We start from the raw sequence: 57,671 nt of genomic DNA on the forward strand, positions 1-57,671 counted from the left end.
TCCTTTGACGAGAATCGCGAGCGTATCAAGGACCTCATGGCCAAGCGGATCAGCGCGCCCCGGCTCGTCGATGACGTTCCGTACCTCCTCATCATCACGCGTGATGCCACCGTTGACCTGCAGAGGGAGTACGATGGCATCTATGCGATGTATGAGCGCGGCGAGCCGACCGTGCCCATAAAGGCGTTCTTTGGGGACCTGACCAAGCGTCCGGTACGTCGCCGGGAGTTTCCACTCATCCTTCTTGACCAGCACATCAACATGGACCAGCTCACCGCGACGCATCAGGCGCTCAAGTATCCGGTGACCTATGTGCAGGGTCCTCCTGGCACAGGTAAGACGACCACCATCGTCAATATCCTGGTCAACGCCCTGTACAATGAGCGCACGGTGCTCTTCGCGTCCTTTAACAACCATCCCGTGGACGGGGTGTTCAAGAGTCTGGAGAGCTATAGCTGGAACGGGAAGGTGCTTCCGCTACCTGTGATACGCCTTGGCAACAACGCCGTCATGATCCAAGCACTCGAGCGCATGCGTACGCTCTACGAGCTTGTCAAGGATGAGTCCGTCACGCCCGATAGGATGATGGAGCTGTCCCGAATCGATGGCAAGCTTCGTGCCAAGGACCTCAGCGACCTCCTGAAGGAGTACGAGGAGAACCTTGACCTGCAGGAACGCAAGGAGTGCATAGAGAAGCTCGCGAAGGATGCCGATGACTTCTTCTTTAAGCTCGAACTGCAAAGTGTGCAGCTTGAGCTTGTGCGCAAGCGGCTGAAGAGAGTCGAGCCTGCCGAGAAGACGCTTGAGCGGGCGCTCAAGCTCATGGACAGGGACCAGGAGAGCCTCCTTAGACAGCTCTTCTGCCTATCTGTGCGTCGCATCAAGCGCTTGGGTGAACCGCGTGTCGATGAGCTGCGGGAGATCGTGTTCTCAACGCAGGCCGATGACGAGCGCGTGACAGCCTTCAATCATTATCTCTCGGATACGGATAACCTCAAGAAGTTTCTGCGTATCTTTCCCATCGTTGCAACCACCTGCATCTCGGCACATAAGTTAGGGCAGCCCGTGCCAAGCTTCGACATGGTGGTCATCGATGAGGCGAGCCAGTGTGACAGTGCCTGCGCGCTCGTGCCCATAGTCCGGGGGCAAAACCTCACCTTGGTGGGAGACCCCGCCCAGCTCTCTCCGGTCGTGGTGATCGACGGGACAGACAATGCTACGCTGAGGCGTACCTACAACATACCCGACGAGTACGACTTCATAGAGAACTCGGCATATAAGACCTTTCTTGCCTGTGACTCGGTGAGCAACGAGATACTCCTGCATGAGCATTATCGCTGCGACGAGAAGATCATTGGCTTCAACAATCGCAAGTACTACAACGGTAAGCTCAGCGTGAAGAGCGGTCGCAACTCGCCTGGCGCGCTTTCGTACTATAACGTCGAGGGGGACGTCTCCCGTGAGAAGAACGTCGCGCCGGCCGAGGCAGCCGCTATCGTAGACTACGTGCGCAAGAACTGTGACAAGCAGATAGGGATCATCACGCCCTTTGCCAGGCAGCGTGAGTATCTGTTGTCCTCCCTCTCCGCGCAAGGCTTTGATGACGTGCCCTGTGGGACGGTCCATGCCTTTCAGGGAGACGAGAAGGACGTGATTCTGTTCTCGCTCGCCCTGACCGATCGCACCACACCCGCCACCTATGCGTGGGTGGCAAACAATCAGGAGCTGATCAATGTGGCGACGTCACGTGCCCGCGATGAGTTGGTCATATTCTCTAGCGACAGGGAGCTCGATCGCTTGCATGGGTCGATGAAGGGGCCGGATGACCTCTGTGAGCTGGTGCGGTACGTGAAGCAAAACGGGAAGTCGCTGGTGACGCCTCGCTCTGTGTCATCTCGCGCGCTTGGGATCAAGCCATACAGCACCAAGACCGAGGCGGCGTTCCTTGAGAGCCTTAACCATGCGCTGAGCAACGTGTTTACCTCTCAGGTGCGCCATGTGGTGCATCACGAGGTGCCCATAGCGCAGGTCTTCGACGAGAACGTGGCCCAGCAGCAGCTCTTCTACAGCGGTCGATTTGACTTCGTGGTCTATGAGGTGGAGCCTGACGGAACTGAGGTCCCGGTCTTGGCCATCGAGCTGGACGGAAAGGAGCATCGGGCAAACGAGGCGGTGATGAGGCGCGACGAGCAAAAGAACGAGATATGTCGCAGACATAAGCTACAACTCATCCGTGTGGAGAACTCCTACGCCCGCCGCTATGCCTTCATCAAGAGCATCTTGGAGAAGTTCTTCTCCATTCGGCGTTAGGGTGGGCCCAGCCGGGGCCGGTCCCGACGTTTTAGAACCCCCCCGCAGTGATCCCGCCCCGGTCTTGATGCCTTAGAACCCCCCCCGCAGATTGGCGGGTACCGAAGAAATAGGCTCAACTGGGCAAACGTCCTCGTGATAGTGCCCGCCAGATTCTGGGGCACTAAGCCCCAAGCTTTTGCGGGCAGGTGGGGACGCTCTGCGGGATCCTCCAGGGCCTGCCGAAACCTTTGCTGTATCCAAAAAAGCAGTCTCCCTCGCACGGGAAGACTGCGTTTGTTTGCGTGGAGCGGGCGATGGGAGTCGAACCCACCTCAGTAGCTTGGGAAGCTACGGTTCTACCGATGAACTACGCCCGCATAGAAACGAATTCTAGCACAGAGCCGCGAAACCCCTCAGTCCATTGAGTGTTCTCGTGAGTGCACACGATAAGCCCAGAGACGGTAGTGCTCGTTTAGTAACCCACATATACGCGTAAGCCCGCCTCAGTGCTTGGACGCCGGGTTCGATAAGTTGGCGTAAATCATGAAGAAGCCCATCAGCGAGTACACCAAGCGTATACTACGCGCTGCAATGTCTCAAACAAATTGGGGTTTTACCTGGGACTTTACTGGGGCAAACAATGAGACCGAAACGCGTGAACACAAGCCTTCTAGGCCGTCATTCGCGGGTTTGGGTCCTGTTGCTCGCTCCATGTGAGCAGTGCGGCTTCCTGCTGGGGCTGCTTTTGCATGCCTTGTGGCTCCTGTCGACGTGGTGAGCACCGTACTTGATCGAGATTGAATGACGGGATTTGCCTCATCGCGCGCCAAGGTCCTTGAAAAAGAGTATCGGAGGGATGTTTTCATGAGCAGCCGACTAAGTGCCGAGGAGTGTCGTCGGGCGATGGAGGGTCTCGCTCCTCAGATAGAGCGCTATGCGGAGCTTCTCGTCCACAAGGGCGCCGCGATCAAGCCGGGCCAAGAGCTTGTGCTCCAGGCGCCCGTTGAGCGTGCCGACTTTGTGCGCATCGTTGTTAGGGCCGCCTATAGGGCAGGTGCCGGGCACGTCACCGTCATCTGGCGTGATGACGTTGTGCAGAGACTCACCTTTGAGAGCGTCGCGCTCGACTTCTTTAGGCACACACCCTCGTGGCAGGTTGAGCAGTTGAACTCCCTTGCTGAAGCTGGCGCAAGCTTCTTGTTTCTTGATGGCTCTGACCCGGCGGCATTCGATGGCGTCGATCCGGCTAAACCGGCTGCGGCATCACGTGCCAGGAACAGCGAGTGCCGTGCCTTCAGGGAGGGCATGGATTTTGGGCGCAACGTCTGGTGTATCGCAGGGGTGCCTGTGGTTGCCTGGGCGGAGAGGATCTTTCCGGGGGTGAGCGCGAGCGAGTCTCTCTATAGACTGTGGTGTACGATCTTGAGCGTTGCCCGTGCGGACGGTGATGACCCGCAGGGCACATGGGAGACGCACAATGCGACCTTCGAGAAGAACAAGCGGATTCTGAACTCCAATCGTTTCGTGGGTCTTCGCTATGCCTCAAGCAACGGGACGGACCTCACCATTGGCCTCAATGAGGGCCATGTTTGGGAGGGGGGCGCGGCGCGGACAGTTGACGGAACAGTGTTCTTTCCCAACATACCGACCGAGGAGGTGTTTACCACCCCAGACCGCAGGCGGGCCGAGGGCATCGTGCACTCTGCGCTGCCGCTCGTGCACGCGGGCAGCATCGTGGAGGACTTCTGGTTCGCCTTCGAGGAGGGCCGTGTCATAGATTACGGGGCCGAGCGGGGTAAGGACGTCTTGAGGCATATTCTCGAGACGGACGAGAACGCGGTTCGTTTGGGGGAGTGCGCCCTCATCTCCAAGAACACGCCCATCCGGCAGAGCGGCATTCTCTTCTATGACACGCTCTTCGACGAGAACGCGAGCTGTCACCTCGCCCTGGGCATGGGTTTTCCCGAATGCCTTGAGGGCGGGTTCAAGCTTGATAGGGATGAGCTGCTCGCACATGGTGTCAACCAGTCCCACACGCACGTGGACTTTATGATTGGAACCGAGGACCTTAACGTATGGGGCATCAAGGCAGACGGTGCAAAGACACCGCTGTTTGTGAACGGCCAGTGGGCCTGGGAGAGCGAGTAGAGTATCTGGCGTGAGGGGTCGGTTGAGGCTGTGAGGGCGCATCGAGCGTGGTAGAATCCAAATATGGGTCGTTAGCTCAGTTGGCAGAGCAGGAGACTTTTAATCTCAAGGTCAAGGGTTCGACCCCCTTACGACCCACCATGGGACACGAGGCCAGGGGACAAAACCCCTGGCCTTTCCATATGGACGGAAGACCGCGCGCCGCTAAGGGTCGCTAAGGTTCTTGCCAAAGAGCTACTTTTTGGTTACGCCTGCTTTGTCTCTCTCGTGTTCTGGAGCCTTACCCTGGTTTGGAGTCGGAATCTGGATCCCTTCCACTGCTGGGCTCGTCGAGTGAGATATCAAGTTCCGGCTGATACGAGTAGAGGCTTGCCGTAGGCACCATGAAGTCAATCCTGTCGATCTGGCGGCACACTCTCAGCAGTTCTTTGTCAAGCGCGTGAAATCCCAGTGATTCGTCTCTGGATAGCCTCACATCTCTGAAACGTATCGTAGGAGCGATGTGTATCGCATCCTTCGGGCCGACCTCATAAACCTGGCCTCCCGGCACTCCCTTAGCCCACTGGACGCAGACCCAAGCCGCCGCCTGCCCCGAGGGCCCGCGCCCAGCTGCGAAGAACCATGGGCCGCCGCCCGCGCGCGACGACCGTCTCTGGCGCCATGCGACATGAGGCCATCACTCACAGGGGCGGGGACGCGCGTCAGCCGCGACGTCGCGGGCGGCGGCGGGCGCGCGACGGTCGCTAGGCCCGACCTGCGGGGGACGGTGTCGGGGCTGCGGAGGAGGGCCGTGCGGCCTTGCGGAGGGGCGCAACCTGGCCCGACGCCTCACGGAAAGGCGCAGTCTGCGGCTCCCACATCGCGCAGACTGCGCTTTTTCGTCACGTCGCCGCCCGGGAGGCGTGGGGCGCAACCTCCCGCCAGCCTGCGGGGCACTATGAAAAGTGGCCCAACTGGGCAAACGCGCTCGGACAACCCCCCGCCAGGCTGCGGGGGGCTGTGCCAGGGCCCGCAGGTCTCGGTCGGTGGGCCCGACCGCACGGAAAGACGCAGTAGGAGTGTACACAAATCGGCGAAAATGACCTCTCGACGTTGGTTTGGGGCATTTGTGTACACTGTTGCGAGCGAGTTGCGTTGGGTGACACGAGTATCTCAACCTCCATGGGATGCCTACGGCACCGATGGAGTCCTGCTTCAGCAGGGCACCCACAGCACACGAAGAGAAGACCAGATGTGCGTAGCATGCGTCTATCCGGCTCATTTCTATCTGCTTGCCTTGGGTGCCCGTCGAGGACGCTGCCGTTGCGAAGTGAGTGATTCACTCACTTCGAGCTTTCCTTCAATAATCGATCTACCTGCGCATACGTAATTTCAGCTTCTTTTGTCAAGTCATATCAAGTCATTTTCGCGAGAAAAATCACTCACATCGTAATCGCGAAGTGAGTGATTCACTCACTTCCGGTATGCAGCGGCATGGGCTCGTATTGGTTGACCCTACCAGCACACGTATAGTATGAGCCGCCCCCTTTGGTGACTTGGATCTTGCAGATAGTGCCAGATTGACCTATATCGTCCAGACGGGGATGGCTTGGACATCCCTGCTGACCATGTATGGCGTCTCCGTCTGACATATGACATTGCCAAAACCGACCTCGTAATCAGTGAAGCTGCTAAGTACCTCAAAGTTTCTGACTGCCTCGGCACGCACATTGGCCCTCGCCTTAATCTCGACGGGGTGCATGACCTTCCCGTCCTGGATCAGCAGGTCGATCTCCCTCTTCTGCGAATCACGATAGAAGGAGATGTTTCGCGGGTCGCGCCCGGCATTCATATGGCTCTTGAGGACCTCAGAGACGACGAAGGTCTCGAACATGTGACCTGCCATAGCTCCGCGCTTGAGCTGCTCTGGCGTATTCCATCCCGCAAGATGACACGCGAGACCCGTATCCATGAAGTACAGCTTTGGCGTCTTGGTCAGGCGCCTTGTGGTGTTTGCCCAAAACGGCTGCAGAATACGAATGATACCGCTGGCCTCGAGGACCAAGATCCAGCCTTGGATGGTCTTCACGCTGACGCCGACGTCATTAGCCATGTCGCTCGCGTTGAGTAGCTGCCCCGTTCGGGCGGCGGCCGCAACCATGAAATTGTAGAACTTGCGCCGGTCCCTTAGGTTGATTGCCTGCCGCACGTCGCGCTCCAAGTAGGTCTGGATGTAACTGTTGTAGAAGGAGTACCAGTCCATCTCAGCGTCCTGAAGTCGTGGCATAGAGCCGCGCTGGATATGGGCCCAGAGATTGAAGCCTTTGGGTGATCTCGGCGTTTCCTTGCGCGGCAGGCATTGGGAGGTAAAGGGCGTCCCTTTCGTGTTGCCCGATATTTCTCTCAGGGACAGTGATCCGAGCTCGAGTATTCCGACACGACCAGCAAGCGACTCGCTCACCCCCTGCATGAGGCCATAGGTCTGTGAGCCCGTGAGCACGACAGAGCCATACGCGTCTTTGGCATCGACCACGAGCTTTACCTGGCGAAAGAGGCTCGGGGCAAGCTGAACCTCGTCTATGATGATGGGCGTCGAGGAGGAGCTGAGAAACGTGCCAGGATCGTCGATCGCGTTGTCGAGTTCGTTTATGTCATCGAGCGTGACGTAATCATAGGTACTGCCAAGGATGTGCTTGAGCAACGTGGTCTTTCCGGTCTGTCTCGCTCCTGTGACGAGCACGCACTTGAACTGCGCTAGATGAGTGCGTAGCGCAGCTTCGATCTCTCGATTGATGTACATGAGGATACCTCCCTTCTCCTATGGGAGGTACTCTACAGGCTTTGGTGGGTAATGTAAAATTTGGAGAGTAACTACAAATTCGCTTTTCATGCCGTGGAATCGACTCTATCGCGGGTGAGGGGGGCATCCATCTCCCGTTGGGCTGCTTCGGCAAGCCTTTCCCTGTCGCTACGCTTCGTGTGTGCGTCGATACTTTTGTAAGCTGCTGTTGGGTTTGTCGGGAATCGTCATCTCTATGACCGCAGACCTGAGCGCGGGCACGAGGTAGCTCTCCCTAAAGTTCTTTTTGTCAGATAGGCCCATGCGTCCCATGATGTCAGACAGCGATAGGGTCTCATTTCCCATGACCCGCAGAAGCCTTTCGACTTGGGGGGCGACTTGGGGGGCGACTTGGGGGGCGACTTGGGGGGCGACTTGGGGGGTTCTCTCAAACTTCATGTTCCACAGCGTAACGTAGAAGTCGTGTGGTCCGTTCTCAAACAAGGGCTTGAACTCGGATCTATAGCCGTCCTCGGCAGCCGTCGCGCTACATATCTCGCGAAGTCCCGTTCCACGACGCTCCATGAGGTTCATGCGGCTGAAGATGTCGCACACTATGGGGTTGCGGCGATGGCTTTCCACATGCGTGGACATGACATCCTTGGGCAGCGGCCCCTTCATCATGGAGCCTGGCGAGATAATGTCAACGCGATCGTCGTACATGTCGATATGGACCTCGCTGCCGAGGTCAAGGTAGGAGCGATGGACAAGCGCGTTCACGAGCGCCTCGGTGATGGCGCGCTCGCTATAGCAGCGTAGGTTTATGCGGCTGTTGGGGGTCTTCTTCCATGAGAGGATGTTGTGTCGCTTCACGAATGCCTCGCCCTCTCGCAGCAGGGTGAGCAGGCTACCAGAGAATTCGCCATCATCGGTTGGGTCTTCCTTGCGTGTGCCCGTCCACCTTGTGCAGAAGAGTCGGGAGTGCCGTATCAGCGGCTCGTCGGCGAGGAGCGCACCGGCATTCGTAAGGTAGCCTCCGTCATCTGTTACGAGGCCAAACGAGATGAGGTCCGCGTCATCTATGTCATGTCCGGTCCTGAGAGCGTAGCCTGCCCTCAGGACCGTGAAGCTGGCGCGATCCATCGAAATCCCTGAGACGAGGCTATCCCAGGTTTGGTTCGTTCCCCTGAGGATGAGCTCATTGAGGTGCTCAGACGAGATGAGCTCGCTTCTGTCGCCGTTGCGCACGTAGGCCTCGCGTCTGCCATCAGCTCGGTAGTAGTGGGGTGGGTGGGTGCCCGCAGGTACGCGCAGCTCGATTACCGCCCCTGCCCGCTCGCCTGATAGCGCTATCTCAAAGTGCGGGATGGGATCTATGCGGTCGTGGATCATGCGCGAGATAAACTCTATCTCTGCCTGGGGATTGTCGATGCCGATCGCCTCGTGTGTGGAGTCATCGATGCCAAACACGACCGTGCCCCCAATTGTGTTTGCAAAGGCGCTCACGCTCTTCAGCCAACTCTTGGGTCTTGAGTGCTCGACATGAGCCTTGAAGTCGCAGTCAGTTGTCTCGGAGACGAACCGCTTGGTCATAGAAATCCTCTTTGTTGAGGGGACATCGTTTTGGTTGGGGATAGACAGGATACATCAACGTGTCATTGGCTGGCGTGGCATGTCTGTCCCGCCTTAGCTGCGTAGGGGATGCAAACGAACCCGAAGGCTGCGAGGCCTTCGGTGGCTTGTGGGCCTCGTCACGTGATGAGAGCAGCGAGACACTATCTACTACTATTTCAATGTATCAAATGACTTATATGAATGTTTACATAGAAATGTATGCACAAGCAGTGGGGAGAAGGCGCTGGCGCGGAAGGTCACCGAGTCAATCGCGACCTGTCTGATCGATGACTCTCAAGGTGCGGACGACCTCAGCCGAGTGAGACCGCGCTGTCGCAGCACTCGGCGACGAGTTCCGTGTCATGTGTGATGACCAGCACGCATCGCCCTCCTGCGGCAGCCGTTTTGAGCTCGGTAGCGATGATTCGCATGTTTGCGGCATCCAGGCCGCTTGTCGGCTCGTCGAGGACAAGGATATTGCGATCGGAGAGAAGCGCGCAGGCAATTGCCAGACGCTGGCGCTGACCTCCCGACAGGCAGGCCGGGTGCGCATCGCGGTATTGGTAGAGCCCCATTCGCCTGAGGATGTCGCGTGCCCGCCCGATGCCCTTCTCGCTACGTCCCCGCATGCTCATAAGAAGCTCGTCGGACACGGAGTTGGTGAAGAACTGGGCCCCAGTGTTGTTGGCGCAGAACCACAGCTCCCGTCTGCGCCGCGCGGGGCGCAGACGCCTTCCGCTGACGATCACCTCACCCTCCCTTTGCTGCAAAAGTCCGCTGAGCACAAGTCCGAGCGTGGTCTTACCGACGCCGTTGGGCCCCATGATCGCCGTCACCCGATGCGTAAAGAACGAGAGGTCCAGGCCACACCATACCTGCGTTTTGCCCCGCCGGCAGGCAAGCCCCCTGCACTGGATGGCCAAACGAGCGCCATGTGGAGCAGGAAGATGAGGCAGCGGTACCGGAATCGCCGAGCGCAGACCCATGCGACGCCGTTCGACATCGGGAAGCACCCGCATCTCCGAAGGCAAAAACTGCCGGCATATGCGTCCTGCCCGCAGGTACAGGTAGCGGTCAGCAATGCCGTCGAGCCAGGCTATGCGATGCTCGGCGACCAACAGGGTGAGCCCTCTCCGCTTGAGCTCCAGTACGGTCTGTTGCAGCTGCGCCATGCCCGTGGCATCCATGTTGGCAGTCGGCTCATCGAGGACGAGGACCGTCGGTGTGAGCGCGTATACCGAGGCTATCGCCACACGCTGCTGTTCGCCGCTGGAAAGCGTGTCGACCGCTCGGCTCCGCAGCGCCTCCAGGCCCATCATGGCCAAGGCGCCATCAGTGCGCCGTCTGATTTCCATGCGGTCCATGCCCCGGTTCTCGCAGGCGAACGCCACTTCTCCGGTAAGCTCCGCAGAGAAGAACTGGCTTTTGGGATCTTGGAACACGCTTCCCACCAGACTCCCGACCTCCCAGCTCCTGAGGCCTTCCACATCGCTGCCCCTCACCAGGACACGCCCCTCCTTCTTTCCGTGGTAGAAGGAGGGTATCAGCGCACTCACCATGCGGGTTACCGTCGTCTTCCCGCAGCCGGAGGTGCCGCACAACACCAAACACTCACCGGCGGTGACGGTGAGGTCGATGTCAAAGATGCCATTGTCGCTCCCTTGGTAGCGGAAGGAGACCCCCTCGAACCTGATCACAGCTTCGAGCCTCCCAGCGTCAGAAACACGGTAGCCGTCACGATCCAGACGGCCATCCAGACCCAGTCACCCAGACGAAGCGGACGGCTGTGATAGCTGCCCCGCACGCCTGGCTGCTCGGCGCAGCGCGCGATCGCCGAGACGGTCAGTTGGTCGGCTATCTGCAAGCAGCGCAACAGAAGCGGTACGAGCACGTATTCGCAGCTGAGGGCCGGATGGCGAACGATCTGCAGCGGCGAGAGCAGGGCCCTGTTACGCATGGATTGTACGATGCTGGCAAGCTCAGAGCCCATGGTTGGAAAGAACCGAAACACCACCAGCATCCCAAGTATCCAGGAGGTCGGGGCGTGCAGACGTGACATGAATTCGGCAAGCAGGCCAGGAGGCGTGGTCATAAGGTCCCACGAGACGATCATGGCCGGAAAGAGGATCCAGAAGAGCAGGACCGTAAACTCCGAGAACAGCACCATTCGCAGTCCCTGGGCAACGATTGCCCACAGGAGTGCCGCGAGCACCAGATAGAAGCTGGTAAACGATGCGACCAGCCTCCATCGCCCCTGAAAGGCGAGGTGACAGAGGCCCACAAGCGAGGGGAGCCACAGCCACAACGGACGGTCAGTCAAAAAGATGCACAGGAGCATGCAGGCAAAGGCGACGAGCTTCACCGGCACCGCAAGTGTGCGGTCACACGACGTGGAGCTCTCGGATGCGGTGTCGTGCTCCGCGCCGGATGCTGCGAGACAATCGGACACTACAGGACTCCTGCCTTCTGGAAGTGCTTTTGTATCAGCCTGCTGCCAATCACGCCACCGGTTAACGCGCATGCTAGCGTGAAAGCAAGGATAAAGGCCAGCCACGCCGGGTTGGTGTAGTAGAGCAGGTAGTCCTTCACATAGGCAGGGTCTTGGCCTGCCGAGGTCGAGAACGCGTAGTAGGTGTCCCAGAAGAGCACGATGGGCAGCAGGTTGGTGCCCTGGTGGAGAAAGCCGCTTACCGTACAAGCAGCGATGACCTTCCTGGGATCCTGGCACGATCCGCCCTTCCAGAGGATAGTCTCGCAGATCAGGCCGACAAGGACGTACCAGGGCAAGAGGTACCAGTTGCCCGAGGCAAGGTAGGCCATCCCCACCATGGTCAGGTACGCAAGCGACGTCCCACGCTTGGCGACGCGTGTGACAAGCAGGGTGTACACAGGCCCGAGGACCAGGACGATAACGCCGGTGGAAAGCACCATGCTTGCGAAGTTGTTGAACATGAAGATGACGTTGAGCGCGGCCTGTATGACGATCATCACCACGCTCAAGAGCACCGTTGTGATGACGTCTCTCACCGTCCATCTGCTGCTTTGCTTACGCACGTTATCCTCCTTGTCTTGGTATACGACGGCCGTGTCTTGGCTGCCCTTTTTGCCGCGGCCCGGATGCCTTCCGACCGCGTGCCCCCGATCGCAGCCTGCTTGCCCCCTAACCGGCTGCCTCCCTGCGAATGGCCCATCCCGACGCCTGCTGCCGTATGCTCACCAGCTGCCGGTACAGGCCTCCCTGCCCCATAAGTTCGGCGTGGGTGCCGCGCTGGACGATGCGTCCCTTGTCGAGCACGACAATCTGGTCGGCATCTCGCACCGTCGCCAGGTGATGGGCTATCATCAGCAGCGTCTTGCCGCGCGTGAGCTCGGCTATGGCCTTCTGTAGCTCGCGTTCGTTCTCGGGGTCCACGCTTGCCGTAGCCTCATCGAGGATGACGATGGGAGCATCCTTCAGAAGGGCGCGGGCGATCGATATGCGCTGCCTCTCTCCGCCAGAAAGCGACGAGCCTCCCTCGCCCACCATCGTCTGATAGCCGTCGGGAAGCGCGCTGATGAACTCGTGGCAGCAGGCTCTGCGGGCCGCCTCGCGCACATCCTCGTCCGTGGCGTCACGGCGGCCGATGCGAATGTTGTTCTCGATGGTATCGTTGAACAGGTAGACGTTCTGAAAGACGATCGAGAAGTTTGTAAGCAGGCTGTCACAGGTGATGTCGCGAACGTCCACCCCGCCGACCGCGATCCTCCCTTCGCGCACATCCCAGAATCGGGCTATCAGGTTGCAGAGCGTGGTCTTTCCCGAGCCTGACGGGCCTACGATTGCGCAGGTCGTTTTCTCCGGAACGGCAAGGCTTACGTCGTCGATGACGACGGCGCCGTCCCCATAGGAAAACGAGACCCCAACAAGCTCGATGTCGAACCGATCAAGCTTGATGTCGGTGCTATCCTCGTCGATACGGGGCATGTCCATGACCTCGTCCACGCGATCGAGCGAGGCGTCGATGGCCCGTGCGATCGAAGTTACGCTGCCGGCGACCTCCACTGCCGAGTAGACCATGAAGCTGGCGACCAAAAGCATCAGGCTCTTCTCGGGAGCGATGTCACCGATGAGCAGCAGGTAGGGGGCGATCACAAGAAATGCCGCGCGCACGAGCTTGAACACGCTCTGGTAGGCTGCAGCTACGCTGGTGAAGGCGCGCTCGAGCGAGACGTTTGCCGCCGTGCTCTCGTCGATGGCAGCGTCGACCTTGCGCGCGGTTCTTGTCCCCAGGCCGAAGGCCTTGACCACCGCCATGCCCTGAACGTGCTCAAGCACGGCGGAAACCAGGTTTGCCTGGGCCGCCTGCCTGCGCGGGGAATAGCTGTCGCCGACCTTCTGACTCAGCGAGTAGAGAAGCAACGCGCAGATAAGGCCAACAATCGAGACAAGCCCCAGACGCCACTCGTAGGCGAGAAGCCAGGCGGTGATGACGACGGCCTGTATGAAACCGCCCGCCACGATCTCGAGGACACTCACCGCCTTAGTCTCGATATCCTCGAGCGTCGTGGTTGCGGCGGCCGCGATGGCGCCAACCTCGCGCTCATCGAAGAAGCCCATGTACGTGCGCTTGAGCCTCTCGCCTATCTCAAGGCGTTTCTGTGAGCACATATCAAAGCTGCCGATGGTACGGCGCAGAGAGGAGCAGTTGGTGAGCACGATCTGTCCCGTAAGGCTGACGACCATGATAGACAGAGAGACCCAGGCAGTCGTCGCAAAGATGGGACGCCCGGCCAGGCCATCGAGCACCTCGATCAGCACGACGAGAATGGCCATCAGAGGTAGCGTCTCGAACATCGCGGTGAAGACGGTGAAGACGAACGAGAGGATGAGCGATCGCCTCTGCTCTCCCGCAAAGGCAAGCAAGCGCCCGAACAGCTTGATCATGCCGTATCACCTCCTGCGTGCGTGGCCTCCTGCTGGGCGTTCCAGAGACTGCGGTACAGCGGGCTGCTTTCAAGCAGCCCGTGATGGGTGCCCTCGGCAGATATCCTGCCGTGGTCCATGACCACTATCTTGTCCGCTCCCACGATGGTCGAAAGATGGTGGGCGATGATGATGAGCGTTTTTCCCGTCACAAGCCCGCTGATGGACGCCTGTATGGCCGCCTCGTTCTCGGGATCGGTGAAGGCGGTCGCTTCGTCGAGAATGACGATGGGCGCATTCTTCAGCACTGCCCGTGCTATGGCGATGCGCTGGCGCTCGCCGCCCGAGAGCCTCGCCCCCGCGCTACCGACGCAGGTGTCGTAGCCTGCCGGCAGGGCGCATATGAACTCATGGCAGCTTGCGCGTTGCGCGGCTTCCTCGACCTCCGCATCGGACGCATCGGGTTTGCCCATGCGGATGTTCTCGCGGACTGTCAGGTCAAACAGGTAGTTGTCCTGAGTCACATAGGAGATCGATCGCATGACCTGCTCAAGCGGTATATCTTTGACATCGATGCCGCCAATGCCCACCGAGCCGCCATCCGCCTCCCAGAACGAGGCGATGAGGCGCGCGACGGTGGACTTTCCTGACCCCGAGGGGCCGACGAGGGCGGTCATGGCGTGCGGTTCGATCGCAAGCGATATGCCGTGGAGCACCTCCTCCTTCCCGTATCCGAAGCTCACCTTGTCGAACGTTATGCGGTAGTCGGGAATCTCGACGGGCGTCGAGGGGCGCTTCATCTCGGGCGCATCGAGCAGGGTCGATACCTCGGCCACCGTTGAGTCCACCATCGCCAGGCTGTCGGTGTATCTTAGCGCCTGCATGAGCGGCTTCACCAGCCCGAGTGCGAGGATGATGCAGGTGATGAGTGCAGAGGCGGAGATATCGCCGCTCAGGTAGAGGAGGCTGCCCAGCGGCAGGACGCCTATCAGGCATGACGGCATGATGGTGACACCGGCCACATAGAAGGGGTTGGTCTGCCTGAACCACGTGACCTTTGCGTCCTCGTTTGCGCGGACTGCGTCCACGTACCTCCCATATGATGCCGTACTCTGGTTGAACCCCTTGATGACCTCGATGCCGCCAATGTACTCGACGATGGCCGCGTCCATGTTCTTGCTCGCATCGAGCACGCGTGCGTAGCGGGGCCCGTAGTCCTTCATCATGCCCATGTAGCAGCAGATCCCGACTGGTATCGTGATAAGCGATATCAGGGCCAGGCGCCAGTCCAGGACAAAGAGGTAGGCAAGCATCAGGACGGGGATGAGGGTGTTCGCCGTCAGCTCGGGGACCATATGGGCGAGGGGAAGCTCGAGTTTCTCGACCGTATCGACGATGAGCGTTTTGAACGTGCCCGATGGCTGGTCGAGCACCGTGCCCATGGGGACGCGTGAGAGTTTGTCGGTAAGCGCTTTGCGGATGCTGTTCAGGGTAATGAAGGCGCACCGATGCGAGATGATCGTCGAGGCAGACGCGAGCCATACGCTGCCAAGGTAGCCGACAAGGGCGACGGATGCCGCTGCGGCTATGGGGCCGAGCTCGTACATTCCGGCGCAGACCAGCGTCAGTATCTGCGCCGCAGCGATATAGGGCACGATACCGGCGGCCGCGCCAAGGACGGCAAAGACCACAGAGGCGGTAAGGCCGCCGTAGGCCTCGCGGGCAAAGGACATCAGTCTCGATACGGTGGTGCTGTGGGCTGCAGGCACAAAAACCTCCTTCTGTGGGCGGCCACTTGCCCGCCTATACGGGGACGTGTCAAAGCGTGACGACGCCAAGATGCGGCGGATCACGAGAAGCCAAGGCGCGGCGGGTTACGAAAATCTGAGCAGGCCCTCCCATCCGCTGTTAAAGAACTGCGCCAGCTCGGCAACGTAGCGTTTCGCCTTATCCCGCTCCATGTCGTGGACGACGGTCTCGAAGACAGCCGTGAAATACGCGCTCGTTATCATGTGGTGGAGCTCGATGCTCACCTCGCCCTCGAGTCTGCCCGCCTGGCGCAGCTCCTCATAGAAGCGTTGCGTCCGCTCGACGTCGAGCTCGACGAGGTCGTGCACGTAGGTCTCGTAGCGCGTCCCCTCGGAGCAGCACAGCACGAGCTTGAAGGCATCGAAGTTGTCGTAGACAAAATCCAAGAACGCATCGAGGTATTCGGTCGACAGCCGTCGGCTAAAGGCCGCCCTGCCTTCTGGGATGAGGTCGAAATGCGCCTCTTGTGCCTTGCGAAACTGGTCCAAAAGGCCGTCGGCCGCCGGAGAGACTATGGCGTCGAACAGGTCGGCCTTGCTCTGGTAGTAACCATAGAAGGCCCCTTGGGTGAACCCTGCCTCGCGCACGATGGCGCGTAGCGACGCGCTCTTGAAGCCCTTGGCGAGAAACTCCCGCTTGCCGGCCTCGACTATCTTCTGTTGTGTTTCTGAGAGCCCCACGATCCCTCCGTATGTATCAGTGATATATATCACTGATACATACCACAGGACGACATTGATGTCAACGCGTGATGCGGGCGGAGCGTGCGGCGCGGGCGGGGCGTGGGCGGTGGGTGCGGCGTAGGCGGCGTGCGATGCGGGCAGGGCGTGGGCGGTGTGCGGCGTGGGCGACGAGGACAGGGCGTGTGCGCGTGGCGCGGCGGTGGGGCGTGGTGCGGGCGGGGCGTGGGCAGGATGCGCGGCGGTGGGATGCTGCACAGGATGCGGGCGTGGGGCGCGGCACAGGATGCGCGGAGGCACGATGTGAGTGATTCACTCACATCGTCAGCACGAAGTGAGTGATTTTCTCGCACTCGGCAACACAAGTTGAGAGAGTCGAACTTGTAAAACTCCAGGTCAGAGCCTTACTGAAAGTAGACTCGATGTGAGTGATTCACTCACATCGCGATGAGGAAGTGAGTGATTCACTCACATCGCGATGAGGAGGTGCGCGCGTGCTGTGCACTCCTCGAGGTTCACTGCGCCTGATCTCATATTGTCGTCCTTGCCGCATACCCTGTGTGGCGTAGCCTTGCACTTCTTGATGAGTCCGTATGCGGGCCTGACCGCTTCCGCATGCGCGCGCTAGACTTCCAGGCGAGAATCATGAGGAACCTAGCGCGGCGACATGTCCAGCATATTTGCCCGGTTCAAACTGTCGGCCATCAAGCTGTGCCACACGATACGTATCCGATGGGTGATCCGACTCCTTACAAACGCGCTCTTTCGGGTCAGCCCGAAGAGCGAAAAAAATTTGGCTCTTCGGGGGTTAGTGTAGGTTGACGCCTCGGTGAATCGCGTCGCAACAGTGTACACAAGTGCCCCAAAACGGCGCCGAGAGACCGTTTTCGCTGATTTGTGTACACTCCCGCGTTCTCACGTCTGTCCACAACGGCGCAACAGTGTACACAAATGACCCGAAACTGTGCCGAGAGGTCATTTTAGCCAATCTGTGTACACTCCTGCGTCCCCCACCCATGCCCGCTCGCGCGACCGGGTGGGGCTAGGGGCTCCACGACATCGACGGCCCCATGAACCTCGTGATGCCAGGGTGCTCGGACCTGAGGCCCACGCCGCCGGGGCGGTGACGCAACCACCAACCTACACGAACTCACGGAGCCTCTTAGTTGGGGCAGCCAACTGCAGAGCTACTCCGAGCTGCGGAAAAGCGATCTGGCAGCTCATCAAGCCCGATTTAATCGTCTTGAGCAGATACGAGCAGAGCAGGCGTATAAACGAAGTCGAAAAAACCTCAAGAGAGTTGGGCTTGACGGGCGCGCGCGGGAGCTCGCGTCGGTGTTGTCTGGTGGTGAGAGACAACGTTGTTAGGGCCAATCGGTTTTGCGCGCGCCATGTTCAAGCATGCTGACGTACTGTACGCCGACGAGCCGACGGCTTCGCTCGACAAAGCCAACCGCCAGATGGTCATCGACCTCATATGCCAGCGTGCTAGCGAGGGGACGACCGTCATCATTGGCGACCCATGACGACGATCTGGCAAAGATTGCGGACGCAAACTTTGCCATGGGAAGCTCCGCAGGATAGCTCTCATGACATCAGCTGCTACTGCGACAGCTGCCCGCAGCATCGCACTCGATGCCACTTGGTGTTACAAGAACCGGCAAATGTGTGGTGTCGGGGAAGCGTGTGACATTTGGCGGCACCTGGTGGCACGTTTTGAGGTTGCGCTCCACTTGGTGTCGCCGGGCGCCGCGCGTAAGACGGTGGGCTCGCAGGCCCCCTAATCCTGCCTAGCCCCTGCTAGTGGGTGCCGTGCCCCTAGGCCCGTCTTTGGTGTTTCCGCCCTTGTTGCCCTGCGATCCTCCGGGCGGGTTCGTTGTCCCCGTTGGAGCGGTCGGGCCGCCGCCGCTGGTCGAACCGCCGCCACCGGACGGGCCGCCGCCACTACCGGTCGGGCTGCCGCCAGCGGATGGGCCAGCGGGCCTTCCCATGCCGCCGGAGACGTTGCTGTACGTTATGCCGTCAAGCGTGACGTCAATCGAATTCGATCCGACCTTAAGTGTGTACGACTTTCCTTGTTCGACGCCAGGGGCGCTTACCAGCACGCAAGCAAAGCTCTTCTGCGCCACGTAGCTGCAGAGCACCTTGCCCGAGGAGTCGCTCAGGGTGACGGTATCGCCGGTATTTCCGTTAGCGGAGACGAGCATGCTGCCTTGCGTGGATGAGTTGCCAAACCCCTCGGCCATGCCGGTCGAGCCGAGTGCCACCACTGTGCCACCCGTGATGGTAGCCGTGGAGCCGTCCCCATAGTCGATTGCTGAGTCGCCATCGCTCGTGGGCCCATTTACGTAGACCTCGCCGCCGCTCACCTCAAGTGCGCCGTTGGAGTCGAGGCCGTCACCATCTGCCTTGACCGTCAGGGTTCCGCCGGTTATGAGCAGGTAGGCTGACTCGTCGGCGCCAGCCGCCATGCCGCCCTTACCTTCTTGTGGAGGCGCACTGTCGCCCTGGCCACCCTGTCTGCCTTGTGGGGGCGTACTGTCGCCCCGGCCACCCTGGGGTGGCGTACTGTCGCCCCGGCCACCCTGATCTTGGGCCGGGGGTTCCTGCCCGCCCGTCATCTGCCCGCCACCTGACGTGCCCGGCCTGTCGGAGCCGGTGGCTTTGTTCTTGGAGGAGTCATCGCCCGTGTCGGAGGAGCTGTCCGAGTCATCGGGGTCGCCTGAGGCGTTCACCCCATCGTCGCTGGCCACCACGTCCTGCGTTCCTCCGGCAATGGTGACGCGCGCACCCTCAAGGCCCTCGTTGCTCTTGGTGACGGTGATGTCGCCGCCGTTCACGCTAAGGTCACTCTCGGCATGCAGGCCATCGTCGCCCGCAGAGACCGTGATGGTGCCGCCGTCGACACGCAGCACGTAGTTTGCGTCGAACCCGTCACTCTCTGCGGTGATGTCGAGGCTACCACCGGCGACATAGATGTAGCCGAGCTTCGAGTTCTTGTCGTTTTTCGCGTGGATGCCATCGGTGCCTGCGCGTAAGGTATAGCTACCCCCAGCGATGCGTACCGAGTCGTTTGCCTGGATGGCATGCTTTGCTGCGGTGACCGTTGCGCTGCCCGAGGCCAGCACCACGTCATCCTTGCAGACGATGCCATTGCCCTCTGCGCTCGAGACCGCAAGTGAGCCACCTCCGTTCACGGTAAGGTCGGATCTGGAGAAGACGGCGCCGTCGATCGCGCTGTCATCTGCGGCTGCATAGGCGCCGCTGGTCGCCAGCGTGTTCTCGCTGCCGTCGGCTAGGGTGAGAAAGACCTTGTCGGCCTTGGCCACATGGAGAGCGGCTGAGTTCGCGCTGGTCACAGTTGCGCCACTGAGCACGAGCTGCACCTTGTCCGCCTCGTTGGCCTCGACCTTGATCTGTCCCTCGCTCAGCGTGCCGGATATGAGGTAGGTTCCAGCTGCCGTGATGGTGACGGTGTTCCCGCTCACGGTCGCTCCGTCGCCTGTGACGGTCGTGCCTCCGTCCGAGAGGGCTATCCTTGTCGCCTTGGACTCGTCGTAGCTCCCATCGAGGTCGCGGTCGCTGAAGGCGTTCGAGACGTCTATCGTTTGAGTGTACTTCGTCGAGACCGATGGGGCGGCGGCAGTCGACGCATCGCTTGGCGTGGACGTGGCCGATAGGGTCGAGCCCGTCGAGCAGGCCATGAGCGGCAGCGTCGTCAGTGAGAGGGCAAGTCCACAGCTGACAGTACGGTAGAACAGGCCGTTTGCTCTCTGTTTGCTAAATCTCATCGTTTGACACCTCCTGGTGGGTGATGGCTATCTCGAGGTTGCCGTTGCGGCAGCGTAGCTCGTCTATCATCTTGCGCTCGCATCCGAGCGACTTGAGGTCCATGTCATAGGTGAGCTTGTAGAGGCTTCCCATGCCCGCCGTCTTCACCGAGGCCAGCTCGTGGCGGGTCGTGTACCTCTCGATGCAGTCATCAAGGAGGTCGAAGCGCTCAAGCTCCTCTGGCACGGTGATGCGCAGCGTGCGTGCGGTGTCAGAGCGGGCAAGTCCCAGGCCCGTGACCTGCAGGACAAGGTTCATGCCACCAATGAGCACGGTGACGAGAACGGCAAGGGCAACGTAGCCCATGCCACACACCAGACCGACGCACATAGACAGGAAGATGAAGGCGATGTCACGCGCCTTGCCCGGCACGCTCCTGAAGCGCACCAGGCTGAAACCACCCGCGACGGCGACGCCGGCGCCTACGTTACCATTCACCATCATGATCACGACGGCGACAATGGCGGGCAGCGTCGCCGTCGTGATGACGAAGCTGCGGGTGAAGCGGCTGCGGAAGCAGTAGGTCCATGAGAGCGCGAGGCCCAGGACCATGGCACTCACGACCGAGATGAGAAAGGCTGTGTAGGAGACGGTGGTCGTGGTGGTTGAGCTGAAGAACAGTGAGTCGAACATCTTGAGGCTCCCTTCGTGAGACTGGCCCAGGATCGGGCGGTTGCCGTCGAGTGATGTTCGGGATGGTGCTCGCCGTGGGACCTGGCGGGCGGCCCGGCTCCCGAGCGCAGGGGTACCTGAGCAAACGAGGCTACCCTGGTCGGATCCCAGACGATGGGCCTCTCGATTGCCTGCTGAAGGAGCCACGCGCTACAGTACTTCGAGAACGAGACCCTGTGGATGTGCTCAGAGGCGAGAAAGCCGACCATCCAGAGGGGAAGGGCGCCGGCGCACTTGAGCTCCATCAGGCTCATGGTCTCATCCAAAAGCGAACGTCCCTCGCTGCTGCCCTTAAGCGTCACCTCCTCCCAGCGGCAGCGCACGCGCCTGTCGAGGGTGATGCGAAAGTCCTGGTTGGCCATGTCGTAGTATGCCTCGCGATCGCAGATGATGAGCATCGCGGGCCGGAGGTCCTCATACATGGATGCTGTGAACGCGATCTCGCGCTCTATCTGGCTTGTTGGGATCTTGCTGCCGCGTAGCACCGCGTCTGCGGCCGCAAGTGGTAGCGTCACACGCCGCTTGTAGACCACGCCATCGAACTTCTTCTTGAGCTCGAGGAACACCAAGGTTGTGTCGCATGCCTCCCGGTAGCTGCGAATACGCAGCTTCTCCTTGTAGGCGGGTCTCTCGGACGAGCGCCTAGCTAGCAGGTGCGTTGGGGTGTCGTAGTAGAGGCTTCTCACGGTGGAGGGCCCATGGACGTCTGGCCTCATGTGGGAGGCCATGAGTATCTTGAGCCGTGAGCGTTGCCTGCTGGTCAGATGGTACTTTGCCTCGTAGCGCCTGAAGACTGTCTGTGTCATGGCTACCTCCTCACCGAATGCATCGGGTGTTGGTAGGGGGTAGTATGCACTCTCGGTCTTTAAGATATCCAAAAGAATAAGACCTCCCATAAAAGGGAGACGTCCATCGGCCAAAGCTGAAAATGCTGGTGGAGCCGTGCGTCCTTGAAGCTGATGCGACAGGATTTGGGTTTACGGCACGCTGAGCTGGCGCCGAGCCGAGACATACGCCGCACCAGCTGCGGACAGATGGCGGCACCATAGCTATACTAAGAATATGCGCCATATGTGTCAAAAAATATCAACAAGGCGGAATAGAACGGAGGCACATGCGCATCAAACGTGACAAGTACCTCGATGACCTCAAGCTACGCATGGGCAACGGCATGATCAAGGTCATAACGGGCATCCGTAGGTGTGGTAAGACCTACCTTCTGTTTGAGCTCTTTGGTGCCTACCTGCGAAGCCTTGGTGTTGACGAGGCACACCTGATAGAGATCGCCCTCGATGACGACCAGTTTGAGGACCTGCGAGATCCCAAGGCGCTCTCCCACCACATCAGGGAGAGGGTCGCAGATGACGACGGGCAGTACTACGTCCTTCTCGACGAGGTTCAGTATGCCATGAGCAGTGAGGAGCTAAAGGACAAGGATAGTCCCCCAAGGCTCTACGGGGTGCTCAATGGTCTGCTGCGCCTGCGCAATGTCGATGTCTATGTGACCGGCAGCAACTCGAAGTTGCTGTCAAGTGACGTTATGACCGAGTTTCGTGGGCGGGGCGATCGGGTGCACGTGCGCCCATTTTCCTTTGCCGAGTTCATGCAAGCATACGAGGGTGACGTCTATCATGGCTGGGCCGAGTACGTGACGTACGGCGGCATGCCGCTCGCGTGCGCCATGAGGTCCGACGAGCAGAGGGCCAGGTATCTGGAGGACCTATTTGCCGAGACGTATATGAAGGATATCATCGCCCGAAACGGGATCGTCAAGACCCAAGAGCTCGACGATCTCATTGACGTGCTCGCTTCCTGCATCGGCTCCCTCACCAACCCCTCGAGGATCGAGGCGACGTTCAAGAGCGAGCTGCACTCGGACATCTCACGAAACACTATCTATACTTATATAGAGTACCTAAAGGACTCATTCCTTATCGAGGAGAGCGGGCGCTTTGACGTGAAGGGACGCAGGCATATTGGCAGTCCAAGGAAATACTACTTTGAGGACATAGGACTGCGCAATGCCCGCCTTGGGTTTCGTCAGGTGGAGGAGACCCATATCATGGAGAACATCGTCTACAACGAGCTGTGCTTGCGTGGGTATGTCGTCGATGTCGGCGTGGTGGAGAAGCGCGTGCGTGATGGAAAGGGAAGGCAGGTCCGCAAGCAGCTCGAGTGTGACTTTGTGGCAAACAAGGGGAGCGAGCGACTCTATGTGCAGTCTGCCTTCCAGATTCCCACGCGGGCCAAGGAGGAGGCCGAGAAGGCATCGCTTCTCGAGATCGCAGACAGCTTCAAGAAGGTGGTCCTCGTGCGTGACGTGCTAAAGTCCCGCTGGGACGAGAACGGCATCCTCACCATGAGCGTCTATGACTTCCTGCTCGACCCGAACAGCCTGAGACTCTGAGCCCCCCGCCAGCGCGAGGCTCTGCGGCGCTGGCGGGGGCTCGCGCTTGCGTGAGCGCGGGGCCTGTGGTCGGCAGGCGCCTGCGGCGGGCGGGGGCTGCCGCAGGTCGCGAGCCGCGCCCTTACGCTGCCTTGAAGTTGTAGATGGGCTTGAGCACCTCGATGACGTCTACGGACTCGTTCACGGGGCCGATGATGTCCTTGAGCGACTTGTAGGCCATGGGTGCCTCGTCGATCGTGGACTCGCTGACGCTCGTGGTGTAGACGCCCTCCATGCTGTGGCGATACTCGTCCATGTTCAGCTGCTCGCGGGCTCGGGTGCGGGACAGGACACGACCGGCGCCGTGTGGGGCCGAGAAGTTCCAGTCGGGGTTTCCCCTGCCGCGGGCCAGGATGGACCCATCGCGCATGTTGATGGGGATGAGCACGAGCTCGCCCTCGTGTGCGGCAATGGCTCCCTTGCGCAGTATCATCTCGCTCGTGTCTATATAGTTGTGGATGGTGTGGAAGGCCTGACTTCCCTCCAAGCCGGTCAGGCTGAGGATCTCGTTGGCCATGACCTCTCGGTTGCGTCGTGCAAAGGCCTGGCAGATCTCGATGTCATGCATGTAGGAGTCAAAGTATGTCCCATAGAGCCAGCAGAGGTCGGCCTCCACGTCGGGCTGCCTCTCCGTCCAGTGCAGCTCCTTGAGTGCGGACTGGATCTCCTTGCGGCGCCCCGCCGCCTTGTACTCGGCGATGAGCGCGTCGCGCTTGGCGAAGTACTCCTCCTTTCCCTTGTGCAGGTCCACCGCGAGACTCTGGTAGTACTCGGCCACCTGCTTGCCCAGGTTGCGACTGCCAGAGTGAATGACCAGGTAGTGTGTCCCGTCGGCAGAGGCATCTATCTCGATGAAGTGGTTGCCGCCGCCGAGCGTGCCAATGGACCTCCCGATGCGCTTCGCGTCCCTGAGCATCCGGTAGCACTCAAGCTCCAGGAGGTTGAAGCGCTCCTTGCGGCCCTCCCATACGTGCTTGCCGGAGGGCACCTTGTGGCAGGCCTCATCGAACGCCTTCATGTCGATGTCGCCCTTGCCAAGGTTGACCGTGTACATGCCGCAGCCGATGTCGACGCCCACGACATTGGGGACCACCTTGTCCTTCACGGTCATGGTGGTTCCTATGGTGCAGCCGGCACCTACGTGTACGTCGGGCATGATGCGTACCTGGCAACCTTCCGTGAACTTGGTGTCGCACATGGTGCGCACCTGCTCGATGGCCTCGTCCTCCACGACTGTGGCGAAGCACTTCGCTGTTGCGTAGCGTCCCTCTATCTCAAACATTCCTTTTCCTCCTTCCCCTTGATTGTAGGCAAAGTTTGCCTGGCGCGCACCTGCTCTGCCACAGCTCTACATGGAGAGAGACGCGCACACCATACCTACCGTAAACAGTGCCACGCCGCAAAGGCCGGCGACCAGCCAGCTTTTGCGGCGGTGCCCCGTCGGGTCGATGAGGCTCCCAGCTGCTACCAGAAGTACGGGAACCAGGCAACAAACGATGCAGCTGCCGCCGATACGCTGCAGCGGGGTGATGGTTTGCATCGTGTCCAGGGCCTGCCCTGCGTTCTCGCTCGCCATGGTACCGGCCATAACGCTGACAAGGTTGTTCATAAGGTGCATCAGCATGGGTAGGATCAGATTGTTCTTCTTGACTATCAGGTAGCTTAGTAGTGCTCCCAGGATGGCCGTGGAAAGAAACCTGAGCGCGCTCAGGTGGAAGAGGCCAAAGAAGACGCCCATGATCAGGATGATGAGCCAATCCTTCTTAAGAGAGCGCAGGTGCGAGAGAATCGCGCCACGTTGGAGTGCCTCCTCGCATATGGCGGGCATGATCGCAACGATCAGCACCATGACAGGGAGGCTTTGTCCCGTATAGAGAAAGTCATGGAGCTCTTTGATTTCCGGCATCGATTGGGGAAGCAGTATGAGGGAGACGTGGGTGGCAAATACAGAGAGCATCAGCCCCGACAGGCAAAGGAGAAGTACACCACCCAGCTCACGGAGGGTAGGCCGCTTGAGGGGGAACACCTCTTTCAAGGACGTCTTGTGAAGGAGCGCTGTACCCACGGCCAGCGCGAGAAACGCCAGCTCTGTGAGGATGAGGCCCGTCCGGCCTAAGTTCGCTTGCAGGGGGGCGAATAGCCAGATTTCCAGCACGAGCACTATGGCCTCGAGTGCAAACGCGCCCCACGGCCGCCATTTCTCTTGGTTAGACAGTGCAATCATGGATGTCCCCTCTATTATGGTCGTAGGTAGTCTTGGCGCAGGGAGAGGATATATCGCGTTCTCGTGCACGTCAACAGGGCGTCTGCTCGAGGAGTCTTTCGAAGCGTGAGGCCGTTCGGTCAGCCGGAGAGCGCGGAGCAACCACCCGCCAGGCTGCGGGGCGGTTCCGCACGCGCCCGGGGAACCACCCGCCAGGCTGCGGGGCACTTTGGGAGATGGCCCAACTGGGCAAACACGCCCGGGGAACCACCCGCCAGGCTGCGGGGCACTTTGGGAGATGGCCCAACTGGGCAAACGCGCCCGGGGAACCACCCGCCAGGCTGCGGGGCGGTTCCGCACGCGCCCGGGGAACCACCCGCCAGGCTGCGGGGCACTTTGGGAGATGGCCCAACTGGGCAAACGTGTTCGGGGAACCACCCGCCAGGCTGCGGGGCACTTTGGGAGATGGCCCAACTGGGCAAACGCGCCCGGGGAACCGCCCGCCAGATTCCGGGGCACTTTGGGAGATGGCCCAACTGGGCAAACGCGCCCGGGGAACCACCCGCCAGGCTGCGGGGCGGTTCCTCATGCGCTCCCCCGCCCCCGACGCCCCCCGCCCCCGGCGCTCCCCCGCCCCCGGCGCGCCCTTGCTCCCTTGCCCCTTGGCGGGTGATACAATCGGCACGCAAGAAGGCGTCGTATGAAGCGCTGCCCCTACGATGACGTTATCACTGTACTTGGCGGTTGGCAGTCGCAGGGGCGGGCGGGGTCGGTTGCCGCTCGCCTAGGGTCTTTCCAGAGAGGGTGTACATGTTCGACGTTCTGCGCGCATATGCTCCGGCCATCGTGTTTGGGGGACTTTTCGTCCGCTCGTACCTTCGTGAGCCTCGGCAGTTCCGCAACGCCCTCTACCTGCTCGCGGCAGTAGGGTGCGCGCTTGTCTCGAGCATCGTGATGCTAAGAAACCAGATCTGGCTGATACTGCTCGTTGTCGCGCTCATCGTCCTCTTTCCCCTCCTTGCATCCGTTCTTCTGATAATGAACGGGGTCATTGTGCTGAGGAGAGAGGGCCTTTCTCTGGCAAGCCTTTTGCCCATCCTGCTTGCCGTGTTCATCGTCGCACTCTACGTGAGCTTTCCCCTTACGGTGGACTTCAATGGACCAAGGTGGCTCATGGCGATCGTGGGGCTCTTCGTGTTCGAGGGCCTGTGGTTCTCGTTCACGCTCGTGGCCCTCCTTCTCTACTCATGGCTCTATCGCACGCTGCCTCGAAAGCGCGTGTACGACTACATCATCATCCACGGCGCCGGGCTTTCGGGCGACAGGCCCACGCCACTTTTGGCCGGGCGGCTCGACAAGGGCATTGAGCTGTGGCGTCGTCAGGACAAGCGCGGGCGGATCGTCGTCTCGGGTGGACAGGGGGCAGATGAGGTGGTCTCAGAGGCCGCAGCCATGCATGCCTACCTTGTGCGCAACGGTGTCCCCGCAGAGGCGATTCTCGACGAGGATCGCTCAACGACCACGATGGAGAACCTGCGCTACTCGAGGGACCTCATAGATAGTCTGGCACAGGGGAGTCCATATCGTTGCGTCGTGGTCACGAGTGACTTTCACGTGTTTCGCTGCGTCGAGTATGCCCACAAGCTTGGGATTGCCGCCGATGGGGTGGGCAGCAAAACGAGTGGGTGGTACTGGCCGACGGCCTTCATCCGTGAGTTCGTGGCCATCACGAAGGCCCATCCAAGTCCCTATATTGGTATTGCAATCTTGTGGGTCCTCGCCAATCTCATCCGATAGGAGAGGGCATTCCCCGGGTGTCGCCTTACGCCTGGTAGAATACGTGACGATTGCGGTGCGAGCGCGAAAGAGCTGCGGCGCGGGCGGCGCGGGCGCGAGTGAGACGGGCGCTGGCGCCACCGGTGGCTGGCAGCTGGGTCGGCGGCCGGACCGGCAGCCTGGTTGGCAGCTGATCGTTGGGCGGGCCATTGGGAACAGAGGGCTATCGTGAGGAGCGTACTTATGGGTGGTAATGAATCGGGTGGCAGTGGCAGTGAATCAAAGACGATCGAGACCTATCCCTTTGCGGTCACGTTGAACCTGCACGCACGCTTTATGCCCATGGATCGGGGCGTCTTTGAGGATGTCTTGGATGAGACTTTGAGGTTACACGAGCTGGGAGAGGTGAGTGGTGGCGGGACACTGCTGTCCGATTCGGGAGAGATCGAGGAGTGTGACATCGAACTCTGCCTGCGGGATGGATCGCCCGAGCTCATCTCGATGATTGGCGGGCTTATCGATGCCATGGGGGTGCCCAAGGGGTCGAGGCTGCTGTGGGACGGGGAGGACGGCGGGCCCGGGGAGCTCTTGGTGGGGCAACAAGAGGGGCTTGCCCTCTACCTGAACGGTACCGACCTCCCCGATGAGGTCTACCAAAACTGCGACGCCAACGTTATGATTGACCACCTGGTGAGGTTGATGGATGGCGTCGGCTCCTACTACAGCCATTGGGTCGGTCCGACAAAGACGGCCCTGTACTTCTACGGAACTAGCTACGAGGGCATGCTGGCGGCCATCCGTGACTTCTTGGACGAGTATCCCCTGTGCCAGCGATGCCAAGTTGTACAGATCGCGTAGACCAGAGGGCAAAAATTACGCAGGCCGCAAATCTCACAGACCTTGGAGGGAAGAGCCATGGTGGGTTCGTCTGGGTCGGCTCGCGATGGACACGAGCTGCTTCCTGAGGAGGCGCAGACCCCCCTTGAGAAGGCGTTGGCCAGCTACATCAAGAGCTACTTTGACTGGGATCTGGTGTGGGAGGAGCTGACCGCCTGCTACGGCAGGCCCCCTGACGAGCTCGACTCGCCAGAGGAGTTTCTGGATGGTGGTCTGTCCAAGGCGGTCGCGGCTCTTGCCGGTGATGCCGTTGCGTGCGACGTGAGGCGCTTGGTTACTCTCCTCATGCCGTGCAGCCTCTCTTCCTCGGACTTCCGGAGGAGCTATCATGCGACCGCATTTTGCTACCATGCCGCCGACATGATCAATGAGATCTGCTCCTACGTCAGGCTGATGCAGCATGGGAAGAGCGTCGAAGAGCTCCTTTACCTCGACCCTGACACGTATCTGGAGGGGAGTTCTCGTGCCTTGGCCCTAGAGATCGACAAGGGTAACCAGCGGATCATCGGAACCATGGAGGATATGATCCTGAAAGACAACGGCGCGGCTCTCCTTTCCTACTCCGCTATAGAGGCAATCATCATCAGCGGAAACGGCAGGCTGATGGAGTTGTTGGGACAGCTGCTCGTTAGCGCGCGACTGCAGGAGGGTCTGCGTCAGGCGATACTGGAGAGCGCTGATGTCGGTCGCCTCGAGACATTCATCTACCTTTTCAGGCTGTGCATCGACGAGGATCTGTTTCGCTACAGCAGCGCCGTGCGTGCGTTCTTGCTGTGGACGGGCCTTGACCGGAAGGGTCTGAGCCAGTCGCGGCTGCGTCAGCTGGTCGCGCTGGCCTACGAGTGCCTTGTTGACAGGGACAGTCGTGCACGGTGTATGGCGAGCTCCAACCCCCTTGAGCTGTACCTGGGCCTTTGGGCGGATGGCTGCGAGGATGCGACAGGGGCGGATCGTGCGGTCGAGGAGCTGCTCTGTGACGAGTGCACGCACAGGCGGCTTGTGGGCTGGTACCTTGTGTGGCGTCGGGAGGATGAGCTGCCTCACCACGCCGATCGCTATCGACATGCCTTGGCCTGCGCGCATCTCGACGAGCGTGACGATGAAGTTCTTGCCTGGCTGGTCTTGAACCTAGCCTGTACCTATCAGGCAATCGAGGCGCGCATCCGCTCCACAACGCCCGTATTGTGCGAGGTAGAGCCGCTGCCGAATCGGGCCCTCCCCCCGTCTCGTGGCGAGCGTCTTGCCCAGTTTTTGGGACTCAAGGAGCTTGCCATCCACATTGGGAGCAGAACGTGCCGCTTTCGCAGCTTGCCGTTTCTCTCTATCGAGAGTGATCTGTCCAGCGAGCCGGTGCTGAACTGCCTTATCAGCCTTGCGGCCCATGACCTGGATGACAAGATGGTCTCTGAACTCTACGCAATGAGGAACATGTTTTCGGCCGACCAGCGAAGGGCCATCTACATCAATCTGCTGGACGCTGAGCACAGCGCGGCGCACCGCCTGTGCCTCTACGATGCGCTGCGAGACAGAAGCTCTACGACGCGAGAGTACGCCCTCGCCCGACTTGACCGCTGCAGGACAAGTGCGGAGGATGTGATCCGTGTCTGCGGCGCGCTCGGTTCCAGGCATGCCGGTTTCAGGAAGCGGGCACTGTCCTACCTTGCTCGGCAGGGGGTCTCCCTGCGACAACAGGCCGTCGAGTGCCTGCTTCCGGGCAACAGCCTTCAACTGCAGGCGGCCATCGAGCTCATGCTCAATGATGAGGCTCTCAGCTCTGCGAACAAGGAGCACATTGCGAGGCTGAGAACCCAAGACCTCCCGGCCCAAACCAGGGTCCTGTTGGACCAGCTCGCAGACGGAGGCGTGGGCGCACCTGCCTCTGGGCAGGGACCTTCGGCCGAGGACGGATACGGCCTCTTTGACAGGGGCGTGGTCGAGAGGGCACAGGATACCCTTTCGCGGGGCTCGGCGCTTGTGCCAAGGGCCATGCCTGCTGACGCAATGTCGCAGGATATGCCTGCTGACGCACGCGAGAGGGCCCGCTTGCGCGTTCGGAGGAAAGAGCGGCTCTCGAAGGCTGAGCTGATGGCACTTCTCATGAGTGACGACGAGGTGTTTGAGGTGCTCGACAGGGTGCACGCCGTCTTTGAGGCGCACGGGGACTTTGAGTACAAGACCGTACGGGATGACGGGACTCCCGTGTGGGTGCGGTTTGGAGATGCCACGTTCTACAGCCTGCCGCTGCGCGCGCCCGAGCGAGGCGACGGCGCGGCTCCAGCCAACGACGCGGCCCCACGCGACGGCGCGGCCAAGGCGTCCGGCGCGCAGGATGCCATCGCTCTTCAGCACAGGATTCCCCTCTATGATGAGTTCAGGCGGGCGCTTGGTGACTGTCTTGTGGATAGCGTCAAGATGCTCATGCTCTGCTACCGGTGCCTCATAGAGCGAACGGAGGCGTGGGAGTGGGCGCCAGAGTACAGGCGCGAGCCTTGGTTCGTGCGCATTGAGGGTCAGCTGGCTCCGAAGCTGCGCGAGAGGGCACAGGCAAGGTACGGCACACTCTTCTGGCAGTTGCGCGACGTCGTGCGCCTGCTGCTTGACGTGTCCGTGCTGGCGCGTGATGCTCCAGCTGCCCAGGGCCTGTACGACGCCGCGTTTGTGCTCTACTTTAGCATGCGGGACGCCATTGGCCCCTCCCGTCTTTGGTGTCCCTATCTCGTGAAGGTCGAGGGCAAGAAGGAGTCGGCCTACGACGAGTTTCTTCCCTTCGCCATTCTTGCCAGACATGGCATGGTGGGCTTCTACCGAGACGTCCTCAATCGTCTGAGCTCGCCCGGTGCTGGACAGCCATACGACAGCCAACCAGGAGCCACTGGTCGCTCGGAACACGACGAGCGCTTTGCCAGGTGGTTTATGGCGGAGTATGCCTTCGAGTCTGGCTCTGGCTTTCGCGTTGACTCCCTTTCCCTTGAGCAGTATGCGTGGGCGGTCGACCTGGGGCTCATTCCCCAGGATTGCCTGTGTCAGTGGCTGCTGTATCCCCATGCCGACAGGAGTGGCTGTATGAGCGTCCTGAGTGGCCTCTCGAAGACGGCCCGGGGCAGGGAGCTGTCCGCGCGCCACCCATGGATCGTGCCCCTTGCCGACAGGATCATCCATCGCATGGTCGACGTCGAGGCCCTGCGAGGCGAGATGCCCACGGGCACATCGCGCAGCTGCTATGGGATCATGCGCGTGGAGGGCGTGGGACACTTTTGCAGGCTGCTTGTTGCGCTCGGCACGGAGCGCTTCCACCAAGGCTATGAGTTCGCATGCGAGCTCACCAAGCGAGAGACCCTGAGCTTTTTGCTGAGGCACTGCTATCCGGCCGCTGGTGACACTCCCCAGGTGCTGAGATCCCTGGCGCGGGGTGCAAACGTCAAGGACAGGCGCCTTGTTGAGGCGGCCATGTATGCCCCTCAGTGGGCGGGCGTCATCGAGGGGGCGCTGGGGTGGGAGGGGCTCCGGAAGGGCGTCTGGCTCTTCCACGCCCATGTGAGCGAGGCCTTCTCGGCAGAGAAGGAGACAGAGGTCGCCGTCTACTCTCCCATACCGCCCAGGCGCTTCAACGACGGCGCCTTCGACGTCGGGTGGTTCAAGGACGTCTACGCCACGTTAGGTGCCGAGCGATTCAAGGTTCTATATGAGTGCGCCACGTACATCTCCTCGGGCTCTCTTACCCACAGGCGCTCGCAGCTGTATGCCGACGCCATCTTAGGAAAGCTCGACCGCGACGAGACGGAGCGCCAGATCGAGGAGGAGCGGCACAAGGAAAAGCTGAGGGCCTATGCCCTCATCTTACTGGATGAGGCAGACGGGGATGCCGACCTCCTGCACCGCTACGAGTTCATATGCGCCTTTGAGAGGGAGGGGCGTCGGTTTGGTGCCACGAGGCGGGAAAGCGAGAAGAGGGCCTGCGCGGCCGCCCTCGAGAACCTCGCGCAGACTGCCGGGCTTTCCGATGTCAATCGCCTGATCTGGAGGATGGAGGCCGCAAAGCTACGGGAGATCCGTCCGCTCATGGAGGGACGCGTGATCGCGGACTTCTCGGTGTGCCTTGCCATCGATGGGGACGGCGTGGCGCGTGTCGTGGTGCGCAAGAAAGACAGGACGCTCAAGCATGTTCCTGCCACGCTGCGGAAGGATGCGTATGTGGCCCTGCTCAAGCAAAGGGCGAGGGAGCTCAAGGAGCAGCTGGCCAGAAGCAGGGCGACTCTTGAGGCGGCCATGGTGGATCGACTTACCTTCGAGGGCGGCGAGCTGCTCGACATCCTGAAACATCCCGTTATCGCGCCGATGCTTGGGCGCCTCGTGTGGGCCTGTGGGCAAGGCGTCAGGGGGTTTGCGAGCCTGGAGGCTGGTCGGCTGGCGTTTTGCGACGAGGAGGGACAGCTGAGCTATGCCAAGCCCGACGAGACGTTTCGTATCGCCCATCCCCACGACCTGTTGGCTGGTGGCGTCTGGGCGTCCTACATGCGCATGACCTGCGAGCAAAGGATAGTCCAGCCCTTCAAGCAGGTATTTAGGGAGTACTACCCCATAACGGGAGACGAGCGGCGCGAGAGGATTGTGTCGCGGCGATACAGCGGCCACCAGGTGCGGGCCACGAGGGCAGTCGCCCTCCTGAAGGGTCGGGGATGGACCGTCGATCACGAGGAGGGCCTGCAGAAGGTCTGCTATGGCGAGGGCGTTATCGTGAGGATGTATGCGATGGCAGACTGGTTCTCGCCATCGGACGTCGAGGAGCCGACCTTAGAGACGATACGGTTCTTTGGGCGCGCGAGCGGCGAGCCCATCGAGCTCGAGTCGGTGAGTCCCGTGCTGTTCTCCGAGGTGATGCGTGATATCGACCTGGTCGTGAGCATCGCCTCCGCAAGTGGCGTGGACGTTGGGGCCAGCCCCTCCACCATCGAGATGCGCAGGTCCATCGCGGGGGAGCTCGTCTCCCTCATGGGGCTGGGCAACGTGGAGCTCGTTGGGAGCTACGCCGAGGTCAGGGGTACCTTGGGACGCTACTCGGTGCACCTGGGCTCGGGCACCGTCCACGTCGAGGGAAGGGGCGTGGCGGTCATCGTGCCCGTCCACTCCCAGCATCGGGGACGGCTGTTCCTGCCGTTTGCGGATGACGACCCCAAGACCGCTGAGGTCATGTCGAAGATCGTGCTCTTGGCAAAGGATTACACGATCAAGGACCCCACAATCCTTGCACAGATACGCAGGGGCGACGTGGGGCAAGTTGATTTGGACAGCTGAGAGACCGTTCTGCCTGCAAGGAAAGGTTGCCACGCGTGGAAAGACCGCCTTGGCTCGCACTGCCAAGTGACTCTGATCGTGCAGCCCCGTATGTTCATCGCCGAGTGGCTGTGTGGGCTGCGCTGTCAGGCGTCCGTGTTCGCGCGTCGCGCTCCCCCTTGTGACGTTCTCCCCGCGAGGTCCGCGACTTCGTGGTAGCCGCCGGCGTGGTGGTGCCCTCGGTGGATCCGTGGGCTGTGTAAGGCGCGTCCTGCCCAAAGGAGCGCTCGGGATGCCCCAATACTTGTCTTGCCGTTTGCCACTACCGCTGGCGGGCGCGATCATACCGCTGGCAGATGTGAACGTGTCAAAGGCGTCCCCATCGCTTGCATGTAGGTTCCGTGATGGCGTATGGTGTCTTCAGGAGTTAGCCAGCTCCGCTCCGACGTCCGGGGCGGGGGCCCGAGGGAGATGGGGGACGTCATGTCGGCCGCCAAGAGGTTCCTGTCACTGTTCCTGTCCGCCACGCTGGTCGTGGGTATGACCCCGGATTGCGCGTACGCCAAGGTCACCGCCCAGATGCTGCGGGCCGCCGCGTCCCAGCTGCCGTCGCCTGCGCAGGGCGACGGAGCGCCCCAGGCCGCGCCGGAGGGTACGGACGCGACCCAGGGGCGGGAGCCGGCCCAAGGCGACGCCCCCCAGGCGACGCCGGATGGGGCAGAAGCGGCCCAGGGCGACGCCCCTGCGGGGGCAGGCAGCCAGGCCGCCGAGCCTCAGCCCGCAGACCAGGGAAGCGGCCTCTCCTGGCGCGAGGCCGAGGGCGGCGTCGAGGTGACGGGCTATGCGGGCGATGAGACCGACCTCGCCATCCCCTCAGAGCTGGGTGGCCGTCCCGTCGTCGGCATTGCCGCCAGCGCCTTCAGGGGCTGCACCTCCCTGCGCTCGGTCTCCCTCCCGCCGACGGTGGAGTCGGTCGGCGACGGGGCCTTCTCCGGCTGCTCCTCGCTCGCCAGCCTGACGCTGCCCGAGGGCCTGAGGAGGCTGGGCTCCAACGCCTTCGACGGCTGCCCCGTGGAGTCCGTCACGGTCCCGGCGTCGCTCGAGTCCACGGGCGCCCACCGGTGGGCGGGCGGCCCCTTCGAGGGCTCCTCCCTGCGCTCGGCCACGCTCGCCGAGGGCTCGGCGCGCGTGGTCCCCGGCCTCTTCTCCGGCTGCTCCAAGCTCTCCTCGGTCTCGGTGCCCGGCACGGTGACCTCCGTGGGCGAGTACGCCTTCCGGGGCTGCTCGGGGCTGCCGGCCTCCCTCGAGGTCCCGCCCTCGGTGAGGGAGCTGCGCGACTGCGCCTACGAGGGCTGCACGTCGATCGAGTCCGTCACCCTGCCGGCCTCGCTGCCCTCGGTCGGCGCCAGCGCCTTCAGGGGCTGCACCTCCCTGCGCTCGGTCTCCCTCCCGCCGACGGTGGAGTCGGTCGGCGACGGGGCCTTCTCCGGCTGCTCCTCGCTCGCCACCCTGACGCTGCCCGAGGGCCTGAGGAGGCTGGGCTCCAACGCCTTCGACGGCTGCCCCGTGGAGTCCGTCACGGTCCCGGCGTCGCTCGAGTCCACGGGCGCCCACCGGTGGGCGGGCGGCCCCTTCGAGGGCTCCTCCCTGCGCTCGGCCACGCTCGCCGAGGGCTCGGCGCGCGTGGTCCCCGGCCTCTTCTCCGGCTGCTCCAAGCTCTCCTCGGTCTCGGTGCCCGGCACGGTGACCTCCGTGGGCGAGTACGCCTTCCGGGGCTGCTCGGGGCTGCCGGCCTCCCTCGAGGTCCCGCCCTCGGTGAGGGAGCTGCGCGACTGCGCCTACGAGGGCTGCACGTCGATCGAGTCCGTCACCCTGCCGGCCTCGCTGCCCTCGGTCGGCGCCAGCGCCTTCAGGGGCTGCACCTCCCTGCGCTCGGTCTCCCTCCCGCCGACGGTGGAGTCGGTCGGCGACGGGGCCTTCTCCGGCTGCTCCTCGCTCGCCACCCTGACGCTGCCCGAGGGCCTGAGGAGGCTGGGCTCCAACGCCTTCGACGGCTGCCCCGTGGAGTCCGTCACGGTCCCGGCGTCGCTCGAGTCCACGGGCGCCCACCGGTGGGCGGGCGGCCCCTTCGAGGGCTCCTCCCTGCGCTCGGCCACGCTCGCCGAGGGCTCGGCGCGCGTGGTCCCCGGCCTCTTCTCCGGCTGCTCCAAGCTCTCCTCGGTCTCGGTGCCCGGCACGGTGACCTCCGTGGGCGAGTACGCCTTCCGGGGCTGCTCGGGGCTGCCGGCCTCCCTCGAGGTCCCGCCCTCGGTGAGGGAGCTGCGCGACTGCGCCTACGAGGGCTGCACGTCGATCGAGTCCGTCACCCTGCCGGCCTCGCTGCCCTCGGTCGGCGCCAGCGCCTTCAGGGGCTGCACCTCCCTGCGCTCGGTCTCCCTCCCGCCGACGGTGGAGTCGGTCGGCGACGGGGCCTTCTCCGGCTGCTCCTCGCTCGCCACCCTGACGCTGCCCGAGGGCCTGAGGAGGCTGGGCTCCAACGCCTTCGACGGCTGCCCCGTGGAGTCCGTCACGGTCCCGGCGTCGCTCGAGTCCACGGGCGCCCACCGGTGGGCGGGCGGCCCCTTCGAGGGCTCCTCCCTGCGCTCGGCCACGCTCGCCGAGGGCTCGGCGCGCGTGGTCCCCGGCCTCTTCTCCGGCTGCTCCAAGCTCTCCTCGGTCTCGGTGCCCGGCACGGTGACCTCCGTGGGCGAGTACGCCTTCCGGGGCTGCTCGGGGCTGCCGGCCTCCCTCGAGGTCCCGCCCTCGGTGAGGGAGCTGCGCGACTGCGCCTACGAGGGCTGCACGTCGATCGAGTCCGTCACCCTGCCGGCCTCGCTGCCCTCGGTCGGCGCCAGCGCCTTCAGGGGCTGCACCTCCCTGCGCTCGGTCTCCCTCCCGCCGACGGTGGAGTCGGTCGGCGACGGGGCCTTCTCCGGCTGCTCCTCGCTCGCCACCCTGACGCTGCCCGAGGGCCTGAGGAGGCTGGGCTCCAACGCCTTCGACGGCTGCCCCGTGGAGTCCGTCACGGTCCCGGCGTCGCTCGAGTCCACGGGCGCCCACCGGTGGGCGGGCGGCCCCTTCGAGGGCTCCTCCCTGCGCTCGGCCACGCTCGCCGAGGGCTCGGCGCGCGTGGTCCCCGGCCTCTTCTCCGGCTGCTCCAAGCTCTCCTCGGTCTCGGTGCCCGGCACGGTGACCTCCGTGGGCGAGTACGCCTTCCGGGGCTGCTCGGGGCTCGCCACCCTGACGCTGCCCGCGTCGGTCTCCGCGATCGGCGACGCCTCGTTCGAGGGGTGCTCCGACGCGCTCACGCTGCGCTTCCCCCTGAACTATGTGCTACTTAGGTACGTCTTCGATCACCACATGCGCTATGAGGTCCTCGTGGGGAACATGGCGATGGGGCAGGGCGTCCTCGACGCCTCGGGGAGCGGCTACTCCTGCGAGGGCGCGGACGGGGAGGGACACTTGCGCCTGCGCCTGCGCTACGAGGTGGCCGAGGGCATGCGTGAGGGGCTCTCTGATATGACGTTGCGCCTGCGCCTTTCCGAGCATGCAAAGGTGGTGGAAGGCTCGGTGCGACTCAACGGGGAGGCCTTGGGTGGCCTCGTGGAACGCCGGGGTATGCTCACGGTTCCCGTGTCGACTCCGGGCGGTAGCTTAGAGTTTTCGGTGAGGGAGGCGACTTACGGGTCTCTGCTGAGCTATGCGTCCCTGAACTACACGAGGGGAGGCGAGCGCCACGACGACCTGATCGGCTACGTCGATGAGGGGCTCCCCAAGACCACGATGGAGCTTCCCGCGCTCGTGGGGGCCGGGTGCCTCGTCGGGGGCGTGGCCGCGCCGGGCTCCACGGTCACGATCCTCGCCGACGGCGAGCCCGCTGGGAGCGGCGAGGCCGACGCTAAGGGCAGGTACCTTGTGCCGGTGAGCGTCGCCGGCGGCGAGGGCAGGGCGTACTCCTTCCAGGCGCTGGCCGGAGGCGACGCGAGCGTGGCGAGGGACGCGGAATACGACCCGGGCTTCCCCGAGGTCAGCGCCATCACTCTCGAGTACAAGAGCAGGGGCGAGGCGCGGAAGCTTGAGCTGATGGACCCCGCTGCGGGGGATACCCACACCCACAGGGACACGGCCTCCCCGCCCATCTACAGGGTGGCGTTCACTAGGCCCGACGACGTGGCGAGCGTCCGCGTGACAGGCATGTCCGGTGGAAGGGAGCTTGCGCTCGAGGCGACGCGCGATGCGGACGGTACGTGGGTGACGAGCGGCTTCTTTGATGATGCTGACAAAGGCTTCACCCCCGACTGGGTGCGGGTTACCCACGTCGCCCAGTCCGTCACCTTCCCCTGGTGGGAGTCCCCCATCTTCCCCGGGTGGAACCAGGGCAAGGCTGACAGGATCTTTGGGGATTATATCGGGGGGAAGCTCGGGGAGATCTTCGGCCAGAGCCTTGAAGAGAGGGTGGAGAGGGAGCGCCGAGAGCTCATGGGGTACCTGTTGGTGGACGGGCGGCAGCCGTCGAAGGAGGAGGCGGCCAGGGGGCTAGCGAGGTGGGCCGTAAATGAATACGGCGCGACGGCGCGGAGCAAGGCCCTTGGCATGCTGCCCATCACGGACAATATCAGTGTGGGGGATATGTGCTCCAAGCTGGACAAGATGCTTACGTACGGGGCGAGGGGGAAGCTCATCCTGGAGTTGCTGAAAAAGAAGCAGCAGGTGGGGCTGAGTTCGGACGAGGAGGCAGTGCTGGCGGCAAACATGGTGAAGGTCTTGATCGGCATGTACAGCTTTATGTACGTGCAGAACAGCTTGGGCATAGATGTCCTCGTCGATGCACAGCTCTTCTCCCTCGCAACCATAATGGAAATGTGCGTGGCGCTTGATGGGGGCAGCAACATCGGCTATGGCGCCTATGGCAGCTTCTGGGGTGTTGCGGAGAAGTTCAAGATAGCCTTCACTAGGTTCTCTGAAACTGCGGACGGGGCTCAGGACAGGGTGGAGGATGAGCTCATGACGTTGGAGGAGAAGTTCAGGAAGTGGTGGGAGAAGTTTGGGAAGCAGAAGGATACGACGCCGGGACATGTAGACCAGACGCACGATCCCAGCGGCTATGTGTACGAGGCCGTCCCTAGCAACCGTCTGCAGGGCGCGGAGGTCAGTCTGTACTTCGAGGACGATGTGAGCCAGGCGCCGCTGCTGTGGGATGCCGCCGCCTACGGGCAGGAGGCCTGCCAGGTGACAGGCGCCGACGGAGCCTTCGGTTGGGACGTGCCGTGCGGCAGGTGGCAGGTGCGCTGCACCATGGCGGGCTACGAGCCCTACGTCGGGGAATGGCTCGAGGTGCCCCCGGAGCGGATGAATGTTGGGGTGGCTATGGTGTCGCTGGAGGCACCCCGCGTCACCTGCGCCCGCGTGTCGGAGGACTCCGTCCTGCTATCCTTCAGCCGCTTCATGGACCCAGGGAGCCTAGGTGGTCTCAAGCTCTTTGACGCCGGGGGAGAGGAGGTTCCCTTCGAGCTCTCGTGCCTGGCCGAGGAGGGGGAGGGCGGGCGCTCCTACGCGCGCGACTGCGCCCTGCGGCTCGCTGAGGGCGTCTCCATGCCCGCTGTCCTGCGCGTGAGCGGGAGCGAGGAGAGCTATGCGGGCGTCCACATGGTAGTCTGCGACGTGCCTGTGCTGCGAGAGGAGGACTGACGTGGGCGGGGATGGTGGCAGAGCGGCCCGCAGGGCTGGGAGGGCGCTCGTGCTGCTGGGGGCGGTCCTCCTCCTGCTGGAGAACGTGCTCTCGTGGGTGGGGTATGTCATCCCCACCCTCCCGGAGGTCCTCGACGACGTGCGGCTCTGGGGGCTCGGGGAGGCGCTCTCGGGGGAGAGGGACTCCATAGAGGTGTACAGTCTGCTAGGGGAGGTGCTCACAGACGCCTACCTGCTCTGCGTCGTCGTCCTCGCGCTCCTGTGGCTAAGGAGGGGCAGGGTGCGCGCCCTGGGCCCCCTCGCGGTGCACCTCCTCGGCTTCTCCCTCCCCACCATACGCAGTTTCGCCCTCACGAGGCTCTGGGGCCTCCTCATGGCCCTGGGGGCGGCGGCGCTCCTCGCGGGGGCCGCGCTCCTGGCGGGGCGGCGCCCGCGAGGGGGGAGCGCGCCGGTGCGCTACGGGAGGGCCGCGGGCGACGTCGCGTCGCTGGGCCTCGCGTTCCTCTCGGGGGTCTACCTCTATACCGCCTGCTGCGTGGTGACAAACGAGTTCTACGCCTCCGGGATGGCCAAGATGGCCGAGCAGGAGGGGCATGCCGTGGACCGGGCGTGGGTGGCCCTGCGCCTGGCCCACTTCGTCGCGGCGTCGGCCGTCTCCCTGCTCGTCTGCGTCGGGCGCCCGGGGCCAGGAGGGGAGGCGGGGCGCGGGCGCATGGCGCTTCGCGCGGCGGGGTGCGCGGCCCTGGTCGCCCTCATGCTCCGAGGCATCGCCGAGCACTACAGCTACTACAGCTTCCTCCCCCGCCTCCAGACGGTCACCATCTACCTCTGCGCCCTCTGTCTGGTCGGCGCTGCCCTCGAGCGCGTGGGATCGAGGCTTGATGGCCCCGCCGGCGCGGCCCCGGAGTGGGAGGACGGGTAGGCGGGGCCAGGGGCCCCTACGGCGACGCTTGGGCCGCCTGCGGCCTGACCCGGGGCGCGCCATCAGCGAGGCCCCCTGCTCAGACTGCGCCTTTCTGCGCGGCCAGGCCCCAGGCTGGGACCTGCGGGCCCCGGCGCAACCCCCCCGCAGCCTGGCGGGGGGTTGTCCGAGCGCGTTTGCCCAGTTGGGCCATTCTCCATAGTGCCCCGCAGGCTGGCGGGGGGTCGCGCCCCACGCCTCCCGGGCGGTGATGTAACGGAAAAGCGCATTCTGTGCGACGCGGAGGCCGCAGACTGCGCCTTTTCGTGAGGCGTCGGGCCGAGATGCGCCCCTCCGTGAGGCTGCACGCGGCCCCGGTGCCGTCCCCCCGCGCCTCCGCCCCTGTGGGCGAGGGCCGCATGGCGCCGGAGACGGCCGCCGCGCGTGGGCGGCGGCCCATGGACTTCCGCAGCCGGGCGCAGGCCCTCGGGGCAGGGGACGGCTCGGGCCTGTGTCCAGCGGGCTAAGGAGGTTCCGGGAGGTCAGGGTGATCCTCTTGCGGCGGGCCTGCTTGGGCCAGCTCCTCTTGGGCGTGCCGGTGCCGCCGAGCCCCATTGGGGCATCGGTCCCACGCGAGCCTCCGAAGGCCCGCCTTAGATCGTCTGCCTGCACCTCCCTGCATGTCAAACTTCTCCCCCGCGCCCCTACGGCGACGCTTGGGCCGCCTGCGGCGACACCAGCGACCTCCAGGCCTCGGGGGCCGTGTAGGTGTCCGCCACCCCCTGGCGAGAGGACGAGAGCTCGCCCAGTGTGAGCCACCTCTTGTCCCTCTCGGAGTGCCACCCCCAGCCGCCCACGCCCGCGGGGAGCGCCGTGTGCCTGTCGGCGGAGAGGACGCCCCCGCACCTCTCCCCGACCGCCAGGGAGGAGAGCGACGAGCATCCTTGGAACATCCCCCACATGCCCCCGGCCCCGGAGGTGTCCCAGCCGGAGAGGTCGAGGGAGGGGAGCGAGGCGCAGCCGAAGAACATGCCGCTCATGTCCGTGACCCCTGAGGTGTCCCAGCCGAAGAGGTCGAGGGAAACCAGTGAGGAGCAGCCGTCGAACATGCGCCCCATGTCCGTGACCTTCGAGGTGTCCCATCCGGAGAGGTCGAGGGAGGAAAGCGACGAGCAGCCGGCGAACATGTCTCCCATGTCCGTGACCCGCGATGTGTCCCATCCGGAGAGGTGGAGGGAGGAGAGCGAGGAGCAGCCGTCGAACATGCCCCACATGTCAGTGACCCGCGAGGTGTCCCAGCCGGAGAGGTCGAGGGAGGAGAGCGAGGAGCAGCCCAGGAACATCCCCCACATGCCCTCGATCCCGGAGGTGTCCCAGCCGGAGAGGTTGAGGGACGTGAGTGAGGAGCAGTCGGAGAACATGCACCTCATGTCCGTGACCCGCGAGGTGTCCCAGCCGGAGAGGTCGAGGGAAACCAGTGAGGAGCAGCCGGAGAACATCCCTCTCCCGCCCGAGAAACGGTCGCTCATGTACGCGACCTTTGATGTGTCCCAGCCCGAGAGGTCGAGAGAAGCCAGTGAGGAGCAGTTGGAGAACATCTCGCTCATGTCCGTGACCCGCGAGGTGTCGAGCCCGGAGAGGTCGAGGGAGGCGAGCGAGTAGCAGCCTTCAAACATGCCGATCATCTTCGTGACCTGCGATGTGTCGAGGCCCGAGAGGTCGAGGGAGGCGAGCGAGTAGCAGACGGAGAACATCTCGCTCATGTCCGTGACCCGCGAGGTGTCGAGCCCGGAGAGGTCGAGGGAGGAGAGTGAGGTGCAGCCGCGGAACATCTCGCTCATGTCCGTGACCCGCGAGGTGTCGAGGCCCGAGAGGTCGAGAGTCTCCATTGCGTCCAGGCTCCAGAAGAGGTGACTTGAGTCCGCAGGCGCAAGGACGCCCCTCTCGACGGTCACCGACCTGACGGCGTGCCGGAGGTCGTCTTCGGGCAGCGCGCCATAGACGCGGGCCATCTCCCCGGACACTCCGTCCGTGGGGCGGATGGTGAGCCTGCCGGTCCACGTATCGAGCTCGTAGGAGCAGCCGGAGCCGATGGCGCCGACCCTCGGCGCCTCGCGGGGCGGCGCCGTGGCCAGCATGAGCGCGAACGCCAGGCAGGCGGCGATGGTCACCAGGCGAAGCGCCGTGAGGCCTAGGTGCCTGGGGGCGCTCTTCCGCGTGTCGGGGTCTCGGGGTGCCTGTGCGTCCATGGTCCCTCCTCCGTCTCCCTCGTGGGGTCGGCCTCGGGCCGCGCGTGGCTCGCGCTGGCCCGCCACGTGCCCAGTATACGCCACGCGGGGCCTGCGGGCCGCAGGCGCCCCCGCTCCGCCGGCGCAATCACCCTGCGCGTTGGCTCGTGGGATGGCGTATGATGGTGCCAAAGGACGGCATGGCCGCGCGGCAGGCGCGCGGGCCTGAGGGAGGAGGAGGGCGCATGGACAGGCGCAAGGCCGGGAGGGCGCTCGTGCTGCTGGGGGCGGCCCTCCTCCTGGTGAGGAGCGTTCTCTGCTGCGCGCAGACCGAGCTGCCCGCCCTCCAGGAGGTGCTCGCCGACGTGCTGCAGCGGGGGCCCGAGGGGGCGCTCTCGGGGGAGGTGGGCCGCCTGGAGACGTACCGGCTGCTGGGGGACGTGCTCATAGACGCCTACCTGCTCTGTGCCGCCGTCCTCGCGCCCCTGTTGCTGAGGTGGGGCAGGGCGCGCGCACTGGGCCCCCTCGCGGCGCACCTCCTCGGCTTCTCCCTCCACATCATTCGTTGGGGAGACTATACGAATGCCGCCACCCCCCTCGTGGCCCTGGGGGTGGCGGCGCTCCTCGCGGGGGCGGTGCTCCTGGCGGGGCAGCGCCCGCGAGGGGGGAGCGTGCCGGCGCGCTACGGGAGGGCCGCGGGCGACGTCGCGACGCTGGGCCTCGCGTTCCTCTCGGGGGCCTACCTCTACACCGCCTGCTGCGTGGGGGCAAGCGAGTTCTACGCCTCCGAGATGGCCGTGGTGGCCGGGCAGGTGGGGCATGCCGTGGACCGGGGGTGGGTGGCCCTGCGCCTGGCCCACTTCGCCGCGGCGTCGGCCGTCTCCCTGCTCGTCGCCCTCGAGCGCCCGGGACCGGGCGGGGAGGCGGGGCGCGGGCGCGTGGCGCTTCGCGCGGCGGGGTGCGCGGCCCTGGCCGCCCTCATGCTCCGGGGCATCGCCGAGCACTACAGCTACTACAGCTTCCTCCCCCGCCTCCAGACGGTCACCATCTACCTCTGCGCCCTCTGTCTGGTCGGCGCTGCCCTCGAGCGCGTGGGATCGAGGCTTGATGGCCCCGCCGGCGCGGCCCCGGAGGGGGATGCCGGATAGGCGAGGCCGGGCCGGCCCCTGGCCTCGCCCAGGCGCCCCTACGGCGACGCTTGGGCCGCCTGCGGCCTGACGCAGGGCGCGCCCTCAGCGAGGCCCTCTGTCCAGACTGCACCTTTCTGCGCGGCCAGGCCCCAGGCCGAGGCCTGCGGGCCCTGGCGCAACCCCCCGCCAGCCTGGCGGGGGGTTGCTCGAGCACGTTTGCCCAGTTGGGCCACTTTCCATAGTGCCCCGCAGGCTGGCGGGCGGTCGCGTCCCACGCCTCCCGGGCGGTGATGTAACGGAAAAGCGCACTCTGCGCGACGTGGGGGCCGCAGACTGCGCCTCTCTACGGGGCGTCGGGCCGAGATGCGCCCCTCCGTGAGGCTGCACGGCCCTCCTCCGCGGCACCGGCACCGTCCCCCGCAGGCCTGGCGGCCGCCGCGCCTCCGCCCCTGTGGGCGAGGGCCGCATGGCGCCGGAGACAACCGCCGCGCGTGGGCGGCGGCCCATGGACTTCCGCAGCCGGGCGCAGGCCCATGGGGCAGGCGACGGCTTGGGCCTGTGTCCAGCGGGCTAAGGAAGCGCCGGGAAGTCAGGATGGTCCTCTTGCGGAGGGCCTGCTTGGGCCAGCTCCTCTTGGGCGTGCCGGTGCCGCCGAGCCCCATTGGGGCATCGGCCCCACGCGAGCCTCCGAAGGCCCGCCTTAGATCGTCTGCCTGCACCTCCCTGCATGTCCAACTTCTCCCTCGCGCCCTACGGCGACGCTTGGGCCGCCTGCGGCGACACCAGCGACCTCCAGGCCCCGGGTGCCGTGTAGGTGTCGGCCACCCCTGGCGAGAGGACGAGAGCTCGCTCAGTGTGAGCCACCTCTTGTCCCTCTCGGAGTGCCACCCCCAGCCGCTCACGCCCGCGGGGAGCGCCGTGTGCCTGTCGGCGGAGAGGACGCCCCCGCACCTCTCCCCGACCGCCAGGGAGGAGAGCGAGGAGCAGCCAAAGAACATCCCCCACATGCCCCCGGCCCCGGAGGTGTCCCAGCCGGAGAGGTCGAGGGAGGGGAGCGAGGCGCAGCCGGAGAACATGAAACCCATGCGTGTGACCTTCGAGGTGTCCCAGCCCGAGAGGTCGAGGGACGCGAGCGAGGAGCAGCCCTGGAACATGTGCCCCATGTCCGTGACCCGCGAGGTGTCCCAGCCGGAGAGGTCGAGGGACGCGAGCGACGAGCAGCCGGAGAACATGCGCCCCATGTCCGTGACCTTCGAGGTGTCCCAGCCCGAGAGGTCGAGGGAGGAGAGCGAGGAGCAGCCGGAGAACATGCGCCCCATGTCCGTGACTCGCGAGGTGTCCCAGCCGGAGAGGTCGAGGGACGTGAGCGAGGAGCAGCTAGAGAACATGTACCCCATGTCCGTGACCTGTGAGGTGTCAAGGTGGGAGAGGTCGAGGGACGTGAGCGAGGAGCAGCCGGAGAACATGAGACACATATCGGTAACCCGCGAGGTGTCCCAGCCGGAGAGGTCGAGGGACGTGAGTGAGGAGCAGTCGGAGAACATGCGCCTCATGTTCGTGACCCGCGAGGTGTCCCAGCCGGAGAGGTCGAGGGAAACCAGTGAGGAGCAGCCGGAGAACATCCCTCTCCCGCCCGAGAAACGGTCGCTCATATGTACGCGACCTTTGATGTGTCCCAGCCCGAGAGGTCGAGAGAAGCCAGTGAGGAGCAGCCGGAGAACATCTCGCTCATGTCCGTGACCCGCGAGGTGTCGAGCCCGGAGAGGTCGAGGGAGGCGAGCGAGTAGCAGCCTTCAAACATGCCGATCATCTTCGTGACCTGCGATGTGTCGAGGCCCGAGAGGTCGAGGGAGGCGAGCGAGTAGCAGACGGAGAACATCTCGCTCATGTCCGTGACCCGCGAGGTGTCGAGCCCGGAGAGGTCGAGGGAGGAGAGTGAGGTGCAGCCGCGGAACATCTCGCTCATGTCCGTGACCCGCGAGGTGTCGAGGCCCGAGAGGTCGAGGGTCTCCATCGCGTCCAGGCTCCAGAAGAGGTGACTTGAGTCCGCGGGCGCAAGGACGCCCCTCTCGACGGTCACCGACCTGACGGCGTGCCGGAGGTCGTCTTCGGGCAGCGCGCCATAGACGTGGGCCATCTCCCCGGACACTCCGTCCGTGGGGCGGATGGTGAGCCTGCCGGTCCACGTATCGAGCTCGTAGGAGCAGCCGGAGCCGATGGCGCCGACCCTCGGCGCCTCGCGGGGCGGCGCCGTGGCCAGCATGAGCGCGAGCGCCAGGCAGGCGGCGAGGGTCACCAGGCGAAGCGCCGTGAGGCCTCGGTGCCTGGGGCCGCTCTTCCGTGCGCCGGGGTCTCGGGGTGCCTGTGCGTCCATGGTCCCTCCTCCATCCTCGCGGGGTCGGCCTCGGGCCGCGCGTGGTTCGCGCGGGCCCGCCATGTGCCCAGTATACGCCACGCGGGGCCTGCGGGCCGCAGGCGCCCCCGCTCCGTCGGCGCCATCACCCCGCGCGTTGGCTCGTGGGATGGCGTATGATGGTGCCAAGGGACGGGCATGGCCGCGCGGAAGGCGCGCGGGCTTGAGGGAGGAGGGCGCATGGACGAAAGCGGTGGCATGGCCCGCAGGGCTGGGAGGGCGCTCGTGCTGCTGGGGGCGGTCCTCCTCCTGCTGGAGAACGTGCTCTCGTGGGTGGGGTATGTCATCCCCACCCTCCCGGAGGTCCTCGACGACGTGCGGCTCTGGGGGCTCGGGGAGGCGCTCTCGGGGGAGAGGGACTCCATAGAGGTGTACAGTCTGCTAGGGGAGGTGCTCACAGACGCCTACCTGCTCTGCGTCGTCGTCCTCGCGCTCCTGTGGCTAAGGAGGGGCAGGGTGCGCGCCCTGGGCCCCCTCGCGGTGCACCTCCTCGGCTTCTCCCTCCCCACCATACGCAGTTTCGCCCTCACGAGGCTCTGGGGCCTCCTCATGGCCCTGGGGGCGGCGGCGCTCCTCGCGGGGGCCGCGCTCCTGGCGGGGCGGCGCCCGCGAGGGGGGAGCGCGCCGGTGCGCTACGGGAGGGCCGCGGGCGACGTCGCGTCGCTGGGCCTCGCGTTCCTCTCGGGGGTCTACCTCTATACCGCCTGCTGCGTGGTGACAAACGAGTTCTACGCCTCCGGGATGGCCAAGATGGCCGAGCAGGAGGGGCATGCCGTGGACCGGGCGTGGGTGGCCCTGCGCCTGGCCCACTTCGTCGCGGCGTCGGCCCTCTCGCTGCTCGTCGGCCTCGAGCGCCCGGGGCCAGGAGGGGAGGCGGGGCGCGGGCGCATGGCGCTTCGCGCGGCGGGGTGCGCGGCCCTGGTCGCCCTCATGCTCCGAGGCATCGCCGAGCACTACAGCTACTACAGCTTCCTCCCCCGCCTCCAGACGGTCACCATCTACCTCTGCGCCCTCTGTCTGGTCGGCGCTGCCCTCGAGCGCGTGGGATCGAGGCTTGATGGCCCCGCCGGCGCGGCCCCGGAGTGGGAGGACGGGTAGGCGGGGCCAGGGGCCGGCCTTGGCCCAGGCGCCCCTAGGGCGACGCTTGGGCCGCCTGCGGCCTGACCCAGGGCGCGCCATCAGCGAGGCCCCCTGCTCAGACTGCGCCTTTCTGCGCGGCCAGGCCCCAGGCTGGGGCCTGCGGACCCTAGCGCAACCCCCCGCCAGCCTGGCGGGGGGTTGCTCGAGCACGTTTGCCCAGTTGGGCCATTCTCCATAGTGCCCCGCAGGCTGGCGGGGGGTCGTACCCCACGCCTCCCGGGCGGTGATGTAACGGAAAAGCGCATTCTGTGCGACGCGGAGGCCACAGACTGCGCCTTTTCGTGAGGCGTCGGGCCGAGATGCGCCCCTCCGTGAGGCTGCACGCGGCCCCGGCGCCGTCCCCCGCGCGCCTTTGCCCCCGTGGGCGAGGGCTGAACTGTTTCAACCCCCCCGGACAGCGAGCGGCCCATAATCATGCCGCCAGTGGCAACGCCTCCTCTCTCGCGACCATCGCGTCCATGCGCTCGAAGAGTGCGTCCATCTCCTCTGCGGGGATGTGGTAGTCGATCGTGGAGTGCGGGCGACGGCGGTCGTGGTATCCCTCGACGTACCCGGCTGATGCGAGTCGCGCCTCCTTGCGGGTGGCGAAGCTGCGAGGGTGGCACGTCTCGTCCTCGGACGTGCCGAGGAATGACTCGGCGACGGCGTTGTCGTGGCGGGGTCCCGTCTCGCCGGCGGGCAGCCTCACGTCGTGCGCCGTGCGCCGTGCGCCGTGCGCCCAGTCGGCCATCGCCTGCCTCGGGTGCGTGCTGGCTGCCGCGGTCCGAGCGAGAGATCGCGCCGAGCGCGACGTAGCCGCGCCCCCGGGACGGCCCGAGCGCGGCGATCGGCAGGTCGGCCGTCATGCGCCCTGGGAAGGCCAGGACCGGCGCCATGCGCGTGCACAGGTCGATCACCGCGGCCATGTAGGGGACTGGGAGTTGACAAAACACACCGCCGAGGCCGAGGCCATGCCCGACGGCTGGCCGCGCGGGGCCGCCTGCCGCGAGATCGGGCCCGTGGTCGCCGTCGAGAGGAGGGCGGGGCGCAGGCGCGCGGACGTCGTCGCCGCCGTGGCGCCGGGCGCCGGAGTCGGCCGCGCGGGGGGCACCGACGACAAGGCTAAGGTGACGGTGCGCATGGCTGCGGTCCCACGACACCGACAACCTCGTCGCGCTTCTCATGCTGCGCTGCTCCGATGGGCAGCCGGCACTTCCCTGGGAGGATCGCGGGGAGGAGAGGAGGAAGGTGGCACGGGACAACCAGGCGACCTCTAGGCCACGAGAACTACCGAAGGCTCGCTTTCTCTCTGGTGCCTGGCAACGGTTTTATTCGAGCAACAGTTATGGCTAAGCTCCTACAGGGAAAGCCTTTTCGCATTGGCGGGTTTTAGATAATTCTTCTTCAGGTCTCTTATGCTCATGAAGAACTCCTTCTCCGAGTTGCTTAGCCCTTCGTTTTTGCGCTTCTCCTCGAGAAGCGCAAGGGTGCAGAACATGTCCGCCGCCTGGAACAGACTGTAGTCGGAGGGGGACACCTTCCTGACTTCCGCCTCCAGGAAAGCGTTGAAGAGCGTGTTCACGAGGTTGGTTATCTCCTTTTGCCCGTTGTCGTAGTAGACGATTATGCGGTCGAAGGACTGCAGGAATGCGAGGTGATCCTTCAGGAACGTGCTTACCTCGCGAGATATCCTGGATACCATCTGGTCGTGGTCTGAGAACTCTCGTTTCTTAAAGGCGAAGGATTTGTAGGAGATATCGCACAAGCGCATGAAGGTGAAGAGGGACCGGAAGAGCTTGCGGCGCGCCGTGAGATCCATGCCGGAGTAGTCCCTCTCTCGCCTGATGAGCGGGGCGGAGTGTATGGCGTGGTTCTCCGCGAAATTCTGCTCGACGAGATGGCGCTTCAGGTGGTCGATTTGCTCTGAGATGTCGGAGCCCTGATCGTGAAAGACCAGGGTGATGATGTAGTACGGGGCATGGTGCTCGTAAGACCCGAAATCACCCGATTCGTCTATGAATACGCTGAGCCTAGACATTTATCCCCTAAAACAAAAGTGGCGGGGAAAACGTCCCCGCCCTTGGGTGGACCAGGGCCTTTCGGCCAGCCCAGAATATATTTCATTTATAGCAGACTTCTCGATTTATGTCTATGGAGGGAAGATGGTCAGGATGGCATTGCGGAAGAAGATGCCGTCCTGCGTAGGGCTTCTTCGCTTTGGGCTTAGTCGTGCACTTGCAGGCGAACTGCCTGCCGCCTACCCAGTAGACCATCCAGCTCCATTTATCATGGAACGCCTTGCTTGCCCCGGGGTATGAAAGCGGGCGGGCGTCTATCTTCGCGAAGTCCATTCTCGGCCTCCTATGCAATGGGATGCCTGATGACTGTCTTGAGGTTTTCAGGCTTCATCCGGCGAGGATCGCCCAGGTATATCTCGTGGTGGAGACAGATCCGCGGGATGACTCCATCGCAGTCCAGAAAGCCGAGGATGTCCTGCGGGTCCGAACCGCTCGCGTTTCCGATGTCGAGGCGAAGGTTCTGATCAGCAACAAAACTCGAAAGCTTCGCGATCGTTGCGGGCTCATCGTCGTAGGGGCCTTTGTGCATGATCTGCGCGCAAGTTCCTTCCGAGAAACGGACGAGGCGCAGATTTCCGTGTTCGACTGCGGACGCGAGTTCGGGCTTCTTGTCGATGACGAGCGAGCAGATGTGCTCGAATGCCTCGGGGCCACGAAGTCTGGCTGGCGGATGAGGGACACCCAGGATAATGAACTTTTGTCGGATATCCCCGTTCCATCGAACGCATCGGACCGTGTGCCGCGACCCGGCCCCTGCGACCGGCTGGGGCGCGCCGCCCGGGCCCGACCCGATGCGCCGCGACCTCCCAAGCTCGGTCCCCACCGTCAGGTCGGTCGGCGGCGTCTTCCACCTGAGAGCCGGACGGGGACGGCCCCGCGTGGCCGCGGTGGGCGACCTGCACGCGCACATAGCGCCGGCCCCGGCCCTCCCGGGGCGCACGGCGGTCGACCTGCCGATCGCCGCGCCCGGGCCGTTCCGGGGGCGCGGCTGCGTCGCGCCCGGCGCGACCTCTCGTTCGAGCCGCAACGGCCGGCACGCACCCGAGGCGATGGCCTCGCGTTCGCCTCGGGGGTCTACCTCTACACCGCCTGCTGCGTGGTGGCAAACGAGTTCTACGCCTCCGGGATAGCGAGGATGGCCGGGCAGGCGGGGCACCCCGTGGACCGGGCGTGGGTGGCCCTGCGCCTGGCCCACCCACTTCGTCGCGGCGTCGGCCCTCTCGCTGCTCGTCGGCCTCGAGCGCCCGGGGCCAGGAGGGGAGGCGGGGCGCGGGCGCATGGCGCTTCGCGCGGCGGGGTGCGCGGCCCTGGTCGCCCTCATGCTCCGAGGCATCGCCGAGCACTACAGCTACTACAGCTTCCTCCCCCGCCTCCAGACGGCCACCATCTACCTCTGCGCCCTCTGCCTGGTCGGCGCCGCCCTCGAGCGCGCGGGCTCGGGGCTGGAGGCCTCCCGCGCGGCCCAGGAGGGGGACGTCGGGTAGGCGGGGCCTGGGGCAAGCCCGGCCCCGGTCCCCGCGCCCCTACGGCGACGCCGTGGCCGCCTGCGGCGACACCAGCGACCTCCAGGCCTCGGGGGCCGTGTAGGTGTCCGCCACCCCCCGGCGAGAGGACGAGAGCTCGCCTGTCGTGAGCCACCTCTTGTCCCTCTCGGAGTGCCACCCCCAGCCGCCCACGCCCGCGGGGAGCGAGGTGTGCATGTCGGTGGAGAGGACGTTCCCGCAGCGCTCCCCGACCGCCAGGGAGGAGAGCGACGAACAGCCCCAGAACATCCCCCACATGCCCCCGACCCCGGAGGTGTCCCAGCCGGAGAGGTCGAGGGAGGGGAGCGAGGCGCAGCCGCAGAACATGCCGCTCATGCCGGTGACCTTCGAGGTGTCGAGGTGGGATGTGTCGAGTGAGGCGAGCGAGGCGCAGTCGCAGAACATGTATCCCATGCCGATGACCCGCGAGGTGTCCCAGCCCGAGAGGTCGAGGGAGGCGAGCGAGGAGCACCCGGAGAACATGCCGCTCATGTCCGTAACCTGCGAGGTGTCGAAGTGGGAGAGATCGAGGGAGGTGAGCGACGAGCATCCGCAGAACATGCGACCCATGTCCGTGACCATCGAGGTGTCGAAGTGGGAGAGGTCGAGCGACGTGAGCGAGCAGCAGCCGTCGAACATGTATCCCATGTCGGTGACCATCGATGTGTCCCAGCCCGAGAGGTCGACGGAGGAGAGCGACGAGCAGCCGGAGAACATGCCCCACATGTCCGTGACCCGTGAGGTGTCCCAGCCGGAGAGGTCGAGGGAGGCGAGCGACGAGCACCCGAGGAACATGTCCCCCATGTTTGTGACCTGTGAGGTGTCCCAGCCGGAGAGGTCGAGGGACCGGAGCGACGAGCACGCGAAGAACATGTCCCCCATGTTTGTGACCTGTGAGGTGTCGAGGCCCGAGAGGTCGAGGGCCTCCATCGCGTACAGGCCCCCGAAGAGGTAGCCTGAGTCCGCAGGCGCCAGGACGCCCTCCTCGACGGTCACCGACTTGACGGCGTGCCGGAGGTCTTCGTCGGGCAGCGCGTCGCGGACGCGGGCCATCTCCCCAGACACCCCGTCCGTGGGACGGATGGTGAGCGTGCCGGTCCACGTGTCGAGCTCGTAGGAGCAGCCGGCGCCGATGGCGCCGACCCTCGGTGCCTCGCGGGGCGGCGCCGTGGCCAGCATGAGCGCGAACGCCAGGCAGGCGGCGAGAGTCACCAGGCGTAGCGCCGTGATGCCCGTGTGGCCGTGGGTGGTCCTCCGGTCTTTCCGTGCGCCGGGGTCTTGGGGTGCCTGTTCCTCCATGGTCCCTCCTCCGTCTCCCTCGTGGGGTCCGCCACGTGCCCAGTATATGCTATGCGGGCCCTCGGGCTGCCGGATGGCCCCGAGCCGCGCCGTGCGTGCCACTCGGCGTCACCGGTTGGCACGCGCGTCGCGCACTCGGCGTTACCGAGTGGCGTGGCCGAGCCCGTGGTCCCGGTGCCCGATCGACGCCGCTACGGTGTCGCGGAGACGGGTGACATGCGGGTGCGTGGGGCGCTCCCGAAGGGTCGTCCGCCACCCTCGACGGGGTTGCGGGTGGGGTCCGGAGCGACAACCGGGGGCATTGCTGGCCCATCCGTGGGAAGTGACGTATGATGGTGCGGTAGGGCGACACGGCCGTGCGGTAAGGCGCGCGGGCCGGAGGGAGGAGGACACATGGGCGGGAGCGGCGGCGTGGCCTGCAGGGTCGGGAGGGCGCTCGTGCTGCTGGGGGCGGTCCTCCTCCTGGTGGGGGACGTGCTTCGATTCGTGGGGTATGTCATCCCCACCTTTCCTGAGGTCCTCGCCGACGTGCGGCTCTGGGGGCTCGAGGGGGCGCTCTCGGGGGAGAGGGACTCCATAAAGGCGTACATTCTGCTAGGGGAGGTGCTCACAGACGCCTACCCGCTCTGCGCGGCCGCCTTGGCGCTCCTGTGGCTGAGGAGGGGCAGGGTGAGCGCCCTGGGTCCCCTCGCGGTGCACATCCTCGGTTTCTCACTCGCCTGCATCCGTGATTGCTCCCCCACGCGGGTCTGGTGGTTCCCCATGACCCTCGGGGTGGTCGCGCTCCTCGCGGGGGCCGCACTCCTGGCGGAGCGGCACCCAGGTGGCGGCAGCGTGCCGTCGCGCTACGGCAGGGCCGCTGGCGACGTCGCGACGCTGGGCCTCGCGTTCGTCTCGGGGATCTACCTCTACACTGTCTGCACTGCGGTGTGCTACGAGTTCTACGCCTCCGGGATGACGAAGCTTGCCGTGCAGGTGGGGCATGTCGTGGACCGGACGTGGGTGGTCCTGCGCCTGGCCCACTTCCTCGCGGCGTCGGCCCTGGCGCTGCTCGTCGGCCTCGAGCGCCCGGGACCAGGCGGGGAGGCGGGGTGGCGCGGGCGCATGGCCCTTCGAGCGGCGGAGTGCGCGGCTCTGGTCGCCCTCATGCTCCGAGGCATCGCCGAGCACTACCGCTACTACGGCTTCCTCCCCCGTGTCCAGCAGGTCACCATCTGCCTCTGCGCCCTCTGTCTGGTCGGCGCCGCCCTCGAGCGCGTGGGCGCGAGGCTTGACGGGGACGTAGGACGGAGGATGGTTGGGAATGACAGCGACGGGGCTGGTGGTCGGGCTGAGAGTGGCAGCCCGGGAAACGCTGGTGCGGACGAGTCCGGGGCCTGATGTAGGCATTGGGGGCCAATCGACTGCGTGCGCGCCTCGGCCCAGTGTCCCCATGGCGACGGTGGGTCTACCTGCGGACTGTGCGGCACCACTCAATCCGCATTCGGCCAATCGGCCGATTGCTCGCCTGTCGGTCTGTGTGTCGCACGTGCACGCTCGCGCCTCTCTCGCGTGTCGCACCCAAATGTTTCGAGTAGGCTACCGAATATGACTTGACTGCAAGGAAACGTCCACATAGGTTATTATCTTCCTATAGAGAACGAGAGGGTGTCAGCGGCACAGGTTGTAGACGCCCTCAGGACACGCCATACGGACCAATCCATTGGATGGGAGGGAAGCATGAAACTGAACAACGCACAGCTTGCAGGCTCCTCCCGACGCCAGGGTCGACGAATCTCGCTGCGACGCCAGCGCGTGTAGCTTCGGTCCCCTGAGGAAGACTTACACCCTCACCACGACAGACGGACTGATTCGGCACCCGGCATCGCCGGGGCCTTTCTTTTACCTAGGTGTCGCAGCTCCATCTGACCTTTCGCTAATCCACACCTACGTAACCCACATCAAGAAGGTAGGACATCATGGCAAACGTATATGAAAACGTACATGGCAACGCCAAGGAGAAGGTCGTACTTGCATACTCCGGTGGCCTCGACACCTCGGTCATGGTCAAGTGGCTACAGCTCGAGAAGGGTCTCGACGTGGTAGCCATCTGCGGAAACGTCGGCCAGGACGCGGAGGACCTCGCCTGGGTCGAGAAGAAGGCCTATGACATGGGCGCGGTCTACTCCCAGGCGCTCGACATGCGCGAGGAGTACGCCGAGGATTTTCTGACCAAGGCCATCGCGGCCAACGGCCTCTACGAGGACAGCTACCCGCTGCTCTCGGCACTCTCGCGTCCGCTGATCGTTAGCAAGCTCGTTGACATCGCGCACAAGACCGGCGCCTCCTACATCGCCCATGGCTGCACCGGCAAGGGCAACGACCAGGTACGCTTCGAGACCTGCATCCATGCCCTTGACCCCAAGCTCAAGATCCTCGCCCCCGTGCGCGAGTGGGACCTCCTTACCCGCGAGCAGGAGATGGAGTGGGCCAAGGCCCACGGCGTGCCCGTTCCCACCACTGCGGCGAAGCCCTACTCCATCGACGACAACCTCTGGGGTCGCGCCATCGAGTGCGGCGTCCTCGAGGACCCCTGGATGGAGCCGCCTGCGGACATCTGGACGATGACCGCCTCCGCAGAGGACGCCCCCGACACGCCCGAGGAGATCGTCCTTGGCTTCGAGCAGGGTAAGCCCGTCTCGCTGAACGGCGAGCAGATGGACCTGCTCCCGCTCATCATCAAGATGAACGAGATCTGCGGCAAGCACGGCTACGGTCGCCTCGACATGATCGAGGATCGCGTCGTGGGTCTCAAGAGCCACGAGTGCTACGAGTGTCCGGCGTCGCTGGCTCTCATCACCATGCACCACGCCCTCGAGACCCTCTGCCTCGATGCCGACACGCTCCAGTACAAGCACCTGATCGACCAGCAGTGGGCGACCGTCGTCTATGACGGCCTCTGGTTCTCGCAGCTCAAGGAGGCTCTGGACGCCTTCTGCGCCAGCACCCAGGCCTTTGTGAGCGGGGAGGTCAAGGCCAGGCTCTACAAGGGTTCGCTCACCGTCACCGGTCGCAGGAGCGCCTACTCGCTCTATGACTTCAACCTGGCGACCTACGGCGTCGGGGACAGCTTCGACCGCAGCGCGTCCAAGGGCTTCATCGACCTCCACAGCCTGCCCAGCAAGACCTGGTCGGGCGTGCAGGGGCCTGCGGCCCGGCTGGGCGGTGAGGCGAGCGAGGGGGATGGGCCTGCCTTCGTGGTCGCCGACAGCCTCTCTGCGTGACGCTGCGAGACGCCGGCCGTCTTGTGCGGCGCAGGAGATAGTATGTATGTGGCGCCTTGCCTGACATGTGGGGCAAGGCGCCCTGCCTTGGGGCGGGCTTGGGAGGCCGATTACGGAGGAGGGACGTCACATGGCACTCTGGTCAGGTAGGTTCGAGCAGAGCGTGAGCGAGTTCACGCAGCGCTTTGGGGCGTCTCTGCCCGTCGACAAGCGAATGTACAAGCAGGACATCGCGGGCTCCATCGCGCACGCGAGGATGCTGGGCAGGCAGGGCATCCTCTCCGATACCGACGTCGAGCACATCGAGGTGGGCCTCCTTGAGATTGAGCACCAGATAGACCAGGGTAAGTTCAAGTGGAACATCAACGACGAGGACATCCACATGGCCGTGGAGTCCGAGCTCATCGAGGACATAGGTGCAGCCGGGGCACGCCTGCACACGGGGCGCTCGCGCAACGACCAGGTGGCGACCGACATCCGCCTCTATACCAAGCATCTGCTCATGAACCTCATCTCCGAGAACTACTCCCTGCGCAAGGTCATCGTCCGTGCCGCCCGCAAGAACTTTGGCACCATCATGCCGGGCTACACCCACATGCAGCACGCCCAGCCGGTACTCTTCTCCCATCACCTGCTTGCCTATTTCTGGATGTTCTCTCGCGACTATACGCGCCTCATGGCTGCCTACCAGGCGGCGGACGCCAGCCCGCTTGGCGCGGCGGCCCTCGCCGGCACCACCTACCCGCTCGATCGCTTCTACACGGCCGAGCTTCTGGGCTTTGACCATCCTGTTCCCAACTCGATGGACGCCGTGAGCGACCGCGACTACCTGATTGACCTGCTCTATGCCTGCAGCATGGGCATGATGCACCTCTCGCGTCTCTGCGAGGAGATCATCACCTGGTCCACGACGGAGTTCGGCTTCATCACGCTCTCGGATGCCTACTCCACGGGCTCGTCCATCATGCCGCAGAAGAAGAACCCCGACTTCGCCGAGCTCACGCGCGGCAAGACGGGACGCGTCTACGGTGACCTCATGGGGCTTCTGGTCACCATGAAGTCGTTGCCGTTGGCCTACAACAAGGATCTCCAGGAGTGCAAGGAGGGTGCCGTCGATGCCGCGCACACCCTGCGTGACGCCATGATCTGCATGGAGGGCATGATAGACAGCTGGGAGGTCCACTCGCATCAGATGCTTGCCGAGGCGGGCCTGGGCTTTACGGCGGCGACGGACGTGGCGGACTACCTTGCCAAGCGCGGGTTGCCCTTCCGCAAGGCGCACGAGATCGTGGGCAGGCTCGTGCTCTACTGTGAGAGGCATCGCGTGGGGCTCGAGGACCTGACCGCAGAGGAGTTCCAGAAGTTCTCGCCGCTTTTTGGCAAGGACGTCGTCGAGGACCTGAACCCAGAGGGCATCGTGAGAGCGAGGGATACCTACGGAGGCACCGGCCACGAGGCGGTGAGGCTCCAGATGCACGAGGCGTCCAAGCTGCTCAAGCACGACCGTCGCCAGGTCAAGGCCCTGCGGGACAAGAGCGAGGGCAGGCCTGGCGCATAAGGCGCGGCAGGACGCTTTTTGCAGGCTAAAGGGGGGTCGTGAGTTCGTGTGGGTAGGTGGTTGCGTCACCGTCCCGGTGGCGTGGGCCTCAGGTCCGAGCACCTTGGCGCGCGAACGGCCGTGGTGACACGGGAGTGTACACAGATCGGCGAAAATGGCCTCTCGGCGCAACCACCGCTCGCATGCGGAGTGCGCCTTTCGGTCATGTCGCGGTGGCGTCGCTGGTGCAGAATGCGCTTTTCCGTGACGTCGCGGTGGCGTCGCTGGTGCAGAATGCGCTTTTCCGTGGCGTCGCCGGCACAGAATGCGCTTTTCCGTAGAGTGCGCTTTTCCTCACCTGCGCAAACGTGGAGCCACCTCACGCAAAGGCGCATTCTGCGCAGACGGTCTCACGTAAAAGCGCACTCTGCACCCGCCGTCTCACGGAAAGGCGCACTCCGTGCGACCGCTCGCATGCAGAGTGCGCCCTTTGGTGAGGCCCGCACGCAGAATGCGCTTTTTCGTGAGGGGCCGCACACAAAATGCGCTTTTCCGTGACGTCGAGGTGGCGTCGCCGGCACAGAATGCACTTTTCCGTGAGGGTCCGGTCGCAGAATGCGCTTTTCCGTAGAGTGCGCTTTTCCTCACCTGCGCAAACGTGGAGCCACCTCACGCAAAGGCGCATTCTGTGCAGACGGTCTCACGTAAAAGCGCAGTCTGCACCCGCCACCTCACGGAAAGGCGCACTCTATACGCCGGATCTCACGGAAAAGCGCACTCTATGGCCGGCCCACACGCAAAATGCGCTTTTCCGTGACGTCGCCCGTCCAGAATGCGCCTTTCCGTGAGGGCGACACCCCCCAGAGTGCGCCTTTCCGTGAGTTGCCGGTTGCAGAGTGGAGCATTTGCGTACACTGTTGCGACGCGATTCGCCGAGGCGTCAACTCACACTAACCCCCGAAGAGCCCTGAAAGGACAGCATTGGTCTATCCGTGAAAGATAGCGTTGATGCCGTTTAGTGACCCTCAATTCCATCCATCCGTTGCACCTCCATGTTTCTTCGGGTAGACTTGAAGCCCTCTTGGTAGCCTCTGCCCCTGCTCTACCAGTGCAGGCCGCAGTCGCGCATGTGCGAAGGAAAAAGGACGGGTAA

At 63.9% G+C, this 57,671-nt stretch carries 36 protein-coding genes and 2 tRNA genes (1 of these 38 only partly in view); 17 read left to right on the forward strand and 21 right to left on the reverse strand.

The genetic code is table 11. From position 1 onward, the window contains the following. A protein-coding gene (locus tag ADJ70_RS12930; RefSeq protein ID WP_216597273.1) for an AAA domain-containing protein crosses the window boundary here: on the forward strand, window positions 1-2,310 show its 3' portion. Its footprint begins 672 nt before the window's first position; the window shows 2,310 of its 2,982 coding nt (coding positions 673-2,982); its start codon lies off the left edge, out of view; the stop codon is at window positions 2,308-2,310. 285 nt (window positions 2,311-2,595) lie between these two features. Here the strand turns inward: ADJ70_RS12930 and ADJ70_RS12935 are convergent. Beyond that, a tRNA-Gly gene (locus ADJ70_RS12935) sits at window positions 2,596-2,669 on the reverse strand. A gap of 487 nt (window positions 2,670-3,156) precedes the next feature. Here ADJ70_RS12935 and ADJ70_RS12940 point away from each other — a divergent pair. Both ADJ70_RS12940 and ADJ70_RS12945 read left to right on the forward strand, forming a co-directional pair. Beyond that, window positions 3,157-4,440 (forward strand): aminopeptidase, encoded by a 1,284-nt coding sequence (locus ADJ70_RS12940; protein WP_050344608.1) that lies wholly within the window; start codon window positions 3,157-3,159, stop codon window positions 4,438-4,440. A 65-nt stretch (window positions 4,441-4,505) separates the two neighbouring features. Continuing rightward, window positions 4,506-4,581 (forward strand) — tRNA-Lys (locus ADJ70_RS12945). Window positions 4,582-6,004: 1,423 nt separating this feature from the next. On the opposite strand, the gene ADJ70_RS12950 is transcribed toward ADJ70_RS12945, so the two are convergent. The 8 genes from ADJ70_RS12950 to ADJ70_RS12985 all read right to left on the reverse strand — a co-directional run bounded on the left by ADJ70_RS12950 (window position 6,005) and on the right by ADJ70_RS12985 (window position 16,204). After that, a complete protein-coding gene (locus tag ADJ70_RS12950; RefSeq protein ID WP_050342063.1) occupies window positions 6,005-7,219 on the reverse strand; it encodes an ATP-binding protein in 1,215 nt (404 codons plus the stop codon). A 168-nt stretch (window positions 7,220-7,387) separates the two neighbouring features. After that, on the reverse strand, window positions 7,388-8,791 hold the full coding sequence (locus tag ADJ70_RS12955; RefSeq protein ID WP_050342064.1) for a Fic family protein: 1,404 nt from the start codon (window positions 8,789-8,791) through the stop codon (window positions 7,388-7,390). Window positions 8,792-9,123: 332 nt separating this feature from the next. Further along, on the reverse strand, window positions 9,124-10,509 hold the full coding sequence (locus ADJ70_RS12960) for an ABC transporter ATP-binding protein (RefSeq protein ID WP_050342066.1): 1,386 nt from the start codon (window positions 10,507-10,509) through the stop codon (window positions 9,124-9,126). Further along, window positions 10,506-11,261, reverse strand: a complete 756-nt coding sequence (locus ADJ70_RS12965) for an energy-coupling factor transporter transmembrane protein EcfT (RefSeq protein ID WP_216597274.1) — start codon at window positions 11,259-11,261, stop codon at window positions 10,506-10,508. The genes ADJ70_RS12960 and ADJ70_RS12965 overlap by 4 nt, the downstream gene beginning before the upstream one ends. After that, complete coding sequence (locus tag ADJ70_RS12970) at window positions 11,261-11,866, reverse strand: MptD family putative ECF transporter S component (RefSeq protein WP_216597275.1); 606 nt, start codon at window positions 11,864-11,866, stop codon at window positions 11,261-11,263. Before ADJ70_RS12970 ends, ADJ70_RS12965 begins: the two co-directional genes overlap by 1 nt. 106 nt (window positions 11,867-11,972) lie before the next feature. Next, window positions 11,973-13,736 carry an ABC transporter ATP-binding protein gene (locus tag ADJ70_RS12975; RefSeq protein ID WP_050342068.1) on the reverse strand — a complete coding sequence of 588 codons (1,764 nt, stop codon included), beginning with the start codon at window positions 13,734-13,736 and terminating at the stop codon, window positions 11,973-11,975. Next, entirely contained in the window at window positions 13,733-15,448 is a 1,716-nt protein-coding gene (locus ADJ70_RS12980) for an ABC transporter ATP-binding protein (protein WP_050344614.1), read from the reverse strand. Before ADJ70_RS12980 ends, ADJ70_RS12975 begins: the two co-directional genes overlap by 4 nt. A gap of 141 nt (window positions 15,449-15,589) precedes the next feature. Continuing rightward, on the reverse strand, window positions 15,590-16,204 hold the full coding sequence (locus tag ADJ70_RS12985) for a TetR/AcrR family transcriptional regulator (protein WP_050342070.1): 615 nt from the start codon (window positions 16,202-16,204) through the stop codon (window positions 15,590-15,592). Between the two features lie 1,391 nt (window positions 16,205-17,595). Here ADJ70_RS12985 and ADJ70_RS15575 point away from each other — a divergent pair. Then, a complete protein-coding gene (locus ADJ70_RS15575) occupies window positions 17,596-17,730 on the forward strand; it encodes a hypothetical protein (protein WP_305727888.1) in 135 nt (44 codons plus the stop codon). A 264-nt stretch (window positions 17,731-17,994) separates the two neighbouring features. On the opposite strand, the gene ADJ70_RS12995 is transcribed toward ADJ70_RS15575, so the two are convergent. Genes ADJ70_RS12995 through ADJ70_RS13005 form a run of 3 tightly spaced genes read right to left on the reverse strand, consistent with a single transcriptional unit; the run spans window position 17,995 to window position 21,513 of the window. Continuing rightward, entirely contained in the window at window positions 17,995-19,995 is a 2,001-nt protein-coding gene (locus ADJ70_RS12995) for a carbohydrate-binding domain-containing protein (RefSeq protein ID WP_050342072.1), read from the reverse strand. Further along, window positions 19,985-20,668 (reverse strand): DUF4956 domain-containing protein, encoded by a 684-nt coding sequence (locus ADJ70_RS13000; RefSeq protein ID WP_050342074.1) that lies wholly within the window; start codon window positions 20,666-20,668, stop codon window positions 19,985-19,987. Before ADJ70_RS13000 ends, ADJ70_RS12995 begins: the two co-directional genes overlap by 11 nt. Further along, window positions 20,593-21,513, reverse strand: a complete 921-nt coding sequence (locus ADJ70_RS13005) for a polyphosphate polymerase domain-containing protein (RefSeq protein ID WP_050342076.1) — start codon at window positions 21,511-21,513, stop codon at window positions 20,593-20,595. Before ADJ70_RS13005 ends, ADJ70_RS13000 begins: the two co-directional genes overlap by 76 nt. A gap of 308 nt (window positions 21,514-21,821) precedes the next feature. On the opposite strand from ADJ70_RS13005, the gene ADJ70_RS13010 reads away from it, so the two are divergent. Beyond that, entirely contained in the window at window positions 21,822-23,114 is a 1,293-nt protein-coding gene (locus tag ADJ70_RS13010) for an ATP-binding protein (RefSeq protein ID WP_050342079.1), read from the forward strand. A gap of 121 nt (window positions 23,115-23,235) precedes the next feature. Here ADJ70_RS13010 and ADJ70_RS13015 read toward each other — a convergent pair whose 3' ends face one another. Continuing rightward, window positions 23,236-24,435: an RtcB family protein gene (locus tag ADJ70_RS13015; RefSeq protein ID WP_050342081.1), complete on the reverse strand. Its 1,200-nt coding sequence runs from the start codon at window positions 24,433-24,435 to the stop codon at window positions 23,236-23,238. 66 nt (window positions 24,436-24,501) lie between these two features. Beyond that, window positions 24,502-25,377 carry a CPBP family intramembrane glutamic endopeptidase gene (locus ADJ70_RS13020; protein WP_050342083.1) on the reverse strand — a complete coding sequence of 292 codons (876 nt, stop codon included), beginning with the start codon at window positions 25,375-25,377 and terminating at the stop codon, window positions 24,502-24,504. Window positions 25,378-26,166: 789 nt separating this feature from the next. On the opposite strand from ADJ70_RS13020, the gene ADJ70_RS13025 reads away from it, so the two are divergent. The 5 genes from ADJ70_RS13025 to ADJ70_RS13045 all read left to right on the forward strand — a co-directional run bounded on the left by ADJ70_RS13025 (window position 26,167) and on the right by ADJ70_RS13045 (window position 39,949). Next, the gene (locus ADJ70_RS13025; protein ID WP_050342085.1) at window positions 26,167-27,153 is read left to right on the forward strand and encodes a YdcF family protein; all 987 of its coding nucleotides are present in this window, start codon (window positions 26,167-26,169) and stop codon (window positions 27,151-27,153) included. Between the two features lie 222 nt (window positions 27,154-27,375). Beyond that, the gene (locus ADJ70_RS13030) at window positions 27,376-27,990 is read left to right on the forward strand and encodes a hypothetical protein (protein ID WP_216597276.1); all 615 of its coding nucleotides are present in this window, start codon (window positions 27,376-27,378) and stop codon (window positions 27,988-27,990) included. Window positions 27,991-28,047: 57 nt separating this feature from the next. After that, entirely contained in the window at window positions 28,048-33,321 is a 5,274-nt protein-coding gene (locus ADJ70_RS13035; RefSeq protein ID WP_050342086.1) for a DUF4132 domain-containing protein, read from the forward strand. A 450-nt stretch (window positions 33,322-33,771) separates the two neighbouring features. After that, window positions 33,772-39,027, forward strand: coding sequence for a leucine-rich repeat domain-containing protein (locus ADJ70_RS13040; protein ID WP_050342088.1), 5,256 nt, complete (start codon window positions 33,772-33,774; stop codon window positions 39,025-39,027). Between the two features lies 1 nt (window position 39,028). Further along, window positions 39,029-39,949, forward strand: coding sequence for a hypothetical protein (locus tag ADJ70_RS13045; protein WP_050342091.1), 921 nt, complete (start codon window positions 39,029-39,031; stop codon window positions 39,947-39,949). 683 nt (window positions 39,950-40,632) lie between these two features. On the opposite strand, the gene ADJ70_RS13055 is transcribed toward ADJ70_RS13045, so the two are convergent. Then, window positions 40,633-42,177 (reverse strand): BspA family leucine-rich repeat surface protein, encoded by a 1,545-nt coding sequence (locus ADJ70_RS13055; RefSeq protein ID WP_050342095.1) that lies wholly within the window; start codon window positions 42,175-42,177, stop codon window positions 40,633-40,635. Window positions 42,178-42,401: 224 nt separating this feature from the next. Here ADJ70_RS13055 and ADJ70_RS13060 point away from each other — a divergent pair, with 224 nt between their 5' ends. Continuing rightward, a complete protein-coding gene (locus ADJ70_RS13060; RefSeq protein WP_050342097.1) occupies window positions 42,402-43,304 on the forward strand; it encodes a hypothetical protein in 903 nt (300 codons plus the stop codon). Window positions 43,305-43,342: 38 nt separating this feature from the next. Here the strand turns inward: ADJ70_RS13060 and ADJ70_RS13065 are convergent, their stop codons facing one another. Together ADJ70_RS13065 and ADJ70_RS13070 are read right to left on the reverse strand one after the other, a co-directional pair. Continuing rightward, window positions 43,343-44,938: a BspA family leucine-rich repeat surface protein gene (locus ADJ70_RS13065; RefSeq protein ID WP_062393166.1), complete on the reverse strand. Its 1,596-nt coding sequence runs from the start codon at window positions 44,936-44,938 to the stop codon at window positions 43,343-43,345. Further along, entirely contained in the window at window positions 44,935-45,660 is a 726-nt protein-coding gene (locus tag ADJ70_RS13070) for a BspA family leucine-rich repeat surface protein (RefSeq protein WP_050342102.1), read from the reverse strand. Before ADJ70_RS13070 ends, ADJ70_RS13065 begins: the two co-directional genes overlap by 4 nt. A gap of 219 nt (window positions 45,661-45,879) precedes the next feature. Here ADJ70_RS13070 and ADJ70_RS13075 point away from each other — a divergent pair, with 219 nt between their 5' ends. Continuing rightward, window positions 45,880-46,797, forward strand: a complete 918-nt coding sequence (locus tag ADJ70_RS13075) for a hypothetical protein (protein WP_050342104.1) — start codon at window positions 45,880-45,882, stop codon at window positions 46,795-46,797. 454 nt (window positions 46,798-47,251) lie between these two features. Here ADJ70_RS13075 and ADJ70_RS13080 read toward each other — a convergent pair whose 3' ends face one another. Next, complete coding sequence (locus ADJ70_RS13080) at window positions 47,252-47,569, reverse strand: integrase core domain-containing protein (RefSeq protein WP_050342106.1); 318 nt, start codon at window positions 47,567-47,569, stop codon at window positions 47,252-47,254. Between the two features lie 190 nt (window positions 47,570-47,759). Here ADJ70_RS13080 and ADJ70_RS13085 point away from each other — a divergent pair, with 190 nt between their 5' ends. Further along, complete coding sequence (locus ADJ70_RS13085; RefSeq protein ID WP_157051553.1) at window positions 47,760-48,095, forward strand: hypothetical protein; 336 nt, start codon at window positions 47,760-47,762, stop codon at window positions 48,093-48,095. An 80-nt stretch (window positions 48,096-48,175) separates the two neighbouring features. On the opposite strand, the gene ADJ70_RS13090 is transcribed toward ADJ70_RS13085, so the two are convergent. Both ADJ70_RS13090 and ADJ70_RS15785 read right to left on the reverse strand, forming a co-directional pair. Next, entirely contained in the window at window positions 48,176-48,856 is a 681-nt protein-coding gene (locus ADJ70_RS13090; RefSeq protein WP_050342110.1) for a DUF3800 domain-containing protein, read from the reverse strand. Window positions 48,857-49,179: 323 nt separating this feature from the next. Next, window positions 49,180-50,229: a GyrI-like domain-containing protein gene (locus ADJ70_RS15785; protein WP_371256095.1), complete on the reverse strand. Its 1,050-nt coding sequence runs from the start codon at window positions 50,227-50,229 to the stop codon at window positions 49,180-49,182. Here ADJ70_RS15785 and ADJ70_RS13105 point away from each other — a divergent pair. Then, window positions 50,174-50,380 carry a hypothetical protein gene (locus ADJ70_RS13105; protein ID WP_050342115.1) on the forward strand — a complete coding sequence of 69 codons (207 nt, stop codon included), beginning with the start codon at window positions 50,174-50,176 and terminating at the stop codon, window positions 50,378-50,380. The genes ADJ70_RS15785 and ADJ70_RS13105 overlap by 56 nt on opposite strands. 39 nt (window positions 50,381-50,419) lie before the next feature. Here the strand turns inward: ADJ70_RS13105 and ADJ70_RS13110 are convergent, their stop codons facing one another. Further along, complete coding sequence (locus ADJ70_RS13110) at window positions 50,420-51,718, reverse strand: BspA family leucine-rich repeat surface protein (RefSeq protein WP_050342117.1); 1,299 nt, start codon at window positions 51,716-51,718, stop codon at window positions 50,420-50,422. Between the two features lie 393 nt (window positions 51,719-52,111). Between ADJ70_RS13110 and ADJ70_RS13115 the strand changes: the two genes are divergently transcribed. From ADJ70_RS13115 to argH, 3 genes are all read left to right on the forward strand, one after another. Continuing rightward, the gene (locus tag ADJ70_RS13115) at window positions 52,112-53,098 is read left to right on the forward strand and encodes a hypothetical protein (protein WP_050342120.1); all 987 of its coding nucleotides are present in this window, start codon (window positions 52,112-52,114) and stop codon (window positions 53,096-53,098) included. 578 nt (window positions 53,099-53,676) lie between these two features. Next, on the forward strand, window positions 53,677-54,981 hold the full coding sequence (locus ADJ70_RS13120; RefSeq protein ID WP_083444041.1) for an argininosuccinate synthase: 1,305 nt from the start codon (window positions 53,677-53,679) through the stop codon (window positions 54,979-54,981). 130 nt (window positions 54,982-55,111) lie between these two features. Next, window positions 55,112-56,539 carry an argininosuccinate lyase gene (gene argH / locus ADJ70_RS13125; RefSeq protein ID WP_050342122.1) on the forward strand — a complete coding sequence of 476 codons (1,428 nt, stop codon included), beginning with the start codon at window positions 55,112-55,114 and terminating at the stop codon, window positions 56,537-56,539. Window positions 56,540-57,671: the final 1,132 nt, after the last annotated feature.

Source organism: Olsenella sp. oral taxon 807 (assembly GCF_001189515.2).
Taxonomy (GTDB): Bacteria; Actinomycetota; Coriobacteriia; order Coriobacteriales; family Atopobiaceae; genus Olsenella_F.

What these genes read in the sequence shown, in the direction of transcription:
- ADJ70_RS12940 (WP_050344608.1), top strand. Translation starts at nt 3,157, where the DNA reads ATGAGCAGCCGACTAAGTGCCGAGGAGTGTCGTCGGGCGATGGAGGGT.
- ADJ70_RS12950 (WP_050342063.1), bottom strand. Translation starts at nt 7,219, where the DNA reads ATGTACATCAATCGAGAGATCGAAGCTGCGCTACGCACTCATCTAGCG.
- ADJ70_RS12955 (WP_050342064.1), bottom strand. Translation starts at nt 8,791, where the DNA reads ATGACCAAGCGGTTCGTCTCCGAGACAACTGACTGCGACTTCAAGGCT.
- ADJ70_RS12975 (WP_050342068.1), bottom strand. Translation starts at nt 13,736, where the DNA reads ATGATCAAGCTGTTCGGGCGCTTGCTTGCCTTTGCGGGAGAGCAGAGG.
- ADJ70_RS12980 (WP_050344614.1), bottom strand. Translation starts at nt 15,448, where the DNA reads ATGTCCTTTGCCCGCGAGGCCTACGGCGGCCTTACCGCCTCTGTGGTC.
- ADJ70_RS15575 (WP_305727888.1), top strand. Translation starts at nt 17,596, where the DNA reads ATGTTCAAGCATGCTGACGTACTGTACGCCGACGAGCCGACGGCTTCG.
- ADJ70_RS12995 (WP_050342072.1), bottom strand. Translation starts at nt 19,995, where the DNA reads ATGAGATTTAGCAAACAGAGAGCAAACGGCCTGTTCTACCGTACTGTC.
- ADJ70_RS13000 (WP_050342074.1), bottom strand. Translation starts at nt 20,668, where the DNA reads ATGTTCGACTCACTGTTCTTCAGCTCAACCACCACGACCACCGTCTCC.
- ADJ70_RS13005 (WP_050342076.1), bottom strand. Translation starts at nt 21,513, where the DNA reads ATGACACAGACAGTCTTCAGGCGCTACGAGGCAAAGTACCATCTGACC.
- ADJ70_RS13010 (WP_050342079.1), top strand. Translation starts at nt 21,822, where the DNA reads ATGCGCATCAAACGTGACAAGTACCTCGATGACCTCAAGCTACGCATG.
- ADJ70_RS13015 (WP_050342081.1), bottom strand. Translation starts at nt 24,435, where the DNA reads ATGTTTGAGATAGAGGGACGCTACGCAACAGCGAAGTGCTTCGCCACA.
- ADJ70_RS13020 (WP_050342083.1), bottom strand. Translation starts at nt 25,377, where the DNA reads ATGATTGCACTGTCTAACCAAGAGAAATGGCGGCCGTGGGGCGCGTTT.
- ADJ70_RS13025 (WP_050342085.1), top strand. Translation starts at nt 26,167, where the DNA reads ATGTTCGACGTTCTGCGCGCATATGCTCCGGCCATCGTGTTTGGGGGA.
- ADJ70_RS13030 (WP_216597276.1), top strand. Translation starts at nt 27,376, where the DNA reads ATGGGTGGTAATGAATCGGGTGGCAGTGGCAGTGAATCAAAGACGATC.
- ADJ70_RS13035 (WP_050342086.1), top strand. Translation starts at nt 28,048, where the DNA reads ATGGTGGGTTCGTCTGGGTCGGCTCGCGATGGACACGAGCTGCTTCCT.
- ADJ70_RS13040 (WP_050342088.1), top strand. Translation starts at nt 33,772, where the DNA reads ATGGGGGACGTCATGTCGGCCGCCAAGAGGTTCCTGTCACTGTTCCTG.
- ADJ70_RS13055 (WP_050342095.1), bottom strand. Translation starts at nt 42,177, where the DNA reads ATGGACGCACAGGCACCCCGAGACCCCGACACGCGGAAGAGCGCCCCC.
- ADJ70_RS13060 (WP_050342097.1), top strand. Translation starts at nt 42,402, where the DNA reads ATGGACAGGCGCAAGGCCGGGAGGGCGCTCGTGCTGCTGGGGGCGGCC.
- ADJ70_RS13065 (WP_062393166.1), bottom strand. Translation starts at nt 44,938, where the DNA reads ATGAGCGACCGTTTCTCGGGCGGGAGAGGGATGTTCTCCGGCTGCTCC.
- ADJ70_RS13070 (WP_050342102.1), bottom strand. Translation starts at nt 45,660, where the DNA reads ATGGACGCACAGGCACCCCGAGACCCCGGCGCACGGAAGAGCGGCCCC.
- ADJ70_RS13075 (WP_050342104.1), top strand. Translation starts at nt 45,880, where the DNA reads ATGGACGAAAGCGGTGGCATGGCCCGCAGGGCTGGGAGGGCGCTCGTG.
- ADJ70_RS13080 (WP_050342106.1), bottom strand. Translation starts at nt 47,569, where the DNA reads ATGGCCGACTGGGCGCACGGCGCACGGCGCACGGCGCACGACGTGAGG.
- ADJ70_RS13090 (WP_050342110.1), bottom strand. Translation starts at nt 48,856, where the DNA reads ATGTCTAGGCTCAGCGTATTCATAGACGAATCGGGTGATTTCGGGTCT.
- ADJ70_RS13105 (WP_050342115.1), top strand. Translation starts at nt 50,174, where the DNA reads ATGGCGCTTCGCGCGGCGGGGTGCGCGGCCCTGGTCGCCCTCATGCTC.
- ADJ70_RS15785 (WP_371256095.1), bottom strand. Translation starts at nt 50,229, where the DNA reads ATGCCTCGGAGCATGAGGGCGACCAGGGCCGCGCACCCCGCCGCGCGA.
- ADJ70_RS13110 (WP_050342117.1), bottom strand. Translation starts at nt 51,718, where the DNA reads ATGGAGGAACAGGCACCCCAAGACCCCGGCGCACGGAAAGACCGGAGG.
- ADJ70_RS13115 (WP_050342120.1), top strand. Translation starts at nt 52,112, where the DNA reads ATGGGCGGGAGCGGCGGCGTGGCCTGCAGGGTCGGGAGGGCGCTCGTG.
- ADJ70_RS13120 (WP_083444041.1), top strand. Translation starts at nt 53,677, where the DNA reads ATGGCAAACGTATATGAAAACGTACATGGCAACGCCAAGGAGAAGGTC.
- argH (WP_050342122.1), top strand. Translation starts at nt 55,112, where the DNA reads ATGGCACTCTGGTCAGGTAGGTTCGAGCAGAGCGTGAGCGAGTTCACG.